This window comes from Streptomyces sp. NPDC048389 (genome assembly GCF_040706335.1).
In the GTDB taxonomy this organism is placed as follows: domain Bacteria; phylum Actinomycetota; class Actinomycetes; order Streptomycetales; family Streptomycetaceae; genus Streptomyces.
Genome location: NZ_JBEZKP010000029.1, coordinates 1 through 57671 on the forward strand (window position 1 = coordinate 1; position 57671 = coordinate 57671).

Below are 57671 nucleotides of genomic sequence, written 5' to 3' on the forward strand. Positions count from 1 at the left end.
CACTGTTGAGTTCTCAAGGAACGGACGCTTCCTTTGTACTCACCCTCAGGCTTCCCTGCGGGCTTTCCTCCGGGCGCTTCCCTTCGGTCTTGCGTTTCCGACTCTATCAGATCTTTCCGATCCGATTTCCTCGGCGCTTTCCGGCCTTTCGACCTTCCGGCGGTTCCGACTCTATCAGACTCTTTCGGGTCTGACTCCCAGTCAGCGGGATTTGCCTTCGCGGCTGCTGGGCCGTTCCGACGCCCAAACTGTAGCGGATTTCTCCGGCGGCTCATAATCGAGCTTTCGAAATGAATTTCGGCATGCCGAAATTCTTCCCGAGTGGGAGATCGTGCTGAGTTTGGTTGCCGCGTTCGCGGCAGGGATGGCTGCCGAAGAACCGTTCCGGCTCTACGACAACTCGAAGTACCTTACGGACCGGAAGGGCCGGTGTCAACCCGCCCCCTCCGCCGCTGCTAGTCCAGGTCGCTGAGGCGTCCGCCGGCGTCCGGCTGGTCGTGCTCGACGCGGCGCAGTACGCGGATCAGCAGCTCTCCGAGGAGTGACCGCTCATCGCCCGAGAGGTCCTGGAGGAGCTCCTCCTCGAAGTTCGTCGCCATACGCATCGCTTCGAGCCACTTGGTGCGGCCTTCGTCCGTCAGCTCGACGATCACCCGCACCCGGTTGCTCTCGTCGCGGTCGCGGGTGACGAGACCTTCACCGGCCATGCGGTCGATGCGGTGGGTCATGGCAGCCGGCGTGAGACCGAGGCGCTTGGCGAGTTCACCGGGGCCCATCCGGTAGGGGGCACCGGACAGCACCAGGGTCTTCAGCACCTCCCACTCGGTGTTGCTGATCCCGAGGTCGGCGACCTGGCGTCCGTACGCGACGTTCATACGGCGGTTGAGTCGGCCGAGAGCCGAGACCACCTTCTCGACCTGCGGATCGAGGTCGCCGAATTCGCGCTGGTAGGCAGCGATCTGCTCGTCGAGGCTCGGCTCCTGCGGGTCGGAGGCCGCGGAGGCCGGGGGGATCTCGGTAGGCATGCGCCGCAGTATGGCACGCCACTGATTGGCTTCGAAGTCCTTCTCTGTGTACTCTTTAATATCTAACTTTAGTTTTGAAGTCTTCAGGCTTCAGTCCTCCGGCCTTACTCCAGTGGCTCCGGTGGACTGCCGCCTCCGTTCTGAAGTGGGTGAGTGTGACCAAGGCGAAGGGTGCAGCGATGCGCCGGATCCAGGCAGGCAACGCGCTGAGTGCGTTCGGGCTCGGCTTCACCGTTCCCTATCTCTACGTCTATGTGGCGCAGGTACGGGGGCTGGGCGCGACGACGGCGGGCGCCGTGCTCGCCGCCTTCGCGATGGCCGCGCTCGTCGCGCTCCCCTTCACCGGCCGGGTCATCGACCGGCGCGGCCCGCTGCCCGTACTGGTGGGTGCCGCACTGCTCGCGTCGGCCGGCGCGGTCGCTCTGGGGCTCTCCGGCAGCATTCCGGCCGTCGTCCTCTCCGCGGCGGTCCTCGGGGCCGGTACGGCGGTGATGCAGCCGGCGCTGGCCACCCTGATCGTCTGGTGCTCGGAGACGGCGACCCGCACCCGCGCCTTCGCCACACAGTTCTTCCTGCAGAACCTGGGGCTCGGTGTCGGTGGCCTGATCGGCGGGCACATCGTCGACGAGAGCAGGCCGGCGAGCTTCACCCTCCTGTTCGGCATCGAGGCCGTCATGTTCCTGGTGCTCGCCGGGATCGCCCTGACCGTGCGGCTCCCCCACTCCCCCGCGCTTTCCGGCCTGCGGCCCTCGCGCGCCGGGGCCGGAACCGCCGGAACCGAGGGAGGGCTGCGGACACTGCTCGGACACCGGGCCATGGTGCAGCTGCTGGTCCTGGGCTTCGTCCTCTTCTTCGCCTGCTACGGCCAGTTCGAATCGGGCCTCGCCGCGTACGGCACGGAGGCCGCCGGGATCGAGCCCTCGACCCTCGGGACGGCGCTGGCCGCGAACACGGCGGTCATCGTGCTCGCCCAGTTCCTGGTGCTGAAGTTCGTGGAGCACCGCAGGCGCAGCCGTGTCATCGCCGCGGTCGGACTCATCTGGGCCGTGGCATGGCTGGCCGCCGGGTACGCGGGGCTCGGGCACGGCAGTCAGGCCATGGCGACCGCCGCGTTCATCTCCACGTACGCGCTCTTCGGTCTCGGGGAGGCGATGCTGTCGCCGACCGTGGCGCCGCTGGTCGCGGATTTGGCGCCGGAGGCCATGGTCGGGCAGTACAACTCCGCGTTCGCCCTGGTCAAGCAGCTCGCGTTGGCGGTCGGCCCGGCCGTGGGCGGGCCGATGGGCGCCGCACTCCACGGCCCGTACATCGTGACGTTCGTGCTGTTCTCGCTCTCGATCACGGTGCTCGCCCTGCGGCTCGGCAAGCGGCTCAGCCCCGTGCAGGACCGCCCGTCGCTCGCGGCCAGGACCCGGGTGGTGGCGGTGCACAAGCCCGAGGACGCCGTCGCTCCGGCCGCCTGACGCCGACGCTCACCGGGCGGCCGGCCGGCCGGGACCGCGGGTCGCCACGGCCTTGTCCCGCTGGGGCAGTGCGAATTCGCACCAGACCGCTTTGCCGCCGCCGGGTGTGCGGCGGCAACCCCAGGACGAGGCGATCGTCGCGATGATGGAGATGCCGCGGCCCGCCTCGTCCTCCGTCTCCGCGCGGCGACGGCGCGGCAGATGGTCGTCGCCGTCCGTCACCTCGACGATCAGCCTCCGGTCGGTACGGCGCAGCCGCAGACGCATGGGTGGGGTGCCGTGCTGGAGCGAGTTGGCGACCAGCTCGCTCACGGCGAGGACACCGAGGTCGTGCAGCTCGGGGGAGAAGCGCCAGGAGGCGAGCACCCCTGTGGCGAAAGCCCGGGCACGCGGCGCCGCCTCGATCCCTCCCAGCAGATCGAGCGCCGCGTTGTGGAACAGCTCGGCGTCCGCCCCATGCCGCGTCGGGTGCTGGAGTACGAGCACGGCGACGTCGTCGTCGTGCTCCGCGGTCACGCCGAGGGCCCGGATCAGCCGGTCGCAGACCACCTGCGGGCTGCCCGTCGCCCCCGCCAGGGCACGCTGGAGCGCGGCGACCCCTTCGTCGATGTCCTCGCCGCGGCGCTCCACCAGACCGTCCGTGTAGAGGACAGCTGTCGAACCGGGCGGCAGGTCGATGGAGCCGGACGTGTGGAGCCAGCCACCGGTACCGAGCGGAGGGCCGGTCGGTTCCGCCGCCGTGCGGACCGTGCCGTCCTCGTCGCGGACCAGGATCGGCAGATGGCCGGCGGACGCGTAGACCAGCCTGCCCTCGTTCGGGTCGTGGACCGCGTAGACGCAGGTGGCGATCTGGCTGGCGTCGATCTCGGCGGCGAGCCCGTCCAGCAGTTGGAGGACCTCGTGCGGCGGGAGGTCCAGGCGGGCGTAGGCACGCACGGCGGTGCGCAGCTGGCCCATGACGGCGGCCGCCCGCACTCCGCGGCCCATGACGTCGCCGATGACCAGCGCCGTACGGCCCGCGCCGAGCGTGATCACGTCGTACCAGTCGCCGCCGACCGCCGCGTCGGTGCCGCCGGGCAGGTAGGTGGCGGCGAACCGCAGGTCGTCGGGCTGCTCCAGCTCCTGGGGCAGCAGCGAACGCTGCAGCGTCACGGCCGTCTCGCGGTGACGCCGCTCGCTGGCCCGCAGCCGCTCCGCGGCGTCCGCGTGGTCGGTGACGTCGGCGGCGAAGATCAGGACGCCGGCCGTTTCGCCGCTTCCGCCGGCCCGCTCCGCGGGCAGGCAGGTGACCGTGTACGAACCTTCCCCGCGCCGGTCGGTCGTCCCGCTCTGGATCCGGCGGGACTTGACCGTACGGGGCTTGCCGCTGCGCAGCACCTGTTCCATCAGGGGCAGCAGGCCGAGCTCGACGAGCTCGGGGCAGACGTCGGCGGCGGCGGCTCCGGCCTGCCGGGGGCCGAAGGCGGCGGCGTAGGCGTCGTTGACGTACGCGACGCGGTGGTCCGGGCCGTGGACGAGCGCGACCAGCGCGGGCAGACGGCCGAGAATCTCCGCTACGGAGAAGTCCTCCAGCGCGGGGATGTCGTCGAGCGGGGGCTCCGGCCGGCCGTACTCGCCGCGTGCCGCGGGCACGGCGCCCTCGGACCGCTTCGCCGGGGAGAGCCCCTGGTCGGCCCCCCGCGCTGCGGCGCGACGCTGCGTACGGGGGAGCCTGGCGCTCCAACGCGTGAAGTTCACTGACTTTCTAGCCTCAATGGGTTGTTCGCGAAGGGTCACTCTGTGCAGGTGTGAGCCCACCTATGGTCACACGTCCAGTGTGGCCGACCGGACTGACAGTCTTCTTTCCGCAAGGTGCCGAACGGCCGTCAAGTCCCCTTGGGGCCGCCGGAAGCCCCGTCCGGTGATCCGTCGGCCGACTGCTCCTTCGGTTCTTCCTCGGGGCGTGCGGACGGCCCGCCCTCGGGACCGTCGGCCGGTCGTCCGCCGCCCGCCGCGAGCGCGAATTCGGCACGCGGGTGTTCCAGCGACCCGAGGGAGACGATCTCACGCTTGAAGAGACCGGAGAGGGTCCATTCGGCCAACACCCGCGCCTTGCGGTTGAAGGTGGGGACCCGGCTGAGGTGGTAGACGCGGTGCATCAACCACGCCGGATACCCCTTCAGCTTGCGGCCGTAGACGTGCGCGACGCCCTTGTGCAGACCCAGGGACGCGACCGAGCCGGCGTATTTGTGCGCGTATACCCGCATCGGCGCGCCGCGCAGGGAGGCGACGATGTTCTCGGCGAGCACCTTGGTCTGGCGCACGGCGTGCTGGGCGTTCGGCGCGCACTCCGTGCCGGGCTTGTCCGACGTCAGGTCGGGGACCGCCGCCGCGTCACCGGCGGCCCAGGCGTGGTCGACGCCCTCGACGGCGAGCCGGGCGTCGCACCTGAGCCGTCCGCGCTCGTTGAGAGGCAGGTCGGTGGCCGCGAGCACCGGGGCGGGTTTGACGCCCGCCGTCCATACGAGCGTCCGCGTGGGGAAGCGGGAGCCGTCGCTCAGCACGGCGACGCGGTCCTCGCAGGAGTCGAGGCGGGTGTCGAGACGCACGTCGATGTTGCGGGCGCGCAGCTCACGTACGGCGTAACGGCCCATCTGCTCGCCGACCTCGGGAAGGATGCGGCCCTGCGCCTCGACGAGGATCCACTTCAGGTCCTCCGGCTTGATGTTGTGGTAGTAGCGCGAGGTGTAGCGGGCCATGTCCTCGAGTTCGGCGAGGGCTTCGACCCCCGCGTACCCGCCGCCGACGAAGACGAAGGTGAGCGCGGCGTCGCGGATGGCCGGGTCGCGGGTGGACGAGGCGATGTCCATCTGCTCGATGACGTGGTTGCGCAGGCCGATCGCCTCCTCGACCGTCTTGAAGCCGATGCCGAAGTCGGCGAGACCGGGGACGGGAAGGGTGCGGGAGACGGATCCGGGCGCGATGACGAGCTCGTCGTAGCCGATCTCGACGGCTCCGGCGCCCTCCTCCTCGGTCGCGAGTGTGGCGACGGTCGCGGTGCGTTTCGCGTGGTCGACGGACTTGGCCTCGCCGATGACGATCGTGCATCCGCCCAGGACGCGGCGGAGGGGGACCACCACATGGCGCGGTGAGATGGAGTCGGCCGCGGCCTCCGGGAGGAACGGCTGATACGTCATATAAGGGTCGGGGGTGACCACGGTGATCTCGATGTCGCCGCGCGCGAGCTCGGGCTTCAGCTTCCGCTGGAGGCGCAGCGCGGTGTACATCCCGACGTAACCACCGCCGACGACGAGAACGCGCGTGCGCGGCGGGGTGCCGGGGGTCGTGCCCCGGGTGTTTGCAGCCTTCACCATCCCATGAGGCAACGGCCTCAGGAGTTTGTCCACAGGCCCGGCAAATTGTGTGACCGGAAGGCCGTGGCCGCCCGGCCTGTGCCCGAGGCCGGGCAAAAGGGAAGCGGTGCAGGTCAGGCCCGACGGGTGGGCCGGAAGCGGGGGGTGCAATAGGGAGTCTTCCGGCCCTTGCTCCGATCGGGGGGCGCTCCGTGCGGAAGCACCCCCTTCTGAATTGACTCGGGCTCAACTATGTTCGTACCCGGTCGGGGTGTCGGGTACGACATGCCCGGCGGACAGGCGGGGAGGTCTCCGGGGGGAGACCACATGACCGGGGGAACGCTCATGCATATTCAGGATTCGCATTGGCAGACCGCTGTCGCGCCGGCATCGACGGCGGACGGCCATGGGAACGGACGTGGAGCGGGCGGAGCCGGCCGATCGGCTCCGCTGCGGGTGGACGCGCAGCGCAATCTCGAGCATGTACTGCGTGCGGCACGTGAGGTGTTCGGCGAGCTGGGGTACGGCGCGCCGATGGAGGATGTGGCCCGGCGGGCCCGGGTCGGCGTCGGCACGGTGTACCGCCGCTTCCCCAGCAAGGATGTGCTGGTGCGCCGCATAGCCGAGGAGGAGACCTCCCGGCTGACCGAGCAGGCGCGTGCGGCTCTCGGGCAGGAGGAGGAGCCGTGGTCGGCGCTCTCCCGTTTCCTGCGCACCTCTGTGGCGTCCGGAGCGGGACGGCTGCTGCCCCCGCAGGTGCTGCGGGTGGGCGTGGACAGCGAGGAGTCGACGGTCGTCGCGGGCGGCGCAGAAGCGCTGGACGGCCTACGCGCGCCCGAGCAGCGGCCGGTTGCACAGCCGGGGCTGAGGGTCGTGGCGCCCCGGCCCGTTCCGGCGGCGGAGCAGGACGACGCCGGATCGGCCGATCTGCTGGAGGTCGTGGGCCGGCTCGTGGAGCGGGCCCGGGCGGCGGGTGAGCTGCGGGGCGACGTGACCGTGGCCGACGTGCTGCTGGTGATAGCCACGGCGGCTCCGTCGCTGCCGGACCCGGCGCAGCAGGAGGCGGCCTCGGCCCGGTTGCTGGACATTCTGCTGGAGGGGCTGCGGCCGCGTTCGGCGTGAGGCCCCGCGCTCCCGACGTCAACGGACCGTGTCAGCACGGCCGCTCGAGCCGCCCTCTGACGGGTGGTGCGAAGGCCCAGGTCCCATGGAAGCCGCCCCGGACGGGTGGTTGCCCCACGGAGAGGTACGGCGTACAGCCGCGCTGTGGCACGCTTGCCCGGTGTTCGGGTCTGTAGGTGCTGACGGGGGCTTCCGCGATGAGCGGTGACGGGCAGGGTGAGTCGCTCGGCGGTGCGGCCGGGACAGGGTCGGACGGGCTGTCCGCCTCCCAGGTGCCGAGTCAGGGTGGCCACGACGGGTCCGGCGTTCCACGGACGGCGTCCGGGGAATCCGCCGGGTCCCCGGAGCGGTACGCGGTACCGCAGCAGCGGGATCCCGGCAGCGGCCACGACTCGGTGCTGCCCCCGCCCCGCGAACTGCCGCCGTCGGACGCCGAGCTCATCCGGCAGATGCGGGACGGCGACGACGGCGCGTACGAGGAGCTGTTCCACCGCCACTCGGACGCCGTCCGGCGGTACGCCCGGACCTGCTGCCGGGACGCCGACACCGCCGACGACCTGACCGCGGAGGTGTTCGCGCGGACGCTGCAGGCGGTCCGCAACGGCGCCGGGCCGGAGCAGGCCGTACGGGCCTACCTGCTCACCACGGTCCGCCGCGTCGCCGCGACGTGGATGAAGTCCGCGAAGCGCGAGCAACTGGTCGAGGACTTCGCGGTGTTCGCCGCGGAGGCGGCCCGCACCGCGGACGCGTCCAACGAGGACACCCTCGAGCTGGGCGCGGACGTACGGGCGATGCACGAGGCAGAGCAGTCGCTCGCCATGCAGGCGTTCCGGTCGCTCCCTGAGCGCTGGCAGGCGGTGCTGTGGCACACCACGGTCGAGGAGGAGTCCCCGAGCGAGGTCGCACCCCTCTTCGGGCTCACCGCGAACGCGACCGCGGTACTGGCGAGCCGGGCCCGCGAGGGGCTCAAGCAGGCGTATCTCCAGGCCCATGTGAGCACCTCGCTCACCACAGGCGGCGACTGCGCGCGGTACGCGGACCGGCTGGGCGCGTACGCCCGCGGAGGTCTGCGGATACGGGCGGAGCGCGGGCTGCGCAAGCACTTGGACGAGTGCGTCAGGTGCCGGCTCGCCGCCGGCGAACTGGCACATGTCAATGCGGGTATCCCTGCGCTGCTGCCGATCGCGGTGATCGGCTGGTTCGCCGCCGGGTACTCCCTCAAGGCCGCGGGGATCGTGGCCGGCGGAGCCGCGGGTGCGGCAGGGGCCGGAGCCGCCGCGGCCGCCACCGGTGGCGCGTCGGCCTCCGGCGGGACGGCGGGAGGTGCCGCCGAGGGGTTGGGGGCATCGGCGAAGGCCGGCATCGCGGCCGGCGCCGCTGTCGCGGTGACCGCCGGTCTCGTCTGGGCCCTGGCGGGCGGCCCCGCGCCGGCCCCGGAGCCGGTCGCCAAGCCTCCGGTGGCCCAGCCCGTGGTGCCGCCACCGCCACCGCCACCGCCCACCCCGGCTCCTCCGCCGCCACCGCCACCGGCGCCGCCGCCACCACCGGAGCCGGAGCCGGAGCCGCCCGTGGTACGGGTGGCGGCGAAGCCGACCCCGGCTCCGCCCCCGAAGCCCACGCCGCCGAAACCGTCACCGACGCCGGAACCGTCGACGCCTCCACCGGCCCCCACACCGCCCCCGGCTCCCACGCCCACTCCGCCGCCACCGGCGCCCGAGGTCTACCGGGTGAACCGCCTGCAGTACGGGACCTTCGGCGACGGGACGGTCCCCGAGGTGCGCCTGGGCGAGAGCGGTTGGGTCTGGCAGCGCTCGGGCATGGCCATCGGCGGCGAGCGGTACCCCCACGGCGTCACCGCGCACGCCGCATCGTCCATCACGATCGACCTCAACCGCCGGTGCACCGCCTACGACGCCGTCGCCGGCATCGACGACCTGACACGAGGGATGTGGCCGACCGCGGTGCGCTTCTCCGTGTACGGCGACGGGACGCGGTTGTGGCAGTCCCCGGTGGTACGCAGCGGGGAGCCGGCCATGCCCGTCCATGTGCCGCTCTCCGGCGTACGCACGATCCGCCTGGTGTCGGAGCCGCAGACACCACGGGACCATGTGGCGCTGGCGAACTGGGCGGAGTCGCGCATCAGCTGCACGTAGGCACCGCCGGGGTGCCGCCCCGATCCTCGGGGGCTCCGCCCCGCCCCGCGCCCCCCACGCCGGCGAGGCCGGAACGTGCCGGCCTTGTCGGGGCTCCACCCCGAACCTCCTGCGGTACTGCGCGCAGCGCGGTACCCGGCCGGCGCCCGGCAGTGCGCGCAGCGCGGTACCCGGCCGGGGCACAGCCCGGCATCCTCCCGGAGCGCACACGGAACGCCGGAGCCCGGGGCGAAGTCCCGCTGCACCGCCCGCCCGGCGGCAACCAGGCCCCCGGCGAGGTCCGGAGCCAAGCCCCCGGCAACCACGCGCGCAGCACGGTGACAGGCCCGGCACAGCCCGGAACGCACCGCCCGGACGCGGTACCGGGTCCGGAGCCAAGCCCCCGGCAACCACGCCCCGTGGATCCTGGGCGAAGCCCCGGAAACAACCGCGCGAAGCACGGTTCGGGGTCCGGGGCTTGCCTCGGACAGGGACGGGAAGGGAAGGGACAGGAAGGGAATGGGGAGCAGCCCGCCGCAGGCGCCCCCGCGCCCCCGCCCCGCCCGCCCTACGACTGCAGCGTCGGCCTTCGCGGCACGCCGCCCGCCACCGCGCGTTGTCGCGGCGCCGCCGTGCCCGTCCAGCACGTGCCGCGGCGTGAGAGCAGCCGCCGCAGCCACAGCTCGGTCGAGATCAGGTCCGCCAGCCCGTCCAGCGGAACGGGCTCGCCCTCCGACGCCGCGTGCAGCGCCTTGCGGACCACGCGCGCCTCGATCAGGCCCGCGTCCGCGAGCAGCGGTGCCTCGAACAGCGCCAGCAGGTTCGGCAGCGCCGCCCGCAGCCCCGCCCTGGCGGCCGCCGCGGTCGACGCGTGGGTGGGGGAGCCCCAGCCGGGCGGCAGGTCGTGGACGCCCGCGCCCGCGAGGACCGTGCGCAGGACGGCCGCCCGCGCGCCCGGCTGGACGCGCAGCGACTCGGGCAGGTCGCGGCAGGCCCGTACGACCTGGTTGTCGAGGAACGGCGCGTGCAGCCGCTGGCTGCGGATCTCCGCGGCCTGTTCCAGGATCCGGTGGTCGAAGGCGTGGCGGGCGAGCGCGGCCCGCGCCCGGGCCTCGCCCGGCCGTTGTACCGATGTCGGCCTGGTCGCCGCGTCCGTCAGACGAACCGATACTTCAGCGAGCGCCTCCCCGGTCAGCCAGCGCGCCGCCGGCCCCGGCCGGGACCAGGCCAGCGCGGCGAGGGACGCGCCGACGGCACCGTTGCGCAGCGCCGGACCGGGGCGGTTGGCGAGGAGCAGGTGGTCGGCGGCGGTCTCGAGGCCGGTGCGGTAGGGCGTACGGGCGAGCTTGCGCGCCGCCCGGTAGACCGTCAGCGGCACGAACAGGGACTGCGGCGAGGGGCGTTCGGAGCGGGCCAGCGCCGTGACCGGCCGCAGGAGGTGGCGTCTGCGCCGGTCCAGCAGCAGGTCGGCCAGGCGCGCCGGGTGCGCGTCGAGCACCTGCCGGGCCCCCGAGCCGGTGAAGTGGTCGGCGCTGCCGGCGGCCAGCCGGCCCCGGTGCCGCTCGGCGGTGACCAGCGACGGAGCGGGTTCGTCCGTCAACGGACCGGATTCGAGGTTCGCGTACGGGAGGGCCTCCTCGCCTGCGGCGACCACGACATGGTGCAGCCGGGGGTTGGCGGCGATGGTGCGGGCCCGTTCCAGTTCGGGTTCACGCAGCTCGTGCCCGCTGGTGGCAAGGTCGTTGAAGGTGACGGCGAGCAGTCGTTCGCCGGCGCCCGTGCCGTGGCCGAGGACGGTTCCCGGCACCCCGGGCAGTCCGGCGGCCAGCAGCGCGAGGGTGCTGGAGGCGCTGCCCCCGGAGAGGTCGGCGCCGATGCCCGGTGCGGGCGCGCCCCGTGCGGCGCGGCGTTCCGCGGGCCCCATGCCGGGGACGGGTCCGGGGTCGGGCGGCACGGTCTCCGGTGCGTGCCGGGGGGCGGTCAGCCTGGCGCGTACCGCCTCGACCAGTGCGTCGCGTACGCCGTCGATGGCGCGTACCGCCTCCACCTGCGGTGCGGCGACCGCCAGCGAGGCGACCGGCTCGTAGCCGGTGATCTCCCGCGAGCCCTCCCGCAGGATCAGCGCGTGTCCGGGCGGGATGCGCTTGACGCCGGCGTACGGGGTGGAGTCGCGCAGCGCCTCGGGGGTCTCGGGGCAGGCCAGCAGCGCGGCCAGGTGTCCGATGTCGAGCTGGGCCTCGATGAGGTCGGCGAGGGGGAGGGCGGCGGTGGCGTACGCGGTGCCGTTCGCCCACGGGGTGTGGAAGACGGGGCGTGCGCCCGCGAGGTCGCCGACGACGGTGATACGGCGGCCGACCTGTACGACGACGGTGTAGCTGCCGGCCCATGCGGTCAGATGCCTCAGTGCGCCGCCGCGCGCCGCGAACAGGCCGACACGCAGCTGTTCGTCGCTGGCGGCGCAGCAGCCGAGGACGGCGAGCCGGGTCACGCCGGCATTCTGTGCGCCGGGGGCGGGGCGGTCGCCCCCGGGGACGGAGTGGGGCCGCTGGTGCGGTTCCGCGGTGATGACGCGCACCTCGTCGGGGCGCCAGTCGCCGACCGCCCACAGCGGATCGGGGTCGCCCCACAGGAGCTGGGCTCCGACGGGATGGACAGTGCGTCCTTCACCGGACGCCCCGACCGCTCCCACCGTGCCGAAGTTTGCGGCGATACTGCTCCACCCCACCAGCCACCGCATCGCCGCCTCCCCACTGTGCCGAAGCCGTTCGGGGACATGCTGCCACGAAGAGGCACGAGCGAGGGGCTATGCGTAGCGCGCGCAAAAAGGGAACGCGCCCCTGGCATTGGCGATTTGCCGACGGTGCCGGGACCCGCCCTCAGACCGGCGAGGTTGCACAGAAGCCGCAGAAGCGGCGAGTCGGACAGGCGATATTGAGCCATTCTCTGAGGACGCCGGCGCGCCCGTGCGGGCCCAACACATGGACCGGGAGGCGCAGTTCGCCCCCCGGACCCTGTCCACCGCCCGCGGGGATTGAGGCGATGGTGTCCCCCAGCCCGCTGGTTCCAGTGCGCAGCGGGCCGACCCACGCAGCACTCATGGAAGCGCTCCCGCCCCCGACCGGCCAGAGCGCACGAACGGGCGCACGGCCACACGGCGGGAGCACGAGAGCCGCCCGGCGCCCGCCCCGCGGACCACAATCCCGCCATAGGGAAGTTGGCCCCTTAACGGTCGGGATGCGGCGAACTACGCTGGGTTTACTGATGTTCTCCACAGGCGCGCATATTCCGCAGGGCCCGGCCGCACGCTTTTGCAGCCGGGACCGGTCGGATACGGGGGGCGCGAACGGGGAGGACCCAGCACGAATGCCGTGCGCGGGCCGCGCGCGGCAGCCGTCTGTGTGTCGAGGGGTGGCGCATGTCCAGAGAGCAACGCGGGCCGAACGAAAAGCTCGGCACGGTTCTCGCCCTCGCGGGAATCAGCAACGCGGGCCTCGCGCGGCGGGTCAACGACCTCGGCGCGCAACGTGGTCTGACCCTCCGCTACGACAAGACGTCGGTGGCCCGGTGGGTGTCGAAGGGCATGGTGCCGCAGGGCGCCGCACCCCATCTCATCGCCGCCGCCATCGGAGCCAAGCTGGGCCGCCCCGTGCCGCTGCACGAGATCGGTCTCGCGGACGCCGATCCGGCCCCCGAGGTGGGGCTGGCCTTCCCGCGCGACATCGGTGAGGCGGTCAAATCGGCCACGGAGCTGTACCGGCTGGACCTTGCGGGCCGCCGGGCAGGCACCGGAGGCATCTGGCAGTCGCTGGCCGGATCCTTCGCAGTGAGCGCTTACGCGACGCCCGCTTCGCGCTGGCTGATAACCCCGGCCGACCCGTCGGTCGAGCGACTGCTCGACACGGCGGGCGGCTCCCTTGTGCTGCCCGACGCCTCCGCCCCCCTGCCCCCGCCCCTCGACCTCCCCGACCTCCCCGACGCGGGCGACACGCCAGCACGCGTGGGCCACAGCGACGTGGCGAAACTGCGGGAGGCGGCGGAGGACGCACGGCGCTGGGACTCCAAGTACGGGGGCGGCGACTGGCGTTCGTCGATGGTCCCCGAATGCCTCCGCGTCGACGCGGCCCCGCTGCTCCTCGGCTCCTACTCGGACGAGGTGGGCCGTGCCCTGTTCGGTGCGACGGCCGAGCTCACGAGACTGGCCGGCTGGATGGCCTTCGACACCGGTCAGCAGGAGGCCGCCCAGCGCTACTACATCCAGGCCCTGCGGCTGGCACGCGCCGCCGCGGACGTCCCGCTCGGCGGTTACGTCCTCGCGTCGATGTCGCTGCAGGCGACGTACCGCGGCTTCGCCGACGAGGGCGTCGATCTCGCCCAGGCGGCACTGGAACGCAACCGCGGGCTCGCCACCGCCCGCACCATGAGCTTCTTCCGGCTGGTGGAGGCCCGCGCCCACGCCAAGGCCGGCGACGCGGCGGCCGCGGGAGCGGCGCTCAGGGCGGCGGAGGGCTGGCTGGAGCGCTCCCGCGAGGGCGACGGAGACCCGTCGTGGCTGGGCTTCTACTCGTACGACCGGTTCGCCGCCGACGCGGCGGAGTGCTACCGCGACCTGAAGGCCCCCCGGCAGGTGCGGCGCTTCACCGAGCAGGCGCTGTCCCGGCCCACCGAGGAGTACGTACGCTCGCACGGACTGCGTCTCGTGGTTTCCGCGGTGGCCGAACTGGAGTCGGGCAACCTGGACGCGGCGTGCGCGGCGGGCACCCGCGCGGTGGAGGTGGCGGGCCGGATCTCTTCCGCGCGCACCACCGAGTACGTACGGGACCTGCTGCACCGGCTGGAGCCGTACGGCGACGAGCCGAGAGTCATGGAGCTGCGGGAAAGAGCCCGCCCGCTCCTGATGACCCCGGCCTGACCGGGCCGGTCCCATGACGCCGGTCCGAAGCCCCCGGCCGGACGGCACGACGCGACGACGCCGGTCCGACGGCCCCGGTCCGACGGCCAGGCATGACCGGGCCTGACGGCCCAGGTGCCTGCGGCCCCGATCCGGGGGTGTGGCCCGATCCGAGGGTGTCCCGATCCGAGGGGCCGTGTCCCGCGTAGCGGCTGGTTTAAGCGCGTTGTCGGCGGGCCAGTGCACTATCGGGGTGGGAGGTGACGCGGTGAGGGCGTCCGGGCATGGCTTCGACTGCGACGTGCTGGTGGTGGGCGGCGGCATCGTCGGCCTCTCGACGGCGTACGCGCTGGTCCGCTCCGCTCCGGGGACGCGGGTGACGGTCCTGGAGAAGGAGCACGGGCCCGCCAGGCACCAGACGGGCCGCAACAGCGGAGTGATCCACAGCGGGATCTACTACCGGCCCGGATCACTGAAGGCTCGGTTCGCGGTCCGCGGAGCCGCCGAGATGGTCGAGTTCTGCGCCGAGTACGGCATCGACCACGAGGTCACGGGCAAGCTGATCGTCGCGACGGACAGGGACGAGCTCCCGCGGCTCCACGCCCTGGTCCAGCGCGGCCGGGAGAACGGCATCCCGGTCCGCGAACTGGGCCCGGCCCAGATCACGGAGTACGAGCCGGAGGTCCGCGGGCTCGCCGCGATTCACGTGGCGACGACCGGGATCTGCGACTACGGGGCGGTGGCCGCGCAGCTCGCCGCGGCGTCCGGCGCGGACGTGCGGTACGGCGAGGAGGTCACCGTCGTCGACCGCCGCCCGTGGGGCGTCGCGGTGCGGACGGGGTCGGGCTCTGTCGTACGGGCCCGGGCGCTGGTCAACTGTGCCGGGCTGCACTGCGACCGGGTGGCACGGCTCGCGGGTGACGACCCCGGGATGCGGATCGTCCCCTTCCGTGGGGAGTACTACGACCTGGCCCGCCCCGGTCTCGTACACGGCCTGGTGTACCCGGTGCCCGACCCGGCCTTCCCCTTCCTCGGTGTCCATCTGACCCGCGGCATCGACGGCGGCGTCCACGTCGGTCCCAACGCGGTTCCCGCGCTGGCCCGCGAGGGCTACCGCTGGTCGACCGTCCGGCCCCGGGAACTCGCCGGGACCCTCGGCTGGCCCGGTTCCTGGCACATCGCCCGCCGTCACTGGCGGTACGGAGCGGGCGAGGTGCACCGGTCGCTCTCGAAGCGCGCCTTCACGACGGCGGCGCGCCGGCTGCTCCCCTCCCTCACCGAGGACGATCTGCGGCCTGCCCCGGCAGGCGTGCGGGCGCAGGCGGTGCTGCGGGACGGGACACTCGCCGACGACTTCCTGATCCGCGAGGCGCCCCGGACGGTGCACGTGCTGAACGCACCCTCCCCGGCGGCGACCGCCTCCCTCCCGATCGGCCGTGAGATCGCCCGCCGCGCCCTCGCCTCGCTGGCCGCCCTCCCCGTCTGACCCGGCGCCCCCACTTCCGCCCCCACCCCACGGATCCGGACGGACGCCGATTTCCCGACCCCGGACCGGCGGTGCCCTCACCCGGCCCCCGCCCGGCTCCGGCTCCGGCTCCGGCTCCGAAGTCGGCTGCCCCCGCCCGGGGGCCCGGCCCCGCCCGGGCGCCGAAGCGGCCTCTGCCCGAGAGCCGCCACCGGCCTCGACCCCCGCCCCGGCGCCGCCACCGGCCCCGGCCGCCACCGCCCTCCGCCCCGGCGCCGCGACCGGACACGGCCCGGCGGCAGGTCGGGCGGGCGCCCGGAGCCGTCGCCGCTCCCGCCCTCGTAGAATCGGGAGCACTGTGTCTGAGTCCCTGAACACCACCCCCGACGCCCCCCGCCACTCCATCCGCGCCAAGGGCGAGCCGCGCTTTCCCGGCGGGCCCTCCGCCGACCCGGCCGGGTCGCATCACGAGCGCCGTATCCGCAGCTTCCAGCCGCGGCGGAGCCGGGTCACCGCCGGGCAGGGCGACGCGCTGCAGCGGCTGTGGCCGGTGTGGGGCATGGACATCGACGGGCACCGGGTGCTGGACCTCGACGAGATGTTCGGCGGGCTGCCGGTCGTCCTGGAGATCGGTTTCGGGATGGGCGAGGCCACCGCCCAGATGGCCGCCGACGACCCCGGCACCGGAATCCTCGCGGTCGACGTGCACACCCCCGGCCAGGGCAATCTCCTGGGTCTCGCGGAGCGGAACGGCCTGTCCAACATCCGGGTGGCCAACGGGGACGCGATCATCCTGCTCCGGGAGATGCTGCCGCCCCGCTCGCTCGACGGCATGCGCGTCTACTTCCCCGACCCCTGGCCCAAGAAGCGGCACCACAAGCGCCGTCTCATCCAGCCGGAGTTCCTCACGCTCGCCGCCCAGCGGCTCAAGCCGGGCGCGGTCCTGCACTGCGCGACCGACTGGGAACCGTACGCCGAGCAGATGCTCGAAGTGCTCTCCGCGCACCCGGACTTCGAGAACACCCGGGACGACGGCGGTTTCGCGCCACGTCCCGCGTTCCGTCCGCTGACCCGCTTCGAGGGCCAGGGCCTCGACAAGGGCCACAAGGTGCACGACCTGCTCTTCCGCCGGGTTCCGCCCCGGGACTGACAGGTACGCCCGCGTCCTCGGCGTGCCTGGCGCCGTCGCCGGTTGTCGGTGCCTCTGGTTAGGGTCGTCAGGTGTCCGACTCGTCCGCGCAGCAGCCACCGCAGCACCGCCCGCCCAGCGTCACGGTGCCACCTCACCCGGTGCTGCCCGCGCTCCGGCAGGAGCACGTCGACGCGCTGCTCACCGAAGTGCCCGAGCCCGCGCGCCGGCGGTACCGGCCCTCGGCGGCGTCGAGGTTCTGGCGCAGCAGAGCGGTCCGCGCCGGTGCGGTGATCACGGTGCTCGCCCTGTGCGGCCTGGTGATCCTGGTGCTCGTGCGGGAACAGACCGGCACCCATGGCTTCCTGGTGGGTCTCGCTCTGGCGACGCTGCCGGTCCCGCTGCTGCTGGCCGCGTTCCGCTGGCTGGACCGGGTCGAGCCGGGCCCCTGGCGGAATCTGCTCTTCGCATTCGCCTGGGGCGCCTGCGCCGCGGCCCTGATCGCGATCGTCGCGAACACGTTCGCGACCCGCTGGATAGCGACGGCGACCGCCGATCCCGCGTCCGCCGACACCATCGGGGCGACGGTCGTCGCGCCCGTCGTCGAGGAGAGCGCCAAGGCCGCCGCGATCCTGCTGCTCTTCGTCTTCCGCAGAAGGGACTTCACCGGAGTCGTGGACGGTGTGGTGGTCGCCGGCTTCACCTCCACCGGCTTCGCCTTCACGGAGAACATCCTCTATCTGGGCAGCGCGTTCGACGAGGACCAGTCGACGGGCACGTCCGGCTTCGCCTCCGTGACCGCGGCGACCTTCTTCGTACGGGTGGTGATGTCACCGTTCGCCCACCCGCTCTTCACCGTGCTGACGGGCCTCGGTTTCGGTTTCGCCGCCCTCGGCGCGCGCCGCCACCGGCGGCTGCGGCGTATCGCGCCGCCACTCCTCGGCCTGACCCTCGCGATGGGCATGCACGCCCTGTGGAACGGCTCGGCGTCGATGCTCAGCCCGTGGGGCTTCTACGCCGTGTACGGGGCGTTCATGGTGCCGGCCTTCGGGCTGCTCGCCTGGCTGGCGATATGGAGCCGCCAGCGCGAGCTGCGCACGATATCCGACGAGCTCCCCGCCTACGCCGCGGCGGGCTGGATACCGGCGGCCGAGCCCCGGGCCCTTTCATCGATGCGGGCCCGCACGATGGCGCGCGACTTCGCCCGGCGCACATACGGCCCGGCCGCCGGCCACGCGGTGTCGGAGTACGAGTCGTTCGCGACATCGCTGGCCTTCCTGCGCCGACGGGCACACCGGGGCGCGGCGGGCCCGGACTTCGCGGAGCGCGAGCAGGAGCTGCTGCACCATCTGTGGCAGCGTCGACAGGTGGCGGGGCCGTCACTGGCGTACGCGGCCCGGGCGACGAGCCGCGCACCGGCGCCGCCTCCGTACCGCGACTACGGCGGCTACAACCCGTACCGCTCCTGACCCGCGCCGGTCCCCCGTCGAGACGGCGGGATGTCCATGACCCGCGCACGGCGGGATGCCCTGGCGTCGGGGCGGGTGTGCGGCGGGGGCGGGAGGAGACATGGATGTGCCCGGCACGAAGCAGCGCATGGGGTGAGCATGCGGCGCCCCCGTACCGGGCAGGGATCAGACCGTGAGGCCCTTGCTGCGCAGCCAGGACATCGGGTCGATGCCGGAGCCGCCCGGGGTGTGCACCTCCAGGTGCAGGTGAGGCCCGGTGACGTTGCCGGTGGCGCCGACGCGACCGATCGTCTCGCCGGTGGTGACCGTCTGGCCCGCGCTCGCCGTCATCGACGACAGGTGGGCGTACAGGACCTCGGTGCCGTCGTCCAGTTCGAGGACGATGCGGTAGCCGTAGGAGCCGGACCAACCCGCGGACTTGACCGTACCGCCGTGGACGGCCTTGACCGGGGTGCCGGTCGGGGCGGCGAAGTCCAGGCCGGTGTGCTGGCCGGAGGACCAGAGGGAGCCGGACTCGCCGTAGGTGGAGGTGATCGTGTACGAGGAGGTGGGCAGGGAGAAGCTCTTCGCGAGCTCGGCGAGACGCTCGGCCTCCGCCTTGGCCCTGGCCGCCTCCTCCGCCTTGCGCTTCTCCTCGGCGGCCTTGGCCTCCGCCTCGCTCTGCTGCTTCGCGGCCGCGGCCGCGGCCTGTTCCGCGGCGAGCTTCTCCGCCGCGGCCTTGGCCTCCGCGTCCGCCGCGGCCTGCTGCTGCTCGGCCTGCTGGAGGATGCGGGCGCGCAGTGCCTCGCCGGCGCCCGTCGACTGCGCGGAGCTGTCGCCACCGTCGGCCACGGGCGCCGCGGCGGCGGTCAGCGGGGCGGTGTTGACCTCGCCCGCGGCGTCGGAGTCGCCCGAGACCAACGAGCCGACGCCCGGAAGGGACTTGGCATCGGGAAGGTTGTCCGTGATGGCGTCGGGAAGGGAGATGGAAACCGCCGGCTTGTCCTGCGCGGTGGCTATGCCACCGGCGCCGACCGCGGCGATCACACCGACGCCGAGCACCGTGGAGCTGCGGGCGAGTCCGCCGCGCTGCTTGATGACACGGTGCCGGCCGCGCACGGGGCGGATGGACTCCTCGGTGGGATTCCATTCCTCCCAGGTCCGCTCGGGCGCGTCGCCACCGGCGTGTTCGGACGCGAAGCGGGTTTCTGGGGCAGGCATGTTGGACGCCACGAAGGCGTACTCCTTCCTTCCTTCTCGCCTACCGGGTTAGCTGACGGGTTCGGAGCAGGAAGGTCTCCTACGGGCGCCTCGACCGCGAACTGCACGGCAAGAGGTGCCCGATTCACCCCAATTGGTGGTTCCCCGGCTCCCTTGCGGGATTCGGCGCGTGCGCACGGTGCCGCCTCTGACGACGGCTGGGACGACCGCGCTGCGTTATCGAACGTTAATAGACGGCGGGGTCGGATTCCAAGCCGTTCCGGTTGATCATTAACGATTCGGACGGGGACTTAATCGGACAGACACCCCCGCAACGGGGCGACTTGATCAAACGTCAGGACCGGACCTTTTTCTGACGTTGTATCAAATGTTATGCGGAGGGGTGTCCCTCGATCACAGGCCGTGAGGACGGGGGCGGTGGACCGGCTGCGCCGCCCCGTCGGCCGGCGTGCCCGGCGGCGCCATCCGCTTCCGCTCCCTGCTCACGTCTCCTGTCACGTCTCATGGGGAACCACCGGCACCGTCCTGCGCCGCTCCGGCTGCCCCCGCGCCGGCCGGCCGACGGCCAGCAGCGCCATGTCGTCGTTCGACCCGCCGCCGGTGTACCGGCGTACGTCGTCGACGAGCGCGTCCAGCAGCTCCCCGGGCCCCGGGAAGAGCCGCCCGGCGAGCCGTTCGACCGGGTCGTAGAAGACACCGCGGTCGTCACGCGCCTCCGTGACGCCGTCCGTGTAGAGCAGAAGTGTCGCCCCGTCGGGCAGCGGGAACTCCTCCGCCCGGTCCGGCCACTCCCCCAGACCCATGCCGAGCGGCAGCGCCGCCTGCCGCGGCCGCAGAACGTCCAGCGCACCGTCGGCGTGCAGCAGCAGCGGCTCCGGATGCCCCCGGTTCACCAGCCGCACCATCGCACCGCCGCGGGGAATCTCGCCCAGCACGGCAGTGGTGAAACCCTCCACCGCGTCCAGGCCCTCCCGCCGAGTGCCCTCCCGCTTGAGGGCACGCTCCAGCCGCTGCCCCACGCCCTCGAGCGAGCGCTCCTGCTCCGCGGCCTCACGGAACGCACCGATGATGACCGCCACGGTCCCCACCGCCCCCAGCCCCTTGCCACGGACGTCGCCCACGATGAGACGCACGCCGTACGGGGTGTCCTGCACAGCGAAGAGGTCACCGCCGATGAACGCGCCCTCCTGCGCCGCCTCGTACCGGGCGGCGATGTGCAGACCGCCGATCCGGTCTGCCGGCGCGGGCAGCACGGCGCGCTGCGCGGTCTCCGCGATCACCCGGGCCGAGGCCAGCTGTTCGCCGCTGCGTTGCACGACCCTGTTGATGAGCAGCGCGAGGGCCGCCACGGTGAGCACGGTGGTGGTCTCGGTGAGGGCGGTGATCTGCGCAGTGGTCCCGTTCGCCACATGCATGCCGCTCACGCCCATGAGGGCGGCGACGCCCATGAGCAAGGTCATCACGAACGGGAAGAGGGGGGCGGCGAGGAGCGGCGCGGCCGCGAAGAGCGGCACCGCGGTGAAACGAGGAGGCGTCAGCAGGTCGAAGACCACGCCTGCGACGATCATCGCCAAGGGCAGGGCCCGGACGGACCACGGTGCCCGCCGCACGCCGCCCTGATCACGCCGCTGCTGTCCCAAAGATGGTCTCCTGCCGGGTCCGCTGACGGCTGCGGACAGTACCGCGCCCTCCTCAGGCTGAGCGTCGACGCGCCGCACAATTACTTCCCGTCGCCCGGCCGGGCGAATGCCGAGACGGTCGGGACAGTCACCGGGAGCAAAGCCGGCAGCCTGGAAAAGCCACCGGCCCGGTGGGCGATCGTGGAGATCGACCACCGGGCCGGTGTCATCAGTAGCGGGGACAGGATTTGAACCTGCGACCTCTGGGTTATGAGCCCAGCGAGCTACCGAGCTGCTCCACCCCGCGTCGGTGAACACAACCTTACGGCATCCCGAGCAAGATCAACTCCACCTTTTCCGCGCAGCCGCCCCGACGCCGTCACATCACCCCTCCTCCGTTCGTCAGACATACGGACAACCGGATGATCAGTGCACGACGAGGGGACGGAACGACGATGGACGACCACGACTTCCTGGCCGAGCGGTTCGAGGCGCACCGTACACAACTGCGCGCGGTCGCCTACCGGATGCTCGGTTCACTGAGCGAGGCGGACGACGCCGTCCAGGAGGCGTGGCTCCGGCTCAGCCGTAGCGACTCCGACGGGATCAACAACCTGGGCGGCTGGCTGACGACCGTGGTGGGCCGGGTCTGCCTGGACATGCTGCGCTCGCGTACGTCCCGGCGCGAGGAGCCGATGGACGTGCACCTGCCGGAACCGATCGTGAGCAGCGCGGGCACCGTGGATCCGGAACACCGGGCGCTGCTCGCCGACTCGGTCGGGCTCGCGCTCCTCGTCGTGCTGGAGACGCTGGCGCCCGCCGAGCGGCTGGCGTTCGTACTACACGACATGTTCGGGGTGCCCTTCGACGAGATCGCCCCCGTCGTCGGCCGCACTCCGGCCGCCACCCGTCAGCTGGCCAGTCGTGCCCGGCGCCGCGTCCGGGGCTCCGCCCCCGTACCGGACCCCGACCTCGACCGTCAACGGGTCGTCGTCGACGCCTTTCTCACGGCGGCGCGCGGCGGTGACTTCGAGGCGCTCGTCACGGTGCTCGCCCCGGACGTCGTCGCCCGTTCCGACAGCGGGACGCTGCGTCCCGGTTCGGTCGTACGAGGCGCGGCGGCCGTCGCCGCCCAGGCGATCACCTACGCGCACCTCGCGGAGGTGGCCCGTCCGGCCCTGGTCAACGGGGCGGCCGGAGTCGTCGAGATGGCGGGCGGACAGCCCTTGGCGGTCATGGCGTTCACGGTCACCGGCGGAAGGATCGCGGAGATCAACATCCTGACCGACCCGGAGCGGCTCGACCGCCTGGACCTCACCGTCCCGGACGCGTGAGGCCGCCCGCCGCCCAGGACGCGTGAGGCGACCGCCCGCCGTCACTCCCGCCCCGGACGCGTGAGGCCGCCCGCCGTCACTCCCGCCCCGAACGCGTGAGGCCGCCCGCCGTCACTCCCGCCCCGGCCGGAGGCCGTGAGCCCGTCACCCCTCGCCCCGCCCCGCCCCGCTCGGGGCCGTGCTCCTGGCCGCCCGACGACCGGGACCCCTGACACCGGCAGCCCCGGACGGGATGATGGGGGCTTCGGGATGACCTCGAGAAAGGTACGTTCGTGACCACAGGGGACGACGCCGACTACGAGAGCCTGCCGGGTGAACGCGGGGAGCAGGCCGCGGCCTTCGACGCCATCGGCGACCGCTACGACGAGGCGTTCCCGCACAAAGAGGGACAGCTCGCCGCCGGCGAATGGCTGATCCGCTCGCTGCCCTCCGGATCACGGGTACTGGACCTCGGGTGCGGTACGGGCGTACCGACCGCACGCCAACTGGTCGACGCCGGGCACGAGGTGGTGGGCGTCGACCTGTCGAGCGGCATGGTGGACCTGGCCAGGGAGAAGGTCCCCGAAGCGACGTTCCACCATCTCGACCTCGCCGACCTCCACCCCGGCGGCCGGGTCGACCTGGGCCGCTTCGACGGAGCCGCCGCCTTCTTCTCCCTCCTCATGCTCCCGCGCGCCGAGATCCCCGTGGCCCTGCGGACCATCTGCCACCTGCTGGTTCCGGGCGGCCCGTTCGTGGTCTCGATGGTGGAGGCGGACGTCGACAACCGCCCGATCCCGTTCCTCGGACACACCATCCGGGTGTCCGGCTACCTCCGCGAAGAGCTGCGCACGGTCATCGAGACGGCGGGCTTCGACATCCTCGAGGAGACCTCGTACACCTATGCCCCGGCCATCGCCGACGTGCCCCCGGAGGAACAGGTCTTCCTCTCCTGCCGCCGCCGCGCCTGAGCCGGTGCCGCCCCGCCCGGGGCCGGGGCCGGGGCGCGTCGACCGTGTCGCCGTCGCCCTGAACGGCCCACCCCCGACCGCACCGTCCTGAAGACCGCAACCACCTACGGACGCGACCTCTTCGAGCGAGTCCTCGCCACGTTCCTGCAGAGCTTCCTCGCCGGGATCGTCGTCACCCAGCCCCTCGACGGGAGCATGTGGTACGCCGCACTCGCCGGCGGTGTCGGCGCTGCACTCGCCCTGGTGAAGGGGCTCATCGCCCGAGTGCGGGACGTGACCAACAGCGCGAGCCTCGCCAAGGGGGTGTAGATGAGCGAGAGCACGGGCGTTCCCGCCGTTGACGGCCTGGTCGTCTGGTCTCTCGCCGCGGTCGCGGTCTGCGCGGGGCTCGGCCTGCTGTGGCGCCTCGTCCGCGGCGTACGGCGCATCGCCACCCGGGTGGACGACTTCGTCGACGACTGGAACGGCGTACCGCCACGCCCCGGAGTGCCGGAACGCAAGGGCGTCATGGAGCGCCTGGACGGTATCGAGGACCGTCTCACCTCAGTCGAGCACGAGCTGCACCCGAACTCGGGCCAGTCGCTGCGGGACGCTGTCGACCGCGTGGACGTCGCCCTGAACGGCAGTCCCCCCGCACCTCCCTGAACACCAACGCCCCCTTCCGCCTACGGGCGGAAGGGGGCGCATTCGCGCGTCAGGACCAGACTGGGCGGCCCGTCTCCCACAAGGCGGTCACGTGTGACGCGAACCGGTCGTACAGACCGTCCTCACCGAGGCGGCGCAGGTGCAGCATCGGCGACTCGTGCCCGAGCAGGTTCGAGATGTGCGGCGTCACCAGCATCTGATCGTCGAACGCGAACACCGACAGGGCGATGTGCTCGTCACTGAACCGGGCCTGCAGGCCGGGCGCCTCGCGCATCTTCTCCAGCGCGTCGAGCGTGATCCGGATACGCGTGCCCACGGTCAGCGGCACACCCTCGGCTTCCTCGCGCCGGCGGGTCACTTCCGACTCCGGGTCGCCGACGATGAACCGTACCGAGCAGCCGTCCCCGCCCTTGCGGCGCAGCCGGTCCGCCAGGCGCGGATGCTCCTGCCAGATGAAGTAGTTCGTGTACCCGGCGAACGTTATCGACTGCGAGGCGCCGTCGATCAGCTGGGCCCACACCGAGGTTGGGCAGGCATTTCGGTACGGGTACGCCGCCACGATCTCGCGGTCCGGTCCGGTCTTCACTGCCGATCGGACAGCCTTCGGCCACAGCACCTCGGCGCTCACTCCCAACGCGTCTTCTACGTCAGAGCGGGTCCGTGGGTGAGGGACCCGTGACGGGTCGGATAACCAGCGTTCGGCCGTCTTAACCGTCACGCCGACTGTACGGGCGAGGCGGCCAACGGTCATATCCGCCTGGGCCATAGCGTCACGCAGCACCGTATTCAAGGTGACCCCCGAGGACGTTTGGGCTTTCTCGGACGGTAGTCCCGAAGCGTCCTGTCCGTCAGGGTCACGGCCGTAGAAACGTCCTAAAGGCTGGTCCACGTTGGCTACATGACGGACAAGCAGCAAGGACACGGCCCGTCTGCCGCCCGCGAAACGCTGCGGCAGCTACTGCGCGAGCGAGACGGCATCGGCCGCGGCGAGCCCGCACGCGAAGCCGTGGAGCTCCCGGAAGGCGCAGCGCCCGGGATCGGCTCGATGGCGTTCCCGCCGTGCCAGTGCCCCCGCTGCCGCTGACCGTCCCGTATCCCCGCCCCGACCGGACGCATCCCGCCAGGAAACCCCGGCCGGGGCGGGTTCATCCCACCACCTCAGTGAAGGGACTGCCCATGTCCATGCCCGTACCCGACCCGCCCGGAAACCCGATCCCGACCGACCCGCGCGCCCTGGTGGGCGAGCACTTCGACAACGTCCGCAAGACGGTGATGGACGCCAACCCGGACATGTCCGAGGAGATGGCCGGCCGAATCGTCGAGGAGGGCATCAAGTTCGTCGTCACCTGCGCCCAGAAGCCCGGCGTCGGCATGGCCCCGTCCCGCGTGGTTGACGAGGGGTGGCACGCACTGCTGCTGCACTCAGCTCTGTATGCGGAGCTGTGCGACCGGTTCGGCTCGTTCGTGCACCACTACCCGGGCTGGGACCCGACCCACTACGACCCGGCAATCCTGGACCGCACGCGGGAGCTGGTCGCCCGTGCAGGGTTCGACGTCGACTCGGAGCTGTGGGGCCCGCCCGGTGAGGGCCTCCTCGTCTCGGTGTCGGCGAACTGCCAGCACGCGCCGGACTGCCAGATCCGGCCGATGCCGAAGCCTGAGTGGCCCTAGCCTGAGGGGCAGGAGGTGACCGCGTATGTCACAGGAGTGGATCGATCCCCGGTACGCCGAGCTGGTCGCCGCGTGGAAGCGAGCGCAGGAACCACCATCGCGTGATCCGGACGAGCCTCGCCCTATGCGTGGCTTCCTCCTCCCGCCCAAGAGCTGAGGCACCCTGTCGCCCCGGCCGGTCTGCGTCCCCCGTCGCAGCCGGCCGGGGCTTCTTCATTTCATGATCGTTTGCACTTCGGCTGAGCTTTGGCTGAGCACGCGTCCGGTATGTCCGCCGAAACGAGATCAGCCCCAGGCCAGAACCTTCCTGACCTGGGGCTGAGTGGTAGGCCGTGTGGGACTCGAACCCACAACCAACGGATTAAAAGTCCGCTGCTCTGCCAATTGAGCTAACGGCCCTCGACACAACACCCCTGAGCATAGCGGGAGAGATCCCCGGAGCCGATCGGGTATCCCTTCCCGGCCGCGTCCCGCCACCCCGCGTCGGCCGCGTCCGCGTGTCCCGCCGGGAGCGGCGGGACACGGGGAGCGGACGGGGAGCGGACGATGTACGTCGCGTCAGCTCACGTAGTAGCCGGCGACGTCGGCGATCAGGTTGACCGAGCCTGCGTAGTTGTAGAAGGTGACCTTGCCGTTCACCACCGGGACGACCACCAGGTTCGGGGCGGTCTGCCCCTTCACCAGGTTCAGGTTCGAAGCGCTGGTGCGGGTCGTGCCGTTCGGGTAGACGGCCACGTACGTGGTCGCCGTCACCGTCGTCCCCGTGACGTTCATGACCACGGCCGTGACCCCCGACGCGGGTACGCCGTTCTTCCCCGTCACCTGGAGGGTCACCGTCTTGCCCGCGCCGACCTTCGCCTTCGGCACGCCCAGGCCGATGCGCGTGTCCATGAAGCGCGTCGGAGTCAACGGCCGGTAGGTGGAGCCGTCCGTGGCGGACGTGAAGTAGCCCGACACGTCGGCGATCAGGTTCACGGTCCCGGCGTGGTTGTAGAAGCTGACCTTCCCGTTCACCACCGGGACGACCACCAGGTTCGGGGCGGTCTGCCCCTTCACCAGGTTCAGGTTCGACGCGCTGGTCCGCGGCAGGCCGTTCGGGTGGACCGCGACGTACGTCGTCGCCGTCGCCGTCGTGCCGGTCACGTTCAGCACCACGGCCGTGACCCCGGACGCGGGCACTCCACCCCGGCCGGTCACCTGGAGCGTGACGGTCTTGCCGGCACCGACCTTGGCCTTCGGGACTCCGAGACCGGTCCGGGTGTCCATCAGACGGTCGGGTGTCACCGGCTCGTACGTCGAGCCCTCGCCCGACGCGGTGAAGTAGCCGGACACGTCGGCGATCAGGTTGAGCGAACCGGCGTAGTTGTAGAAGTTGACCTTCCCGTTCACCACGGGCACGACGACGAGGTTGGGACGCGTCTCACCGGTGCGGACGTTCAGGTTCGAAGCGCTGGTGCGCGTCGTCCCGTTCGGGTGGACGGCCACGTAGGTCGTCGCCGTCACCGTCGTCGCGGTCACGTTCATCACGACCGCCGTCACACCCGACGCGGGTACGCCACCGGTGCCGGCCACCCGGAGGGCGACCGTCTGCCCGGCGCCGATCTTCGCCTTCGGCACACCGAGCCCGATCCGCGTGTCCATCACGCGGTTGGGCTGCACCGGCTGGAACGTGCCGGTGACCGCCTCGGCCCCTCCGGTGACCTCGAACGTGCCGGTGGCGGTGGCCGCCGGCCCCGTGCCGTCCGCCGGAATCGCCCGCAGGGACCAGCTGTACGTGCCGTTGACGGCCTTGCCGGCCGTGTCCTTGCCGTCCCAGGTCACCCGCACCGGGCCACGGGTCTGGCCGCCGACGACGGAGTGCACGGCGGTGCCGGCCTTGTCGTGGACCGTCAGCCGCCAGGAGGACGCGGGCCGGGAGAGCTGCCAGCTCGCCGCCCAGCCCCCACCGCCGGCCAGGTCGGCGGCCGCCGGGACACCGGTCGGCAGAGCCGCCAGGTCGGATGCGGGGACGCCGCCGGGGATGACATGGCCCTGGAACTCGTCGTCGGTGTAGGCGATGCCGCCGCCGAAGCGGTCGACGGTCCAGGAGTACCGCATGGTGGCGTGTCCGCCGTTCGATCCGGGCCGCACACCCAGGCCGCGGGTCTCGGCCGTGCCGTCCTGGAACCGGGTCACCGCGAAGGTTCCGGGGACGGTGACGAAGTACCCGTCACCCAGCAGGCCCCGCTCCCCGGGCAGCGTCACCTTGGTGCCGTTGTCCCGGTCGATCGCGCCGGACGACCTGAAGTACGGGCAGGACCAGGAGAGCCAGCGGCCCGCCGTCTGCAGTTCGACGGGGACACAGCTCGCGCCGGTCTGGAGGGTGCCCGTCTTCGTACCCGTCCGCAGGTCGGTCAGCTCCACCTCACCGGCCGTACCCGTCGCGGTGTACAGGGTGCTGCCCCAGATCGCCGCCGCCGTACGCGGCTTGGTCAGGACGATCCCGGAACCGGCGGGGGCGTCGAAGTCGACGACGACCAGCTTCCCGGTCGCGTCCGGCTGACCGACCGACACGGCTCCGCTCGCGAAGGCCGCGTACCGGCCGAAGGTGTCGACGATCTGTCCGGAGCCCTGGCCCGTGTTCACCCGCGCGACCTGGTCGGTGGCGCCGCGGGCGACGAGTTCGGCGGTGGTCGTCCCGTTCACAGTCGTACGGACCTCGTAGACGGCGCGTCCGTCGCCGGAGGCGAACACGGACTCGCACGCGACCGCGCCGCAGCTCGTGGTCTCGTAGCGGCTCGTCTCGCGGCCGAGCCACTCGGCCTTGCCGGCGGTGGTGGGGGACGCGAGCGGGGCGAGGTCCCGGCGGTAGAAGCCGGACGTCTCCCTGACGCCGGTCTCCTCAAGGGTCGTCACGGAGCCACCGGCCGCGGCGATCGCCCCGACCTCGGCCGTCATGGGTTCGATGTGGTCCAGCTTCCGCAGCAGCGGAGTGCCGTTCTCGACCGTGGCCCGGTGGACGAACCAGGCGTCGGACGACTCACCGCCGATCGTGACCGCGCCGCCCCCGGGGAACTGCTCGGTCTGCCGGACCGCGTTCTCCAGCAGGACCTTGCGCTGTGTCCCGTCCATGGAGAACGCGACGACGCCCCTGCCGAACGGGTCGGATGTGCCGTCCTTCTCCGGCGCCATCAGCCAGTCGCCGCCGAGAAGGGCGACCTGCTCGTGGTCGAGGTCCTCCGGTACGGCGACTGTTCGCTCAGCGTCGTCGAGAGCCGCGCGATCCCGGATGTGGACACTGCGGTCGCGGTAGTCCCACCAGGCGATCCGCTCGGGGTCGAGAACGACGCGGGTCGCCGCCTTGGCCTCGAAAGAGCGCAGCTCGCCGGTCGCCAAGTCGATGACGCCCAGCATGTCCGGCTCGTCGTGCTCGTCCGGAGTGGTGCTGAAGGAGGCCACCACGGACCGGGCATCGCCACCGAGGGTCCGGGCGCTCCCGAGGTCGCTGCCCGCGGGCCAGCCCTCGATCGGGGTGCGGACGGTCGAGCCGTCCTCCTGCGGACGCAGCAGGTACCAGCCTGCCTGGTCCGGGTCCTCGCCCGTCGCACCCTCGACCAGCACGCTGGAGCCGAAGACGCCGACGTTGACGTCGCCGCTCGGGACCTCGACGCGGGTCACCGTGCCGGTGGCCATGTCCTTGAGGTCGACGCTCTCGCTGCGGACCTCGTCGAAGGCGACGACGTCGGACCCCTCGCCGGCGGAGCCGAGAGCGCCGCTGCCGGGCCCTTGGCCCCCTCCGAGGCCCGTGAGCTCGGTGCTCTTGCCGGTCTCGTACGCCGTCCACACCGACGCGTCACCACTGACGCTGCTGTGGCGCTCGGAGCCGTGCAGGTAGCCGGTGGGCCCGAGGTTGTAGATCTCCTCCTGGCGCGGCAGCTTGCGCGAGGAGGGCGTGAAGTCGACCTGCCCGGCAACGGTTTCCGCGGTCGGTGCCGCAACGGCCGGGACGGCGAGCGGCCCGAGTCCCGCGACAAGAGCGAAGGCTGCCGTGACGGACACGGCATGACGAATGGATGGGCGTCTGTGCACCCGGTTCCTCCCCTGGAGCAGAGCTGAAGGGACGGAGTGCGGTCGTCACCGACGACGTCCTCCCGGCCAGTTCCCCCCGGCCTCTCCCGCAGCACAAGTAGGCGGATCCTAGCAACAGGCCCTCGCTCACGGCCGGGCACGCCCGCACGCCCGCACGCCCGCACGTCCGCACGTCCAACGGGCGCTGGAACGCGTCGCCAACGGGCGGTGCCGGAACGCGACAGGGCCCGTACGACACCGAAGTGTCGTACGGGCCCTGATCAGGCGTTCGCGTCAGCCGTTGCGCTTCCAGCGCGGCTTGTCGTCGCGGCGGCCGCCCCCGAAGGAGCCGGAACCGGCGGCGCCACCGCGGTGGTCGTCACGGCGGCCGTGGGGACGGTCACCGGCGCCGGAGCGGAAGCCGCCCGAAGGGCGGTCGTCACGGCGGTCGCGGTTGAAGGGGCGGTCGCTGCCGCGGTGGCCGGACGGGCGGTCGTCGCGGCGGAAGCCGCCCGAGGAACGGTCGTCACGACGCTCGAACGAACGCCCACCGCGGTCACCGCCACGGTCGCCGCCGCGGTCGTCACGACGCTCGAACGAACGGCCGCCACGGTCACCGCCACGGTCGCCGCCGCGGTCGTCACGACGCTCGAACGAACGCCCACCGCGGTCACCGCCACGGTCGTTGTCCCGACGGTCGTCCCGACGGAAGCCGCCACGGTCGTTGTCCCGGCGGTCGTCCCGGCGGAAGCCGCCCGAGGAACGGTCGTCACGACGCTCGAACGAACGCCCACCACGGTCACCACCACGGTCGTTGTCCCGACGGTCGTCACGACGCTCGAACGAACGCCCACCGCGGTCACCACCACGGTCGTTGTCCCGGCGGAAGCCGCCACGGTCGTTGTCGCGGCGGTCACGGCGGTCGAAGTTGCCGCGGTCGTCGCGGGACTCGCGGACCGGCTCGGCCTGGGCCGGCACCGCGGCCAGCTCGGCCTCTGCGGCCTCGGTCACCTCGGCGACCGCGGCCTCCGGGTCCTCGCCGCGCTCGCGCGCGGCGCGGGCCACCAGACGGTCGGCCTCCTCGCGGAGTTCGGTCGCACGGCGCTGGACGCGCTCGAGCTGACGCGTCAGCTCGACGACCTCGCGCTCGGCCTGCTTGGCCGCGTTGTTCGCGGAGTCGGCCTGGACCTCGGTCAGCGAACGGGCACCGGTGATCTCGGCGACCTCGGGGTCGAACGCGCCGGCCCCGCCGACGATGTGACGCGAGGCGTCGACGCCCGCGTCCTCCATCAGCCGGAAGATCTGGCGGCGCTGGTGCGGCAGCGACAGCGAGACGACGACGCCGGACTTGCCGGCACGCGCCGTACGGCCCGAGCGGTGCAGGTAGTCCTTGTGGTCGCCGGCCGGGTCCACGTTCAGGACCAGGTCGATGCCGTCGACGTGGATACCGCGGGCGGCGACGTCCGTCGCGACGAGCGCGTTGACGTAGCCGTCCTTGAAGTCGGACAGGGTGCGGGTACGCGCGCCCTGGGTCATGCCGCCGTGCAGCGCGTCCGCCTTCACGCCCGACTCGCGCAGCTGCTCCGCGATGCGGTCGGCACCGAGCTGGGTGCGGACGAAGATGATCGTGCGGCCCTTGCGCGCGGCGATGGCGGCCGTGACCGGCGCCTTGTCCTTGGGCTTCACGACGAGCACGTGGTGGCTCATGGTCGTGACGTTGCCCTGGGCGCTGTCGACCTCGTGCGTGACCGGGTCGGTCAGGTAGCGCTTGACCAGCGTGCTGATCTCGTTCTCCATGGTGGCGGAGAAGAGCATCCGCTGGCCGCCGCCCGGGATCTGGTCGAGCAGCTCGGTGACCTCGGGCAGGAAGCCCAGGTCGGACATCTGGTCGGCCTCGTCGAGGACGGCGACCTGGACGTTCGCCAGGGAGCAGGCGCCGCGGTTGATGATGTCGCGCAGACGGCCCGGGGTGGCGACCAGGACGTCGACGCCGCGCTCCAGCGCGTAGATCTGGTTGCCCATGGAGGTACCGCCGCAGACGACCTTCATCTTGAGGCCGAGCACGTCGCCGTAGGGCTGCAGAGCGTCCGCGACCTGCATCGCGAGCTCACGGGTCGGGGTGAGGATGATCGCGCGGGGCTTCTTCTTCTCGGTGTGGCCGCCGGCCAGCGTGGCCAGGGTCGGCAGACCGAAGGAGAGGGTCTTGCCGGAGCCGGTGCGGCCACGGCCGAGGATGTCCTTGCCGGCCAGGGCGTCCGGGATGGTCGCGGCCTGGATCGGGAAGGGCGTGGTCACGCCGTTCTGGGCGAGCTTGCGCACGACGCCCTCGGGGAGACCGAGCTCCGAGAAGGTGGCCTGGGGCTCCTCGATGGGCTCGGGGGCCTCTGCGGCCTCCGCGACGGCCGCCTCGGCGGTCGCGACAATCTCGATCTCGTCGTTGTCGGGCATGACGGGGAGCTCAGTACTAAAAGTGGACATGCGAAATGCGAAACCTTCCGGAGTCTCGGCACGCGCCCAAACTCCGTGATTTCGCAAATCGACCGCCTCTATGCGGTCAGCCACGGTCAGGGAGAGTACGCGCCACACGGCGCTCTTCTTTTTCGGCGCCGGGCAATGGGATCAAACGATCTACCACCATACGCACCCTCCCCGGGCGAAGGCAAACCGGCCCCGCGTGAACCGGACCACACCCGCCGCGACGCACCACCCGCGCGCGCCTGAAACGACCAACCCCGACCCCGACCCCGGCCCCGCCACGCCCCGCCACGATCCGACCCCAGCCCCCGCCGCCACTACGCCGCCCCCTACGCCGCCGACCGCCGACCCGACCCGCCCTCGCCCGTCCCACCGGCCCCGTCCACCTCACCGGCCCCGTCCGTCCCGTCCGCCGCGCCGGGGCGCGACTGCGGCGAGGCGGCCGGCTCGGCCTGCGCCCCCGAGGAGTGATCCATCGCCCGCATCGCACCCATGTGCACCTCGGGCACGGACGACGCGCTCGGCGGGTCGGAAGGCTCGGGCGACGACGGCGGGGGGCTCTCCACCGGTGGCTCCGGCGACTGTTCGGGCGGCGGCGGGGCGGACGACCGGGACGCGGAGGGTGACGCGTCGGCCGTGGGCACGTGCGGCTCCGAGGCCGGCGGCCGCCGGCCGGGCGGCGTCGGCTCGGGCTCCGCGGACGCCGACCCGCTCGGGCTCGGCGACGCGCTCCCGTCCTTCATGTCCGGCCCGCCGGCCGAAGGCTCACCGGTGCCGGCCGCGCGCCGTCCGGGCCCGCCCGGCAGGACATGACCGCCGTCCGGCTCGTCCATCTCCCCGTCACCGTCGGCAGACGTGCTCGGCGCGGGCCTCCTGCTCTCGTCGTCACTCACGCTCATACAGCCGGCCGAGGCCAGGACCGCCAGCGACGCGGCGATCCAGACGGCCGCACGGCGGCCGGGGGCTGACAACTGGCGCACGGGGGCACCTCCGGGGCAGGGGACGCGGGTCTCACTGCCCAACTCCCGGCACCCCGCGAGGGACACGCCCGGGGCCCCGGTACCCGCACGGGCCGCCGGCCCGCCTCACGCGGTGAGCGCCCGCGCCAACTCCAGGCCCAGGAAGACCGATCCCAGCCCCACCAGGAGCGAGGCGGCCACGTTCGCCACGGCCAGGAACCGCCACCCCCGCTCGGCCAGGCGCAGCGTCTCGTAGGAGAACGTGGAGTACGTCGTCAGCGCCCCGCACAGTCCCGTGCCGAGCAGCGCGTACGTGCCCGAGGACACCGACGCCCCGGCGACGGCCCCGAGCAGCATGCTCCCCGCGGCGTTGACCACGAACGTGCCCCAGGGGAACACCGAGTCGTGGCGCGCCTGCACCGCACGGTCCGTCAGATACCGCAGCGGGGCCCCGATCGCGGCACCCACCACCACCATCAGCCAGTTCACGGCGCCGCACCCTGCCTCACCAGGACCCTGGCCACCGACGCCGCCAGCCACACCGCGCCGACCGCGCCGGCGACCGTGCCGCCCGCGTACGCCAGCGCGGTGCCCGCCTCCTCCCGTTCCAGCAGCTCGGAGAAGTCGAGCGCGAACGTCGAGAACGTCGTGAACCCGCCCAGCACGCCCACTCCGAGGAACGGCCGCAGCAGCGGCGGGGCAGAGCGGCCGCCCTCGCCGACGAACACCATCAGCACTCCGATGAGCCCGCAGCCGAGGACGTTGACCCAGAACACCGCCCACGGGAAGGCGCCCTCGGGCGCCGGCCACAGCAGGGACGCACCGTACCGCCCGGCCGCGCCCACCGCGCCGCCCGCCGAGATCGCGGCGAGCACCGCCCACTTGTGCGCACCGGCGGTCTCCGCCCGATGCGCGGGCACATGGAGGTCGACGTCCGGATCGATCGCCTCGGCGTCGCCGGCGGGACCCGTCGCCGGACCCGGGGTCACCCGTACCCCAGCTCGTGCAGCCGGTCGTCGTCGATGCCGAAGTGGTGGGCGATCTCGTGCACCACGGTGATCTCGGTCTCGGCGACGACGTCCTCGCGGGACTCACACATCCGCAGCGTCGGCCCGCGGTAGATCGTGATGCGGTCCGGCAGCACGCCCGCGTACCACTCACCGCGGTCCGTCAGCGGAGTCCCCTCGTAGAGCCCGAGCAGATCGGGGTCGTCCGCGGCGGGCTCGTCCTCCACGAACACGGCGACGTTGTCCATCAGCCGTGTCAGTTCGGGCGGGATCCTGTCCAGGGCCTCGGAGACCAGTTCCTCGAACTCCTCGCGCGTCATCTCCAGCACCCGGCCATTGTCGCGTACGCCGTGCGAGTGGTCGCCCCGGCATGGCCGCCCGTTCTCGCGGGCATACGGGACGAATGGCCCGCGAAGCCCAGCAACCGCCCCGCTCGCTCACGTCACCCTCCCCGATCCGCGCCGCACTCGCCCGGCTCGGGCATCGTCTGCCCCGGCGCGGCCGCTCCCCCCGCACCGGGGCCCCGCCCACGCCACTGCTCCACGGCCCGCGGCCGTGGCTCCGGGCGCTGGGTCTGACCGCCGTCGTGATGGCCGGCGCGTGGCTCGGACTGCTCATCGTCGGCAACGTCCGTACGCCCGTCGGCCCCATGGACACCACGATGACGCTCCGCCCGTCCCTGTCCGGCGGAACGAAGATCAACGTGTCACCGCTGGGCGCGCTGGAACTCGACTCCCACACCGCGCCCGTACGTCTCGACGTCGACGTCGACCGCCTCGACCCGGTCCGCTCCCAGCTGCTGGTCGAGCACCCCGAACTGATCTCCGGCCTCGAGGAGGAGATCACCCGCGACGTCCGGGAAGGCACCACCGAACTGGCCGTGCGCTCCTGCGTGGCCGTCGTCTCCGGAGCGACCGCGCTGGGCCTCGCCGTCTACCGCCGCCCTCGCCGGGCCCTCGCGGCGGGCGGCCTCGCGCTCGCCCTGCTGGCCGCGTCCGGCGTCAGCGCGTACGCCTCCTGGAACCCGAAGTCCGTGCTGGAACCGAGGTTCTCCGGACTGCTGACCTCCGCGCCCTCCGTCGTCGGCAACGCACGCTCGATCGTCACCGAGTTCAGCGTCTACCAGGAAGAACTGGCACGGCTCGTCACCAACGTCACCAAGCTCTACGAGGCGACGTCCACCCTCCCCGCCTACAGGCCCGACCCGGGCACGATCCGGGTCCTGCACGTCTCCGACATCCACCTCAACCCGGCGGCGTGGCACATCATCACCTCCCTCGTCGAGCAGTACGGCATCGACGTGATCATCGACTCCGGCGACACGATGGACCACGGCTCGGCCGCCGAGAACGGCTTCCTGGACCCGATCTCCGACCTCGGCGCGCCGTACGTCTGGGTGCGCGGCAACCACGACTCGCTCGTCACGCAGAAGTACCTGAGCGGCCTGAAGAACGTCCACGTCCTCGACGACGGCAGGGCCGTGACCGTGGCGGGGCTGCGCATCGCCGGCAGCGGCGACCCGCAGTTCACGCCCGACCGGTCGGTCGTCGCCCTGGGCGACCCGGCCGAACGGATGATGGGCATCCGGCTGGCCTCCGCCCTGCGCGACCAGAAACGCGCCGGCACACCCGTCGACATCGCCGTCGCGCACAACCCGGTCGCCGCCCGCGAGACCGACGGCACGGTGCCCCTCGTCCTGGCCGGCCACGTCCACCGGCGCCACACCGAGATCCTCAAGCACGGCACCCGCCTGAAGATCGAAGGCTCCACGGGCGGCGGCGGCCTGCGGGCGGTCCAGAACGAGAAGCCGGAGCAGGTACGGGCGTCCGTCCTCTACCTGGACCGGGAGACCCTCCGCATGCAGGCGTGGGACGAGATCACGCTGGGCGGCCTCGGGCTGACGACCGCGGAGGTCAGCCGCCATCTCGCGGAGGACCCGAAACCGGACCCGTCCCCGTCGGGAAGCCCCTCGGGGGTCCCCCTCGGAACACCGGCCTCGAGCGTGCCCAGCCCCTCACCCGCGCCCTCGCTGTAAACCGTTTTGGCGATAGCTCCCCGCATCCCATATGCTTCTCACGTCCCCGACGCGCTGCGAAGCGCCCAGGTGGGCCTTTAGCCCTCATCGTCTAGTGGCCCAGGACGCCGCCCTTTCAAGGCGGTAGCACGGGTTCGAATCCCGTTGGGGGCACGCATCACCATGTGCGAGACTTGTCTCGCACATTGCTTGGTCCTGTGGAGCAGTTTGGAGTGCTCGCCACCCTGTCAAGGTGGAGGCCGCGGGTTCAAATCCCGTCAGGACCGCTGAGACTTGTAAGAGTCTCGTGGCTGGGTAGCTCAGTTGGTACGAGCGATCGCCTGAAAAGCGATAGGTCGCCGGTTCGATCCCGGCCCCAGCCACAACCCCAAGGCCCCGGCTCTTTCCAGCCGGGGCCTTCGCCGTGCGCCCGCCACGAACAGCGGCTCCGGCCCCGCACCCCCGCGGCTCGAACACCGGCCGGGCCGACTTGTCGGCCCGGCCGGTGTTCGAGGCCACCGCGCGAAGCGCGCTACGGGTCCGGGCGGAGCCCGGTTCGGGGCAGGGCGGGGACAGGCCCGCCGCAGGCGCACCCGCCCCCGCCCTCAGACCCGGTCCCCCCGCCGTGCCCACCCCCGTGCCGCCAGCGCCGCGCCCACCACCGTCACCACAAGAACCAGCAGCGCCCAGTCGGGGACCGCCGCCCCCACGCCCGACACCCATTCCTCGACCGCGAACGAGTCGTCGACCGACAGCAGGCCCGGCAGGGACGTCGTGCCGTCGAAGGCGAGGAAGACCGTGCCGAGCACGATGAAGAACAGGCCCGACAGCAGCGACGTCGTGTGCAGTTCGAAACGTCCCACCCGCAGCGCCCGCCCGCGCAGCCACCCCCGGCGGCCCAGGTCGAAACGTTCCCACAGCAGGGCCAGCACGAAGAGGGGGACCGCCATGCCCAGGGCGTAGACCGCCATCAGAAGACCGCCGTAGACCGGGCTGCCGCTCACCGCCGCCACCGTCAAAACGCTGCCCAGGATCGGGCCGGCGCAGAATCCGGCCAGGCCGTAGACCAGCCCGAGGGCGTACACGGACATCGCCGTCGTCGGGCGGATACGGCCGGAGAGCGAGGCGAGACGGCGTGAGGCGAAGCCCATGCCGAGGATCTGGGCGGCGCCCAGCGCCACGATCAGCCAGCCGCCCACAGCGATCAGCAGGTCACGGTGGCCGTAGAACAGCCTGCCGGCGAACGACCCCGCCGCGCCGAGCGGCACGAGTGTGGTGGCCAGGCCCGCGTAGAAGATCCCGGTCCGGGCCAGCAGCCTTCCCGCCGAGTCGACGGAGTACGCGAAGAAGGCGGGCAGCAGCAGCGCGCTGCACGGGCTGATCAGCGCGAGCAGGCCCCCGAGCAAGGCCGCCGGATAGCCGATGCCGCTCACCGGCCGCCGGCCACGCCCGCGGTCTTCTTCGCCGCCTCGATCGCCTCGGTGAACGTCCGCGTCGGCTGGGCGCCGGCGACGGGCATCCCGTTGATCAGGAAGGACGGCGTGGACGTGGCGCCGAGCCCGTACGCCTCCTCCTGGTCCTTCTTCACGGCCGCACGGGCGGCGTCGCTGTCCGTGTCGCGGGCGAAACGGTCGAGGTCGGCCACGCCCGCCTCGTCCGCCAGGGCACGCAGGCGGTCCTTGCCGAAGCCCTTCTCCTTGGCGCCCTCCGCGAACGCGGCGGCGTGGAACTCCCAGAAGCGGTCCTGCTGCCCCGCCGCCCACGCGGCCCGCGCCGCGGACTCCGACTCCTCGCCGAAGATCGGGAAGTTGCGCCACTCGATCCTCAGGGTGCCGTCCTCGACGTACTTCTCGACCAGCTCGGGCTCGGTGTCGCGGGCGAACTTGCCGCAGTAGCCGCAGCGGAAGTCGGCGTACTCGATCAGGACGACGGGGGCGTCGGTGCGGCCCTGCGCCAGCTTGTCGGCGCCGTCGCGGCGGGCGAGCTTCTCGAGACCGGCGTGCGTGCCCGCCTGCGGGTCCGCGGAGGGGTCGGCCACGGACGACGACGAGGAGCCGGCGGACGGCGACGCGTCCGGCTTGGTCGCCGAGTAGGAGGCGTAGCCGAGCAGCAGAGCGGCGGCGACGACGCCCACGCCGATCGCGAGGGGCGTGCGTGAGGTGCGTGCGGTGGAAGAAGGCACGGTGGTACTCCTGGGTGAAGGTCTGACGGGTCCGAGCTGGTGAGAGGGCGGGGCCGTCGGGCCTAGACGCGCAGGACGGAGAGTTCGACCGGCGAGGGCGGTGCCGGCGGCGGCAGCACGGGCAGCGGCGAGGAGACGAGGAACGCCTGGCCGGGCGCTGCCGGGGAGGCGGGCCCGCCCGTCTGGTGCAGAGCGGGCAGCAGCTCGTACGCGGAGGCGCCGCGCGGAGGCGTCCCGGGATGCGCGCCGCTGTCGTCGGCGGCGGTGGACCGGCCGCAGCCCGGGGACTGCACCGGACCGGCGGCCGCGGCGACGACCGTGGCGGCGTCCGGCGCGGCCGCGGGGCCGGGGGGCGCTGCCGCCGCCGTACCCCCGGCGCATCCGAGAAGCACTCCGAGCAGGCCCAGCAGCAGGCTCGCCGTCACCACGAAGCGGTGCCGGCCGTCGCGGCCGATCAGCATGGACGCGCTGTCCCTTCGGAGTGCGGAGTTCGGGTTCGGGTTCGGAGGCGGAGGCAGGGCGGGACTGGACTGGACGGAGCAGGATCGCTCCATACTGCACCAGCTCGCGGACGAAATGGTTCGCCAGTGGTTTCCCGGGGGTGCGATCCTGGAGTCCGTATGTCTACTTCCCTTGCCGAGATCCAGACCCTGCTGGCCGGGGCGTCGCTGCGGGACGCCCACCGGCTCGGCCGCCGTCTCGAAGGCGCCCGCCGCATCCGTAAGCCCGAGGCACGGCAGGCCGTGCTGGACGAGATCGCCGCGGAGGCGGAGAAGTCCGCGGCCCGCATCGTCCGGCGCGCCGGACGCGTGCCCGGGATCACGTATCCCGAGCAGCTGCCCGTCAGCCAGAAGAAGGACGCGATCCTGGAGGCGATACGGGACCACCAGGTCGTGATCGTCGCAGGTGAGACGGGGTCGGGCAAGACGACCCAGATCCCGAAGATCTGCCTTGAACTCGGCCGGGGCGTGCGCGGCATGATCGGCCACACACAGCCCCGCCGCATCGCCGCCCGCACGGTCGCGGAGCGGGTCGCGGAGGAGCTGAACACCCCACTCGGCGAGGCGGTCGGCTGGAAGGTCCGTTTCACCGACCAGGCGAGCGGCGACACCCTCGTCAAGCTGATGACGGACGGCATCCTGCTCGCCGAGATCCAGACGGACCGCGAGCTGCGCGCCTACGACACGATCATCATCGACGAGGCGCACGAGCGGTCGCTGAACATCGACTTCCTGCTCGGCTATCTCGCCCAGTTGCTGCCGAAACGCCCCGACCTCAAGGTCGTGATCACCTCGGCGACGATCGACCCCGAGCGTTTCTCCCAGCACTTCGGGGACGCTCCGATCGTCGAGGTCAGCGGCCGTACGTACCCGGTCGAGGTGCGCTACCGGCCGCTGCTGGAGGAGGGCGCCGAGGAAGCAGCCGACAGCGACCGTGACCAGATCACCGCGATCACGGACGCCGTCGAGGAGCTGATGGGCGAGGGGAAGGGCGACATCCTCGTCTTCCTCTCCGGTGAGCGCGAGATCCGCGACACGGCGGACGCGCTCAACAAGAAGCAGTACAGATTCACCGAGGTGCTCCCCCTCTATGCCCGGCTCTCGCACGCCGAGCAGCACCGGGTGTTCCAGCAGCACACCGGCCGCCGGATCGTGCTGGCGACGAACGTCGCGGAGACGTCGCTGACCGTCCCCGGTATCAAGTACGTGATCGACCCGGGCACCGCCCGTATCTCCCGCTACAGCCACCGCACCAAGGTGCAGCGGCTGCCGATCGAGCCGGTCAGCCAGGCCAGCGCCAACCAGCGCAAGGGCCGCTGCGGCCGTACGTCGGACGGCATCTGCATCCGGCTCTACTCCGAGGACGACTTCAACGCCCGTCCCGAGTTCACGGACGCGGAGATCCTGCGGACGAACCTGGCGTCCGTCATCCTGCAGATGACCGCGGCCGGTCTCGGCGACATCGAGAAGTTCCCCTTCATCGACCCGCCGGACCACCGCAACATCCGCGACGGTGTGCAGCTCCTCCAGGAACTGGGCGCGTTCGACCCGGCACAGAAGGACCCTCGCAAGAAGCTCACCGAGATGGGCCGCAAGCTGTCCCAGCTCCCGGTCGACCCGCGGCTGGCGCGCATGGTTCTCGAGGCCGACAAGAACGGCTGCGTCCGCGAGGTCATGGTCATCGCGGCCGCCCTCTCCATCCAGGACCCGCGAGAGCGCCCCGCCGAGAAGCAGGCCCAGGCCGACCAGCAGCACGCCCGGTTCAAGGACGAGACGTCCGACTTCCTGGCGTATCTCAACCTCTGGCGGTACGTCCGCGAGCAGCAGAAGGAGCGCGGCTCCTCCAGCTTCCGCCGGATGTGCAAGCAGGAGTATCTGAACTTCCTGCGCATCCGTGAGTGGCAGGACATCTACTCTCAGCTGCGCACGGTGGCCAAGCAGATGGGTATCCATCTGGGCGAGGACGACGCGCCCGAGCAGTCCGTGCACGTCTCACTCCTCGCCGGCCTGCTGTCGCACGTCGGGATGAAGGACGTGAAGGAAGGCGCGAAGAACGAGTATCTGGGCGCCCGCAACGCCAAGTTCGCGATCTTCCCCGGCTCCGCCCTCTTCAAGAAGCCGCCGCGGTTCGTGATGTCCGCCGAGCTGGTGGAGACGTCCCGCCTGTGGGCCAGGGTCAACGCGAAGATCGAACCGGAGTGGATCGAACCGCTCGCCCAGCATTTGCTGAAGCGTACGTACAGCGAACCGCACTGGGAGAAGGACGCGGCGGCGGTGATGGCGTACGAGAAGGTGACGCTGTACGGCGTGCCGATCGTCGCCCAGCGCAAGGTCGACTACGGGCGGATCGACCCGGAGGTCTCGCGTGACCTCTTCATCCGCAACGCGCTGGTCGAAGGCGACTGGCGCACGCACCACAAGTTCTTCGCGGACAACCGCAGGCTGCTGACCGAGGTCGAGGAGCTGGAGCACCGGGCCCGCCGGCGCGACATCCTCGTCGACGACGAGACGCTGTTCGACTTCTACGACCAGCGGGTGCCCGAACACGTCGTATCGGGCGCGCACTTCGACTCCTGGTGGAAGCACAAGCGTCGTGAGCAGCCGGAACTGCTCGACTTCGAGCGCGAGATGCTCATCAACGAGAAGGCGGGCGAGGTCACCAAGGACGACTACCCGGACTCCTGGCGGCAGGGCCGGCTGAAGTTCCGGGTGACGTACCAGTTCGAGCCCGGCACGGACGCGGACGGCGTCACCGTCCACATCCCGCTGCAGGTGCTGAACCAGGTCACGGACGAGGGTTTCGACTGGCAGATCCCCGGCCTGCGGGAGGACGTGGTCACCGAACTGATCCGTGCACTGCCGAAACCGATCCGCCGCCACTACGTGCCCGCGCCGAACTACGCGAAGGCGTTCCTGGAGAGAGCCGTGCCGCTTCAGGAGCCGCTGCCGGTGACACTCGCGCGCGAGCTCCAGCGGATGGTCGGCGTGCCGGTCTCGGCGGCGGACTTCGACCTCTCCCGCGTGCCCGACCACCTGAAGATCACCTTCCGGATCGTCGACGAGCGGCGGAAGAAGCTCGCGGAGGACAAGGACCTGGAGGCGCTTCGGCTCCAGCTGAAGCCGAAGGCCCGTCAGGCGCTCTCCCAGGCCGCCGCGGCCGCCACGACGGGCCCTGCGGGCTCCGGGGAGGCCCTGGAGCGCACCGGCCTCACGGACTGGACGATCGGCACGCTGGCGAAGGTCTTCGAGACCCGGCGGGCCGGCCAGCCGGTCAAGGCGTTCCCCGCCCTCGTGGACGAGGGCACCTCCGTCTCCGTACGGCTCTTCGACACCGAGGCGGAGCAGGCGCAGGCCATGTGGCAGGGCACCCGCCGCCTGATCATGCTCAACATCCCGGTGAGCCCGGCGAAGTTCGCTTCCGACAAGCTGACGAACCAGCAGAAGCTGGCGCTGTCCCGCAATCCGCACGGTTCGATCCAGGCCCTCTTCGAGGACTGTGCCCTGGCCGCCGCCGACCGGCTGATCTCGGAGCACGGCGGCCCTGCGTGGGACGAGGAGTCGTTCCGGAAGCTGTTCGACAAGGTCCGCGCCGACCTCGTCGACCTCACCGTGCGCACGATCGACCAGGTGCAGCAGATCCTGGCGGCCTGGCAGGCGTGTGAGCGCCGTCTGAAGGCCACGAACAGCCTGGTCCTCATCGACAACGTCAAGGACGTACGCGAGCAGCTGGCGGCCCTCGTGCCCGCGGGCTTCGTGACCCGCGCCGGGCTGCGCAGGCTGCCGGACCTGATGCGCTACCTGATCGCGGTGGACCGCCGTCTCCAGCAGATGCCGACAGCCGTCCAGCGCGACACCACGCGCATGCAGAAGGTCCACGAGATGCAGGACGAGTACGCCTGGCTGCTGGAGCAGATGCCGCAGGGCCGGCCCGTGCCGCAGGCGGTCCTGGACATCCGCTGGATGATCGAGGAGCTGCGGGTGAGCTACTTCGCGCACGCACTGGGCACGGCGTACCCGGTGTCCGACAAGCGGATCGTGAAGGCGATCGACGCGCTGGCGCCGTGACGGGCCCGTCGCCCGGAGTGAGTTCGACCTGATGGTCGCACCTGCTGTACAGTCTTGTCCGCAGCCAAGAGAGCAGTCACCGGCTGCGAAACCTGGTCCTGTGGAGCAGTTTGGAGTGCTCGCCACCCTGTCAAGGTGGAGGCCGCGGGTTCAAATCCCGTCAGGACCGCGTGAAGCAGCGAAAGCCCGCATCAACACGATGCGGGCTTTCGCCGTATGCCACACCGGCCCGCATCAACACGATGCGGGCCTTCGCCGTCCGCCACACGGAGGACGCGCCCGCGGCGGAGCCGCCATCGGACACGGCAGATCCCGTCAGGACCGCCTGAAACACCCGAAGCCCGCAGCAACACGACGCCGGTCCTTTCGCCGTGCGTGGCGCGTGGTGCGCCGGCCCGAGGCGGACTCTCGTCGTGCCGGGGCGTCTTGACGGAGTCACCTGCCGCCGGTACCCAGTCATTAAGGGACGGCACACACCCGGAGGTGACGTGCATGGCGGCGTCCACGGCAAGGCGGTACGAGACCAGAGCACTGCTGCGCGCCCATCTGTCGGCCTATTCCGGCTACCGGCACCTCACAAGGTCCTGCCCCATCTGTCATCGCCTCCTGCGGCTCGCCATGGAGCGCCCTGAGCACGAACCTCAGGACCGCGGACCGCAGGCGCCCCTACCGCAAGCCGTCCAGTCGGCACCCGAGCCCTCCCGCGACGCGCCGCACGAGCCGGCGTCAGCCGATGACAAAGGTCCCACCAAGGAGTGACCAACGGCCGCTCTGTGGGGGTCTTTTCCGTGACAGGCTCGAGTTTGGCAAGGGTCGGGCGGTGTGACGGGTGTCACCGAACTGGTTTTCAGAACCACGGCACTCAGACCCTCCCGACAACCGTCGGATTTAATATGTGCCATTGCACTCCCCTTCAGGGACGGTCCGGCACAGGTCGGCACAAGGCACCCCATGACGGCACCAGGCAGCCCCGTGCCGGCACCGGACACCCCACACCCCTCCCGGACAACAAAAATCGCGCTGGACCCGGCGGAGTCCAGCGCGATCGATGACAAGGTCTGTTGGGGCAGACACCGTCACATGGAGCTAGGGGTGGGCGATCCGAGGTGGGGGCCCCGGAAACGCCCGGTCAAACGGGGTGTGTTCAGGCCTCGCTGCGCTGCTGCGGGATTCCCGCAAGCAGTGCGCGGACCTCTGCCTCGCGGTACCGGCGATGTCCTCCGAGCGTGCGGATGGACGTGAGCTTGCCTGCCTTGGCCCAGCGGGTGACCGTCTTCGGGTCCACGCGGAACATGGTGGCAACCTCAGCCGGGGTCAGCAGCGGCTCGGCATCAGGGGTGCGAGCGGTCATGAGCGGCCTCCTCGGGAGAACCGAACCTTCTCGGTTCTTTCCTCTAAATTCTGCACCTTGACCCGCGTTGCCCGAAATGGCGGACGCGGGTCGAGTCGGTTATAGGACGAACGGCTTGTCCTCGGCACTACAACTACACCATCTGTCCAGCGACGTCGGCCAAACCGATGGAATTGCCCTCTCAGGTGTCCATCAGCGGCCGAAGCCCGATGGACCATGCCATAACGGACAGTCACGTCACAGTAACGATCAGTCACAGAGCGATCAGGAGTCGCCAGACCCCCCATAGAGTGCAATGCTGAGTATTCCGCCCTTACTTGGACGGAAGGAACCCTCCCCGGACTCCTTGTCCTATTTTGACACGAGGGTAGGTGATGGGCGCAAGGGCGCGGTTAGTGCAGTCCGTCACGCTTGAGGCAAGTGCCCGGATCGGGACCTACGTCCTGTAGGCAGCGGGACCCGGACAACGAAGTCGGGCTTCAGTTCGCGAACCGAAGGTCCCTGACGACCCGCCAGCGCTCCGTCAGCCGGGCGTACGCCTCCGCCGCCCCCTCGCCGTCGCCGGCCCGCAGCGCCGCGATGCCTTCCGTCACATCGGCCGCCGAACGGTCCTTGGCCAACTGCTCTCCGGAGAGCGCGTGCACCAGCCCGCCGTAGTCGAGCTCGACGAGCGAGCGCGGGTGGAACTCCTCCAGCCAGCGGCCCACGTCCACCAGCGCGTCGGTCAGCGGACCCTCGTCGATCGTCTCCCGTAGCGTCCGCAGGGCCCGCGCCACCCGGCGGCGCGCCTGGACCATCGGCGTCCGGTAGCGCAGGACGGGCGCGGCCGGCCCCGCCGCCTCGTACTCCCGCTCCTCGTCGGCGAAGAGCGTGAACCAGCCGACCGGGACATGCCAGAGGGCCGTCCTGATCCACGGCCGGGCGTCCGGGTTGCGGGCGCGCCACTGATCGAAGTCCGCCTCCGCCTGCCCTCGTACGACCGGCGGCAGCGCCGCGTCCAGCAACGGCGCGGGCAGCTGCCGGGTGAGCTCCTCGAGGGCCAGCCAGCCGCGCAGCCGGGTCCGCCACGGGCAGACGCAGACGACTCCGTCGACATCGGCCACGAACGCGTCGGCGCTCTCGTGGACGGGGACCGGGATGGGCGGGGTGGGCAGCAAGTCGGCCAGGGAGCGGCGCAGTTCGTCCTGCGCGGTCGGCGTGGCGTCCCGGCGGGCGTAGCGGGCCCAGTGGCCGCGCTCCGGCTCGGGGAAGGCCGCCAGCGGCTCGTAGACCCGCAGATAGGCCGCGTAAGGGACGAGGACCGAGGACAGCGCTGGCATGCCGTGATCCTTCCACGCCGGTACCCCGCGAGAGGGTGATCTCCGGCACTGGGTCGGATCTACGCACGCGTAGGACTTACCCTCTTGCCCAATCGGACCTTCCCGGCCATCCCCTGCCACAAGCGACCGGGGTGATCGCGGAGGGCCGCACCCGCCGCTTCGTACTTGGGAGTCACCACCGTGACCGATGTGACCGGCGTCAATGCCGACGTACTGCACACCCTGTTCCGATCGGAACAAGGGGGCCACGAGCAAGTCGTGCTGTGTCAGGACCGCGCCAGTGGCCTGAAGGCTGTCATCGCCATCCACTCCACCGCCATGGGACCGGCCCTCGGCGGCACCCGCTTCTACCCGTACACGTCCGAGCAGGAGGCCGTCGCCGACGCGCTGAACCTCTCGCGGGGGATGTCGTACAAGAACGCCATGGCCGGTCTCGACCACGGCGGCGGCAAGGCCGTGATCATCGGCGATCCCGAGCAGATCAAGTCGGAGGAACTCCTGCTGGCCTACGGCCGCTTCGTGGACTCCCTCGGCGGCCGCTACGTGACCGCCTGCGACGTCGGTACCTACGTCGCCGACATGGACGTCGTCGCACGTGCGAGCCGCTGGGTCACCGGCAGGTCCCCCGAGAACGGCGGCGCGGGGGACTCCTCCGTGCTGACGGCCTACGGCGTCTTCCAGGGCATGCGGGCCTCCGCCCGGCACCTGTGGGGCGAGCCGACCCTGCGGGGCCGCAGGGTGGGCGTCGCCGGCGTCGGCAAGGTCGGCCACTACCTGGTCGAGCATCTGGTCTCCGACGGCGCGGAGGTCGTGATCACCGACGTGCGCGAGGAGTCGGTGCGCCGGGTCCTCGACCGGCACCCGCAGGTCACCGCAGTCGCCGACACGGCCACCCTGATCCGTACCGAGGGTTTGGACGTCTACGCCCCCTGCGCGCTCGGCGGGGCCCTGAACGACGCGACCGTGCCCGCCTTGACGGCGAAGGTCGTCTGCGGCGCGGCCAACAACCAGCTGGCGCACCCCGGCGTCGAGAAGGACCTCGCGGACCGCGGGATCCTCTACGCCCCCGACTACGTGGTGAACGCCGGCGGTGTCATTCAGGTCGCCGACGAACTGCACGGGTTCGACTTCGACCGGTGCAAAGCCAAGGCGTCGGAGATCTTCGACACCACACTGGCAATATTCGCACGTGCGAAGACTGACGGAATTCCGCCGGCTGCGGCGGCCGACCGGATCGCCGAGCAGCGCATGGCGGAGGCCCACGGTCGCTGACCGTGGGGCACCGGCCCTCCGACCTCGGGGAGACATGACTCACCCCGGTCGGCGGGTCGACCGTCGCGAAAGGGTTAAAATCGCAGCTGACCAGCGAGGACAGGGCTCCTCGCCGGTCCTGCGAAGGGGCATCGGATGCGGGCGGCGTACCGTATGGCCGCGGAAGCAGGTACCGTTGAAGCCCTGCGGACCGGTCTCTCCGAGGAGAGCCCGTTCCGACTCATGAACGCGTGTCAAGACTCTGGGGCCGTCGAGCCCCGTCACCGAGGGGGTCGAGCCATGGGGCGCGGCCGGGCCAAGGCCAAGCAGACAAAGGTCGCCCGCCAGCTGAAGTACAACAGCGGCGGGACTGACCTGTCGCGTCTGGCCAACGAGCTGGGCGCTTCGACTTCGAGTCAGCCTCCGAACGGCGAGCCGTTCGAGGACGACGACGAGGACGACGACCCGTACGCACAGTACGCGGATCTGTACAACGACGACGAGGACGAGGACGACGAGTCCGGCCCGTCGTCGCGACAACGCCGCGGCGCTTGACGCTGTACTGCCACTGACCCGGTCCTGGGGCGACCCCGGACCGGGTTCTGTGCTGTCAGCTCCGGACCCGGTCTTCCGGATCCCGCTGGGTTCGCCCGCGCGATCCGAAAGAGCGGGTTCCGCCGCCGACGGCCTTCCGACTGCTACGACGCATATGTACCGGTCAGCTCGGCACCCGTGTGCTCGGCGCCGGTCCGCTCGACGATGCTGCCGGCGACCCAGGCGTCGACCCCGCGATCGGCCAGTGTGGTCAGCGCCACGTCGACGGACTCCTGCGGGACGACGGCCATCATGCCGACTCCCATGTTCAGCGTCTTCTCCAGTTCCAGCTGCTCGACCCGACCGGCTCTGCCGACGAGTTCGAACACCGGTCCGGGCGTCCAGGTCGACCGGTCGACGACGGCGTGCAGCGTGTCGGGTACGACACGTGCCAGGTTGTTGGCGAGGCCGCCGCCGGTGATGTGGCTGAACGCGTGCACCTCGGTGGTCCGGGTGAGCGCCAGGCAGTCCAGCGAGTAGATCTTGGTGGGCTCGAGCAGTTCCTCGCCGAGGGTCCGGCCGAACTCCTCCACCTGCTGCTCCAGCGACATCTTCGCCAGGTCGAACAGCACGTGCCGGACCAGCGAGTACCCGTTGGAGTGAAGACCGGACGACGCCATGGCGATGACCGCGTCACCCTTGCGGATGCGATCCGGGCCCAGCAGCCGGTCCGCCTCGACCACGCCGGTCCCGGCGCCCGCGACGTCGAAGTCGTCCGGGCCGAGCAGGCCCGGGTGCTCCGCGGTCTCGCCGCCGACCAGCGCCGTACCGGCGAGCACACAGCCCTCGGCGATGCCCTTGACGATGCCGGCGACCCGCTCCGGGTGGACCTTGCCGACACAGATGTAGTCGGTCATGAACAGCGGCTCGGCGCCGCAGACGACGATGTCGTCCATGACCATGGCCACCAGGTCGTGGCCGATCGTGTCATACACGCCCAGCTGGCGGGCGACGTCGACCTTCGTGCCCACGCCGTCGGTGGCGGAGGCGAGGAGCGGGCGCTCGTAGCGCTTGAGGGCGGAGGCGTCGAAGAGTCCGGCGAAGCCGCCCAGGCCGCCGAGTCCGGCGACCTCGGGGCGCTGCGTCTTCTTCACCCACTCCTTCATCAGCTCCACCGCGCGGTCGCCCGCCTCGATGTCGACACCCGCTGTTCTGTAGGACGCTGCCGCGTGGCCGGCACCGGTACCCGCGTGCTGAGCACGCTCGGAAGATTCAGCAGACATGCTGGAGAACTTTCGTGTCGTACTGCAGGGGGATCACGGGCGACGGAGCGCGTCGGCGGCGTCGGAGCCGCCCGCAAGCTCGGTCTCCAGGAGCTGCTTGCCGAGCAGCTCGGGGTCGGGGAGCTCCATCGGGTACTCGCCGTCGAAGCAGGCACGGCACAGGTTCGGCTTGGCGATGGTGGTCGCCTCGATCATGCCGTCGATGGAGATGTACGCCAGGGAGTCGGCGCCCAGCGAGGTGCCGATCTCGTCGATCGTCATGCCGTTGGCGATGAGCTCGGCGCGGGTCGCGAAGTCGATGCCGAAGAAGCAGGGCCACTTCACCGGGGGAGACGAGATCCGGATGTGGACCTCGGCGGCGCCGGCCTCGCGGAGCATCTTGACCAGGGCCCGCTGGGTGTTGCCGCGGACGATCGAGTCGTCCACGACGACCAGCCGCTTGCCCCGGATGACTTCCTTGAGCGGGTTCAGCTTGAGGCGGATGCCCAGCTGGCGGATGGTCTGGGACGGCTGGATGAAGGTGCGGCCCACATAGGCGTTCTTCACCAGGCCGGAGCCGTAGGGGATGCCGCTGGCCTCTGCGTAACCGATGGCCGCCGGCGTGCCCGACTCCGGCGTCGCTATGACCAGGTCGGCGTCGGCAGGGGCTTCCTTGGCCAGTCTGCGGCCCATCTCCACACGGGAGAGGTAGACGTTCCGGCCGGCGATGTCGGTGTCGGGGCGAGCCAGGTAGACGTACTCGAAGACACAGCCCTTGGGCTTCGCTTCTGCGAATCGCGAACTGCGGAGGCCGTTCTCGTCGATGGCGATGAGCTCGCCGAGCTCGATCTCACGGACGAAGCTGGCGCCGCAGATGTCGAGGGCGGCGGTCTCGGACGCGACGACCCAGCCGCGCTCGAGGCGGCCGAGGACCAGCGGGCGGATGCCCTGGGGGTCACGGGCCGCGTAGAGAGTGCCCTCGTCCATGAAGACGAGCGAGAAGGCTCCCCGCACATCGGGGAGGACCTTGGCGGCCGCCTCCTCGACGGTCAGCGGCTTGCCGTCGTCGTCGACCTGGCCGGCGAGCAGCGCGGTGATCAGATCGGTGTCGTTGGTCGCGGCGACCTGGGTGGCCCGGCCGTCCTCCTTGGGGAGTTCGGCGACCATCTCGGCGAGCTGCGCCGTGTTGACCAGGTTTCCGTTGTGGCCGAGCGCGATGGAGCCGTGGGCGGTGGCCCGGAAGGTCGGCTGCGCGTTCTCCCACACCGAGGCGCCCGTGGTCGAGTAGCGGGCGTGACCGACCGCGATATGACCCTTGAGGGAACCGAGGGAGGTTTCGTCGAAGACCTGCGAGACCAGGCCCATGTCCTTGAAGACGAGGATCTGGGAGCCGTTGCTCACCGCGATTCCCGCGGATTCCTGGCCTCGATGTTGGAGGGCGTAGAGCCCGAAGTAAGTGAGCTTCGCGACCTCTTCTCCCGGAGCCCAGACACCGAAGACGCCGCAGGCGTCCTGGGGGCCCTTCTCACCGGGGAGCAGGTCGTGGTTGAGTCGTCCGTCACCACGTGGCACGCCACCGAGTGTAGGCGAGATCGACCACTGGTCCGAATTGGGGACGCCGTCGGACCGGGCCCTCAAGGCGCGCGGGGCACGCCTCGGGCACGATCGCCGGTGCCTGCCGAGGTGTGCGCGACCTCCTCGGACGTCCGGAAAGTGCGTCCAGCGCCCCGTCCACGATCCAAGACGACGGCTCGTATCCCGCGCGGGCCAGGGCTTCGGCACCCCGGCCCGGCCGCATCGACTTGATCACCCTCCGTCAAACCGGCCCCGCCCCGGTCGGAGCGCGGCGCCTTGGTCGACCGGCGTGGGAGTGTGCTAGTTCACACGCTCACTTCTCGCCGGGGATCTCCGCGGCGACCGCGGCGATGCCTTCGCCGTCCGGCCCGGTGAGGGTCAGGGAGCGGTGGTTCAGCTCGTACGTCGCCGTCCCTTCGAGGACCTTGACGAGCTTGCGCTCGACGTCCATCTCGGGGCCGTCGCACAGCTTCCTGGTGGAGGCGAGCCGGCCGAAGGCGATCGAGTCCTCGGAGATCTCGGCGGTGCCGGTGAAGCGGTTGCAGCCGAGGCTGCCGCGGACGGAGCCGTCCTTTCCGAAGGTCAGATACGCCTTGTCCTGCGCGCCGGCGGGCAGCGACGCCGCCGTGTCTCCCAGGACCAGGCCGTTCACCACCCACTTGGTGCCCACCAGCGGCGCGGGCTGCTGCGAGGTGAGGGCGATGGAGTCGCCCTTCTCCGTCGTGAGGATCAGCCTGCCGTCGGTCAGCTCCGCCTTGAGCCGGCCGGTGAGTGCGGCCCGCAGCGCGTCCTCGAAGTTCTGGACCTTCTCCCCGCAGGCCATCTCGGTCATCTCGGCGGGCCGCACGGTGACCGTGTCGCCCTCCACCGACACATCCGCACCGAAGTGGTTGCACCCGTAGTTGCCCCGGGCCCTGCCCTTGTCGGTGATCTCGACGTGTGCGCCGTCCGGCGCCTCGGTCCTCGTGCCGTCGACGGTGAGGCTGTCGACGGTCCAGTGGACGCCGGCCACGGGCACGTCAGGCTGCACGGTCCCGCCGCCGGAACCGGACCCCGGACCGGACTCCGCGCCGCAGGCGGCGAGCGCGATGACGGCCAGGGCGGTGACTGGGATGCTCAGCTGGGTGCGCATACCGGTGGGACGGAGCGACCTGTACGCCGGTTCCGTCGTCTCACCCGTACGGCTCAGCGTGCGCCGCGCCCGCACGGCTCGACGTGCGGCGGGGGTGCGCCGCTCAGCCCCTGCCCGCACGGCTTCGGCGTGCGGGCGCGCATGGCTCCGCGTGCGGCGGGACGCGCCGCTCAGCCCAGGATCGGCAGCAGCGCCCCGAGGTCGGCACGCTCCCCGCTCGCGGTGACCTTCGCCGCCTCGAGCGCGTCCCGCCATCCCGTACGGCCGGTGGCCAGGCGGATCCAGGTCAGCGGATCGGCCTCCACGACGTTGGGCGGGGTGCCCCGGGTGTGCCGGGGGCCCTCGACGCACTGCACGACCGCGAACGGCGGGACCCGCACCTCCGTCGACGCGCCCGGCGCCTTGACCGCCAGCGCGTCGGCGAGCAGCCGGGAGCACGCGGCCAGCGCCCGGCGGTCGTACGGGACGCCCAGCCCGGTCGCGTCGTTCAGGTCGTCGGTGTGGACGATCAGCTCGACGGTACGGGTGACCATGAAATCCCCGAGCCGCATGCCGCCGAACCGCATCGGTACGAGCCGCTCCGCGGACGCGTCCGGCAGCAGCTCCTCCAGGTCCGCGGCCGTACGGTCGTACAGCTCGGCGACGGAGCCGCCGTCGGCGAACGCCCTGGTGTCCTCGTCCACCTGCCCGGCCGCCGTGACCGTCGCGAAGGGCCAGTCGAGCAGCGCCAGGTCCCGGTGGCCGGGCTCCGGCAGCCGCAGATACCGCGCGACGAGCCCGGAGACCATCGCGATGTGCGCGGCGAGCTCCCGCACGGTCCAGTCACCGAGCCGCGTCGGCAGCGCGAACTGCTCCTCGGTGAGCGTGCCCACCGCCTGCCGCACCTGCCCGAACTGGGCGAGGACGGCGGCGCGGGTGATGTCGGGATCGTAGGCGCGAAGACGCTTCCTGGCCGGTGGCATGAGCCGACCCTACGGGGTGCGCATGCCGTCGGGCGCGGGTTTCTCGACGACGAACGCCTCGCCGTTCGCCGGGACTCCGATCCCGCGCCAGCGGAACGGGATCCCGACCGCCGTGTCGGGGTCCGGGCCGTCCATCAGCTGGAAGTGCAGGTGCGCTTCGGTGGAGTTGCCCGAGTTCCCGCACCTGGCGATCTGCCGGCCCGCCCGCACCCGGTCGCCGGGACGGACGGTCACGGAGCCCCGTTGCAGATGGCCGTACGCGGCGTACACTCCGTCGCCGAGGTCGAGGACGACGTGGTTGCCGAAGACCTTGCGCACCCCGGCGATGTCCCGGAGCGACGCCTCGACCAGCATCAGATAGAGCACCGCGGGCAGGGAGTTGCGGCTGAGGTGGTCGCGCTGGCGGTCCTCGGTGTGCACGACCGTGGCGTCCGCGACCGCGTACAGCGGTTCGCCGAAGGCGGGAAAGTCCCGGTTGCGGCGCACGAGCGGCCACAGGGCCCGGAACCCCGGCCGGCCGCCCTCCGCCGGCTCGGCCAGGACGTCGATGGCGTACGTCTGCCCGTAGCCGTGGGTGCCGTGGCTCGGCGTCCGCTCGGCCGGGCTGTTCAGCGCCGCCCAGCGGCCGCGGACGGGGGGCTCGGTCTCGACGGGGTCGCGCGGGTCCCGGCGCTGCACGCGCCGGGCCCGGGCGGAGGCGCCCACGAGTATCGCGAGCGAGATCAGCGCGGGAAGCCAGACCCAGTACATCGCGAACGGGAGGCCGACGGTGACCTCGAGCAGGACGAGCACGAAGAACGCCACCCAGCTCAGCCGGTAGACCCTCCTGAACAGTTTGCCGACGGGCATTCCCGGTCCCCCTTGTCGTGTCACGGGCACGCGGCGGTCAGCACCACGAGCAGTGGGACCACTCGGGCCCCGGGCACCTCGTAGCGGCCGCGCCCCGTCATGTGGAGCCAGCCCGCACCGGTCAGCTGGCGCAGGTGGTGGTAGATCTGGCCGGTGGTGCCGAGCCCTTCGAGCTCGGCCAGCTCGGCGGCGGTGCGGCGGCCGCCGAGGATCTCGCGCAGCAGGCGCAGCCGGACGGCGCTGCCGAGGGCGGCCAGTGACTCCGCGGCCCGCGCACGGTCACCGGCCTCCTCGTCCAGCAGGTCGGCAGTGCGCACCCCGTACTGCCACTCGTACCGCTCCTGCGTGGGCAGGCGTACGGCTCCGGTGAACAGCACGCCGCCGTCCGCCGCCGCCTCGCCCGCCTGGGCGAGTTGCTGCTTCAGACCTTCCAGTGCCCAGAAATCGCCTTCGGCTGCACCCGTGGTGGCCGGTGAGGCGCCTTCGAGCGCCGCCATCCGCCGCTCGAGTTCGGCGACGCGCTGCTCCAGATCCATGAGGCGAGATTACGTAACTACGTAATCTCGTGCAAGCGACATACGCAGAAGCCCCCGCTCCGGCGGACCGGAACGGGGGCTTCCTCAATGGATGTCGGGCGAGCTGTGCCGACGGACTCCGCAGGACGCGTCCTGCCTCACGAGCCCTGTCAGACGGGCCCTGTCAGACGGGCCCGTCGCACGAGCCCTGTCAGACGAGCAGACCCGGGATCGTCTCCTCGTGTGCCGTACGGAGCTCGCTCAGCGGGATGCTGAACTCGCCCTGCACCTCCACCGCCTCGCCGTCGACGACACCGATACGGGTCGCGGGCAGACCGCGCGCGCCGCACATGTCGGTGAAACGGAGTTCCTCGCTGCGCGGGACGGCGACGACCGCGCGGCCGGCCGACTCGCTCAGCAGGAGGGTGAAGGCGTCCAGGCCGTCCGGGACGACCAGGCGCGCGCCCTTGCCGCCGCGGAGGCAGGACTCGACCACGGCCTGGATCAGGCCGCCGTCGGACAGGTCGTGCGCCGCGTCGATCATGCCGTCGCGGGAGGCCGAGATCAGGATCTCGCCCAGCAGCTTCTCCCGGTCGAGGTCGACCTTCGGCGGCAGCCCGCCGAGGTGGTCGTGGACGACCTGGGACCAGGCCGAACCGCCGAACTCCTCGCGGGTGTCACCGAGCAGGTAGAGCAGCTGTCCCTCTTCGGCGAACGCGATCGGCGTGCGGCGGTTGACGTCGTCGATCACGCCCAGCACGGCCACGACCGGCGTCGGGTGGATCGCGGTCTCGCCAGTCTGGTTGTAGAGCGAGACGTTGCCGCCGGTGACCGGCGTGCCGAGTTGGAGGCAGCCGTCCGCGAGACCGCGGGTGGCCTCGGCGAACTGCCACATGACGTCCGGGTCCTCCGGCGAGCCGAAGTTCAGGCAGTCCGAGATCGCGAGCGGCTTCGCACCGGAGGCCGCGACGTTGCGGTACGCCTCCGCCAGCGCGAGCTGCGCACCCGCGTACGGGTCGAGCTTGGCGTACCGGCCGTTGCCGTCGGTCGCCATGGCCACACCCAGGTTCGACTCCTCGTCGATCCGGACCATGCCGGCGTCCTCGGGCTGGGCGAGCACGGTGTTGCCCTGAACGAAGCGGTCGTACTGGTCGGTGATCCACGCCTTGGACGCCTGGTTCGGGGAGGCGACCAGCTTGAGGACCTGCTCGCGCAGCTCGTCGGCGTCTGCCGGACGGGCCAGCTTGTTCGCGTCGTCGGCCTGGAGCGCGTCCTGCCAGGACGGGCGGGCGTACGGACGGTGGTACACCGGACCCTCGTGCGCGACCGTACGCGGGGGTACGTCGACGATCTGCTCGCCGTGCCAGAAGATCTCCAGGCGCTCGCCCTCGGTCACCTCACCGATGACGGTGGCGATGACGTCCCACTTCTCGCAGATCTCCAGGAAGCGCTCGACCTTGTCGGGCTCGACGATCGCGCACATGCGCTCCTGCGACTCGCTCATGAGGATCTCCTCCGGCGAGAGCGTCGCGTCGCGCAGCGGCACGGTGTCCAGCTCGACGCGCATACCGCCGGAGCCGGCGCTCGCCAGCTCGGAGGTGGCGCAGGACAGACCCGCGCCGCCGAGGTCCTGGATGCCCGCGACGAGCTTCTCCTTGAAGATCTCGAGGGTGCACTCGATCAGGAGCTTCTCCTGGAACGGGTCGCCGACCTGCACGGCGGGCCGCTTGGCCGGACCGGTCGCCTCGAACGTCTCGGACGCGAGGACCGAGACGCCGCCGATGCCGTCGCCGCCGGTGCGGGCGCCGTACAGGATGACCTTGTTGCCGGGGCCGGACGCCTTCGCGAGGTGGATGTCCTCGTGCCTCATCACGCCGATGCAGCCGGCGTTGACCAGCGGGTTGCCCTGGTAGCAGGAGTCGAAGACGACCTCGCCGCCGATGTTCGGCAGGCCGAGGCAGTTGCCGTAGCCGCCGATGCCGGCGACGACGCCGGGCAGCACGCGCTTCGTGTCGGGGTGGTCGGCCGCGCCGAAGCGCAGCGGGTCCACCACGGCGACCGGGCGGGCGCCCATCGCGAGGATGTCGCGGACGATGCCGCCCACGCCGGTGGCCGCGCCCTGGTAGGGCTCGATGTACGAGGGGTGGTTGTGCGACTCCACCTTGAAGGTGACCGCGTAGCCCTGCCCGACGTCGACGACGCCCGCGTTCTCCCCGATGCCGACGAGCATGGCGTCGTTGGCGGGGACCTTCTCGCCGAACTGCTTCAGGTGGACCTTGCTGCTCTTGTAGGAGCAGTGCTCGGACCACATGACGCTGTACATCGCGAGCTCGGCGCCGGTGGGACGGCGGCCCAGGATCTCGCGGATGCGCGCGTACTCGTCCTCCTTGAGACCGAGCTCCTTCCAGGGCTGCTCGGCGTCCGGGGTCCCGCCCGCGTGCTTGACGGTGTCGAGGCTCATGCGCTGACCAACTTCTTCAAAATCGAGGTGAAGAATCCGAGCCCGTCGGTACGGCCCGTGCCGACCAGCGGCTCCACCGCGTGCTCGGGGTGCGGCATCAGGCCGACCACGTTGCCCGCGGCGTTGGTGATGCCGGCGATGTCGCGCAGCGAACCGTTCGGGTTGCCGTCGAGGTAGCGGAAGGCGACGCGGCCCTCCGCCTCCAGCTCGTCGAGCGTGTGCTCGTCGGCGACGTAACGGCCGTCGATGTTCTTCAGCGGTACGGAGATCTCCTGGCCCGGCGCGTAGTCGGCCGTCCACGCCGTGTCCGCGTTCTCCACCCGCAGCTTCTGGTCACGGCAGATGAAGTGGAGGTGGTTGTTGCGCAGCATCGCGCCCGGCAGCAGATGCGACTCGGTGAGGATCTGGAAGCCGTTGCAGATACCGAGGACCGGCATACCGGCCTTCGCCTGCTCGATGACCGTCTCCATCACCGGCGAGAACCGGGAGATCGCTCCGGCGCGCAGATAGTCGCCGTACGAGAAACCACCCGCGAGGACGACCGCGTCGACCTGCTTCAGGTCCTTGTCGCGGTGCCACAGCGCAACGGGCTCCGCACCGGCGAGCCGGGCGGCGCGCAGAGCGTCCCGGTCGTCGAGTGTTCCGGGGAAGGTGACGACTCCGATACGCGAGGTCACGACTCCACCTTCACGACGAAGTCCTCGATCACGGTGTTGGCGAGGAACGTTTCGGCCATCTCATGGATGCGGGCGAGGGCGGCCTCGTCGACCGGCCCGTCCACCTCCAGTTCGAAGCGCTTTCCCTGACGTACGTCCGCGATCCCGGCGAATCCCAGACGCGGCAGTGCACGCTGCACCGCCTGTCCCTGGGGGTCGAGGATCTCGGGCTTGAGCATGACGTCGACTACGACGCGAGCCACGGGCACTCCCGGTGGTGTGTTGCGAGGGCGGTTCCCTCAGCGTACCCGGCTGGAGAATCTACGCGGGTAGATATGCGGACGCCGCCCAGCAAAAACAGCGATTGGAATCCCGGACCTCAATGCGAAGGACACGCGGAGGTAATTGCCAGGGCTTCACAATGCGCCACCGACCGCTGTACAAAGGAATACAGAGGAAAGCAGCATTGCCCCTCGACAGCCGAATAGCCGGTATCACCGCACGCCAGAAGCTGCTCCGTAACCGGTGATACCGCAGGGAAAGGACCGATATCCGTGGCTCAGCGAGTGGTGGTCACGCTCTCCGACGACATCGACGGCGGTGAAGCGGCGGAAACGGTCGAGTTCGGTCTCGACGGTAAGTCGTACGAGATCGACCTCAATCCCTCGAATGCAAAGAAACTGCGCAAGGCGCTGGCGCCGTACATGGCGGCCGGCCGGCGGCAGGTGACCGGCGGCAGGCGCGACGGTCGCGAGAGGCCCCGCGCCGTCACCTACCGGCACACCTCGGTGGAACCCGCACCGGCGGCGGTCCGGGCATGGGCCCAGTCCAACAAGATGGCCGTGCCGGCCCGCGGCCGCATCCCCAAGCGCGTCTACGAGGCGTTCCGCGAAGCCAGTTGAGCCACGCCGGGCCACGCCGGGGCCGAACGGAGTTGCACTGCACCCCCGGTGATCGGCTACAGTCTGGAGCACGCCGAAGGGCAAGCCGAAAGGCCGCCCCGAGCAGCGTGCGGGTGTAGTTCAGTAGTAGAACATCCCCCTTCCAGGGGGAAGGCGCAGTGTGCAATTCCTGTCACCCGCTCTGCATCGCTCATACCGTCCACCGATGT

45 protein-coding genes, 7 tRNA genes and 1 riboswitch are annotated in these 57671 nt (G+C 71.4%); of the genes, 24 read left to right on the plus strand and 28 right to left on the minus strand.

The features are described from left to right. Positions 1–455: 455 nt before the first annotated feature. On the minus strand, positions 456–1025 hold the full coding sequence (locus AB0903_RS20355) for a MarR family transcriptional regulator (protein WP_366704674.1): 570 nt from the start codon (positions 1023–1025) through the stop codon (positions 456–458). A 155-nt stretch (positions 1026–1180) separates the two neighbouring features. Between AB0903_RS20355 and AB0903_RS20360 the strand changes: the two genes are divergently transcribed. Beyond that, a complete protein-coding gene (locus AB0903_RS20360; RefSeq protein ID WP_366704801.1) occupies positions 1181–2488 on the plus strand; it encodes an MFS transporter in 1308 nt (435 codons plus the stop codon). Positions 2489–2497: 9 nt separating this feature from the next. Here the strand turns inward: AB0903_RS20360 and AB0903_RS20365 are convergent, their stop codons facing one another. Beyond that, positions 2498–4225, minus strand: a complete 1728-nt coding sequence (locus AB0903_RS20365) for a SpoIIE family protein phosphatase (protein WP_366704676.1) — start codon at positions 4223–4225, stop codon at positions 2498–2500. Between the two features lie 128 nt (positions 4226–4353). Continuing rightward, the gene (locus tag AB0903_RS20370) at positions 4354–5841 is read right to left on the minus strand and encodes an FAD-dependent oxidoreductase (protein ID WP_366704678.1); all 1488 of its coding nucleotides are present in this window, start codon (positions 5839–5841) and stop codon (positions 4354–4356) included. Between the two features lie 324 nt (positions 5842–6165). On the opposite strand from AB0903_RS20370, the gene AB0903_RS20375 reads away from it, so the two are divergent. Together AB0903_RS20375 and AB0903_RS20380 are read left to right on the plus strand one after the other, a co-directional pair. After that, on the plus strand, positions 6166–6942 hold the full coding sequence (locus tag AB0903_RS20375; protein ID WP_366704680.1) for a helix-turn-helix domain-containing protein: 777 nt from the start codon (positions 6166–6168) through the stop codon (positions 6940–6942). Between the two features lie 197 nt (positions 6943–7139). Continuing rightward, the gene (locus tag AB0903_RS20380) at positions 7140–9095 is read left to right on the plus strand and encodes a sigma-70 family RNA polymerase sigma factor (RefSeq protein WP_366704682.1); all 1956 of its coding nucleotides are present in this window, start codon (positions 7140–7142) and stop codon (positions 9093–9095) included. A gap of 547 nt (positions 9096–9642) precedes the next feature. Here the strand turns inward: AB0903_RS20380 and AB0903_RS20385 are convergent. Next, positions 9643–11811 carry an asparagine synthase-related protein gene (locus AB0903_RS20385; RefSeq protein ID WP_366704684.1) on the minus strand — a complete coding sequence of 723 codons (2169 nt, stop codon included), beginning with the start codon at positions 11809–11811 and terminating at the stop codon, positions 9643–9645. A 678-nt stretch (positions 11812–12489) separates the two neighbouring features. On the opposite strand from AB0903_RS20385, the gene AB0903_RS20390 reads away from it, so the two are divergent. The 4 genes from AB0903_RS20390 to AB0903_RS20405 all read left to right on the plus strand — a co-directional run bounded on the left by AB0903_RS20390 (position 12490) and on the right by AB0903_RS20405 (position 18025). Beyond that, positions 12490–13983 (plus strand): MFS transporter, encoded by a 1494-nt coding sequence (locus AB0903_RS20390; protein WP_366704686.1) that lies wholly within the window; start codon positions 12490–12492, stop codon positions 13981–13983. Positions 13984–14230: 247 nt separating this feature from the next. Continuing rightward, complete coding sequence (gene lhgO, locus AB0903_RS20395) at positions 14231–15448, plus strand: L-2-hydroxyglutarate oxidase (protein WP_366704688.1); 1218 nt, start codon at positions 14231–14233, stop codon at positions 15446–15448. Positions 15449–15785: 337 nt separating this feature from the next. Then, positions 15786–16577 (plus strand): tRNA (guanosine(46)-N7)-methyltransferase TrmB, encoded by a 792-nt coding sequence (gene trmB / locus AB0903_RS20400; protein ID WP_366704690.1) that lies wholly within the window; start codon positions 15786–15788, stop codon positions 16575–16577. Between the two features lie 140 nt (positions 16578–16717). Continuing rightward, positions 16718–18025 carry a PrsW family intramembrane metalloprotease gene (locus AB0903_RS20405; RefSeq protein ID WP_366704803.1) on the plus strand — a complete coding sequence of 436 codons (1308 nt, stop codon included), beginning with the start codon at positions 16718–16720 and terminating at the stop codon, positions 18023–18025. Between the two features lie 165 nt (positions 18026–18190). On the opposite strand, the gene AB0903_RS20410 is transcribed toward AB0903_RS20405, so the two are convergent. The 3 genes from AB0903_RS20410 to AB0903_RS20420 all read right to left on the minus strand — a co-directional run bounded on the left by AB0903_RS20410 (position 18191) and on the right by AB0903_RS20420 (position 21151). Next, the gene (locus AB0903_RS20410) at positions 18191–19237 is read right to left on the minus strand and encodes a M23 family metallopeptidase (protein WP_366704692.1); all 1047 of its coding nucleotides are present in this window, start codon (positions 19235–19237) and stop codon (positions 18191–18193) included. Positions 19238–19247: 10 nt separating this feature from the next. Beyond that, a riboswitch (cyclic di-AMP (ydaO/yuaA leader) is annotated at positions 19248–19403 on the minus strand. A 316-nt stretch (positions 19404–19719) separates the two neighbouring features. Continuing rightward, on the minus strand, positions 19720–20865 hold the full coding sequence (locus AB0903_RS20415; RefSeq protein ID WP_366704694.1) for a PP2C family protein-serine/threonine phosphatase: 1146 nt from the start codon (positions 20863–20865) through the stop codon (positions 19720–19722). Positions 20866–21077: 212 nt separating this feature from the next. Further along, a tRNA-Met gene (locus AB0903_RS20420) sits at positions 21078–21151 on the minus strand. A gap of 148 nt (positions 21152–21299) precedes the next feature. On the opposite strand from AB0903_RS20420, the gene sigJ reads away from it, so the two are divergent. The 3 genes from sigJ (at position 21300) to AB0903_RS20435 (ending at position 23773) form a co-directional block, all read left to right on the plus strand. Then, positions 21300–22178: an RNA polymerase sigma factor SigJ gene (gene sigJ / locus AB0903_RS20425; RefSeq protein WP_366704696.1), complete on the plus strand. Its 879-nt coding sequence runs from the start codon at positions 21300–21302 to the stop codon at positions 22176–22178. A 272-nt stretch (positions 22179–22450) separates the two neighbouring features. After that, on the plus strand, positions 22451–23128 hold the full coding sequence (locus AB0903_RS20430; RefSeq protein WP_366704698.1) for a methyltransferase domain-containing protein: 678 nt from the start codon (positions 22451–22453) through the stop codon (positions 23126–23128). A gap of 309 nt (positions 23129–23437) precedes the next feature. Next, a complete protein-coding gene (locus AB0903_RS20435) occupies positions 23438–23773 on the plus strand; it encodes a hypothetical protein (RefSeq protein WP_366704700.1) in 336 nt (111 codons plus the stop codon). 49 nt (positions 23774–23822) lie between these two features. Here AB0903_RS20435 and AB0903_RS20440 read toward each other — a convergent pair whose 3' ends face one another. Continuing rightward, positions 23823–24359, minus strand: a complete 537-nt coding sequence (locus AB0903_RS20440) for a DUF5919 domain-containing protein (RefSeq protein ID WP_366704702.1) — start codon at positions 24357–24359, stop codon at positions 23823–23825. Between the two features lie 312 nt (positions 24360–24671). Here AB0903_RS20440 and AB0903_RS20445 point away from each other — a divergent pair, with 312 nt between their 5' ends. Both AB0903_RS20445 and AB0903_RS20450 read left to right on the plus strand, forming a co-directional pair. Further along, positions 24672–24857 carry a hypothetical protein gene (locus AB0903_RS20445; RefSeq protein ID WP_366704704.1) on the plus strand — a complete coding sequence of 62 codons (186 nt, stop codon included), beginning with the start codon at positions 24672–24674 and terminating at the stop codon, positions 24855–24857. 92 nt (positions 24858–24949) lie between these two features. After that, positions 24950–25444 carry a hypothetical protein gene (locus AB0903_RS20450; RefSeq protein ID WP_366704705.1) on the plus strand — a complete coding sequence of 165 codons (495 nt, stop codon included), beginning with the start codon at positions 24950–24952 and terminating at the stop codon, positions 25442–25444. A 323-nt stretch (positions 25445–25767) separates the two neighbouring features. On the opposite strand, the gene AB0903_RS20455 is transcribed toward AB0903_RS20450, so the two are convergent. The 3 genes from AB0903_RS20455 to AB0903_RS20465 all read right to left on the minus strand — a co-directional run bounded on the left by AB0903_RS20455 (position 25768) and on the right by AB0903_RS20465 (position 31969). Further along, positions 25768–25843: transfer RNA gene (locus AB0903_RS20455), tRNA-Lys, on the minus strand. Between the two features lie 159 nt (positions 25844–26002). Further along, complete coding sequence (locus AB0903_RS20460; RefSeq protein ID WP_366704707.1) at positions 26003–29482, minus strand: FlgD immunoglobulin-like domain containing protein; 3480 nt, start codon at positions 29480–29482, stop codon at positions 26003–26005. Between the two features lie 303 nt (positions 29483–29785). Further along, positions 29786–31969: a DEAD/DEAH box helicase gene (locus AB0903_RS20465; RefSeq protein WP_366704709.1), complete on the minus strand. Its 2184-nt coding sequence runs from the start codon at positions 31967–31969 to the stop codon at positions 29786–29788. Positions 31970–32458: 489 nt separating this feature from the next. Here AB0903_RS20465 and AB0903_RS20470 point away from each other — a divergent pair, with 489 nt between their 5' ends. Beyond that, positions 32459–32779, plus strand: coding sequence for a hypothetical protein (locus AB0903_RS20470; protein ID WP_366704711.1), 321 nt, complete (start codon positions 32459–32461; stop codon positions 32777–32779). A gap of 272 nt (positions 32780–33051) precedes the next feature. Here AB0903_RS20470 and AB0903_RS20475 read toward each other — a convergent pair whose 3' ends face one another. The 3 genes from AB0903_RS20475 to AB0903_RS20485 are packed head-to-tail and all read right to left on the minus strand — an operon-like array spanning position 33052 to position 34261. Beyond that, positions 33052–33414: a CrcB family protein gene (locus AB0903_RS20475; protein WP_366704713.1), complete on the minus strand. Its 363-nt coding sequence runs from the start codon at positions 33412–33414 to the stop codon at positions 33052–33054. After that, positions 33411–33914: a CrcB family protein gene (locus AB0903_RS20480; RefSeq protein WP_366704715.1), complete on the minus strand. Its 504-nt coding sequence runs from the start codon at positions 33912–33914 to the stop codon at positions 33411–33413. The genes AB0903_RS20475 and AB0903_RS20480 overlap by 4 nt, the downstream gene beginning before the upstream one ends. Next, complete coding sequence (locus AB0903_RS20485) at positions 33911–34261, minus strand: metallopeptidase family protein (RefSeq protein WP_366704717.1); 351 nt, start codon at positions 34259–34261, stop codon at positions 33911–33913. The genes AB0903_RS20480 and AB0903_RS20485 overlap by 4 nt, the downstream gene beginning before the upstream one ends. A gap of 74 nt (positions 34262–34335) precedes the next feature. On the opposite strand from AB0903_RS20485, the gene AB0903_RS20490 reads away from it, so the two are divergent. The 4 genes from AB0903_RS20490 (at position 34336) to AB0903_RS20505 (ending at position 36329) form a co-directional block, all read left to right on the plus strand. Next, on the plus strand, positions 34336–35967 hold the full coding sequence (locus tag AB0903_RS20490; RefSeq protein ID WP_366704719.1) for a metallophosphoesterase: 1632 nt from the start codon (positions 34336–34338) through the stop codon (positions 35965–35967). 80 nt (positions 35968–36047) lie between these two features. Next, a tRNA-Glu gene (locus AB0903_RS20495) sits at positions 36048–36120 on the plus strand. 38 nt (positions 36121–36158) lie between these two features. Beyond that, a tRNA-Asp gene (locus AB0903_RS20500) sits at positions 36159–36233 on the plus strand. Between the two features lie 22 nt (positions 36234–36255). Further along, positions 36256–36329: transfer RNA gene (locus AB0903_RS20505), tRNA-Phe, on the plus strand. 222 nt (positions 36330–36551) lie between these two features. On the opposite strand, the gene AB0903_RS20510 is transcribed toward AB0903_RS20505, so the two are convergent. The 3 genes from AB0903_RS20510 to AB0903_RS20520 all read right to left on the minus strand — a co-directional run bounded on the left by AB0903_RS20510 (position 36552) and on the right by AB0903_RS20520 (position 38589). Next, positions 36552–37379: a cytochrome c biogenesis CcdA family protein gene (locus tag AB0903_RS20510; protein WP_366704721.1), complete on the minus strand. Its 828-nt coding sequence runs from the start codon at positions 37377–37379 to the stop codon at positions 36552–36554. Then, positions 37376–38128 carry a DsbA family protein gene (locus tag AB0903_RS20515; protein WP_366704723.1) on the minus strand — a complete coding sequence of 251 codons (753 nt, stop codon included), beginning with the start codon at positions 38126–38128 and terminating at the stop codon, positions 37376–37378. Before AB0903_RS20515 ends, AB0903_RS20510 begins: the two co-directional genes overlap by 4 nt. Before the next feature lie 62 nt (positions 38129–38190). Next, positions 38191–38589: a hypothetical protein gene (locus AB0903_RS20520; RefSeq protein ID WP_366704725.1), complete on the minus strand. Its 399-nt coding sequence runs from the start codon at positions 38587–38589 to the stop codon at positions 38191–38193. A gap of 159 nt (positions 38590–38748) precedes the next feature. On the opposite strand from AB0903_RS20520, the gene hrpA reads away from it, so the two are divergent. From hrpA to AB0903_RS20535, 3 genes are all read left to right on the plus strand, one after another. Beyond that, positions 38749–42693 (plus strand): ATP-dependent RNA helicase HrpA, encoded by a 3945-nt coding sequence (gene hrpA, locus AB0903_RS20525; protein ID WP_366704727.1) that lies wholly within the window; start codon positions 38749–38751, stop codon positions 42691–42693. Positions 42694–42787: 94 nt separating this feature from the next. Next, positions 42788–42862 (plus strand) — tRNA-Asp (locus AB0903_RS20530). A gap of 323 nt (positions 42863–43185) precedes the next feature. Beyond that, positions 43186–43452 (plus strand): DUF6274 family protein, encoded by a 267-nt coding sequence (locus AB0903_RS20535; protein ID WP_366704729.1) that lies wholly within the window; start codon positions 43186–43188, stop codon positions 43450–43452. A gap of 385 nt (positions 43453–43837) precedes the next feature. Here the strand turns inward: AB0903_RS20535 and bldC are convergent, their stop codons facing one another. Together bldC and AB0903_RS20545 are read right to left on the minus strand one after the other, a co-directional pair. After that, entirely contained in the window at positions 43838–44044 is a 207-nt protein-coding gene (gene bldC / locus AB0903_RS20540) for a developmental transcriptional regulator BldC (RefSeq protein ID WP_003949541.1), read from the minus strand. Between the two features lie 479 nt (positions 44045–44523). After that, positions 44524–45363 (minus strand): hypothetical protein, encoded by an 840-nt coding sequence (locus AB0903_RS20545; protein ID WP_366704731.1) that lies wholly within the window; start codon positions 45361–45363, stop codon positions 44524–44526. A 180-nt stretch (positions 45364–45543) separates the two neighbouring features. On the opposite strand from AB0903_RS20545, the gene AB0903_RS20550 reads away from it, so the two are divergent. Together AB0903_RS20550 and AB0903_RS20555 are read left to right on the plus strand one after the other, a co-directional pair. Next, entirely contained in the window at positions 45544–46635 is a 1092-nt protein-coding gene (locus AB0903_RS20550) for a Glu/Leu/Phe/Val dehydrogenase dimerization domain-containing protein (RefSeq protein ID WP_366704733.1), read from the plus strand. A 279-nt stretch (positions 46636–46914) separates the two neighbouring features. Next, positions 46915–47169: a DUF3073 domain-containing protein gene (locus tag AB0903_RS20555; protein ID WP_366704735.1), complete on the plus strand. Its 255-nt coding sequence runs from the start codon at positions 46915–46917 to the stop codon at positions 47167–47169. A gap of 143 nt (positions 47170–47312) precedes the next feature. Here the strand turns inward: AB0903_RS20555 and purM are convergent, their stop codons facing one another. The 9 genes from purM to purS all read right to left on the minus strand — a co-directional run bounded on the left by purM (position 47313) and on the right by purS (position 56823). Beyond that, on the minus strand, positions 47313–48431 hold the full coding sequence (gene purM, locus AB0903_RS20560; protein WP_366704737.1) for a phosphoribosylformylglycinamidine cyclo-ligase: 1119 nt from the start codon (positions 48429–48431) through the stop codon (positions 47313–47315). A 33-nt stretch (positions 48432–48464) separates the two neighbouring features. Next, positions 48465–49982, minus strand: coding sequence for an amidophosphoribosyltransferase (gene purF, locus AB0903_RS20565; protein ID WP_366704739.1), 1518 nt, complete (start codon positions 49980–49982; stop codon positions 48465–48467). 316 nt (positions 49983–50298) lie between these two features. Then, positions 50299–51117 (minus strand): META domain-containing protein, encoded by an 819-nt coding sequence (locus AB0903_RS20570; protein ID WP_366704741.1) that lies wholly within the window; start codon positions 51115–51117, stop codon positions 50299–50301. A 170-nt stretch (positions 51118–51287) separates the two neighbouring features. After that, on the minus strand, positions 51288–52079 hold the full coding sequence (locus tag AB0903_RS20575; protein WP_366704743.1) for a sterol carrier family protein: 792 nt from the start codon (positions 52077–52079) through the stop codon (positions 51288–51290). A 9-nt stretch (positions 52080–52088) separates the two neighbouring features. Then, positions 52089–52928 carry a M23 family metallopeptidase gene (locus tag AB0903_RS20580; protein ID WP_366704745.1) on the minus strand — a complete coding sequence of 280 codons (840 nt, stop codon included), beginning with the start codon at positions 52926–52928 and terminating at the stop codon, positions 52089–52091. A gap of 20 nt (positions 52929–52948) precedes the next feature. Next, complete coding sequence (locus tag AB0903_RS20585) at positions 52949–53464, minus strand: winged helix-turn-helix domain-containing protein (protein WP_366704747.1); 516 nt, start codon at positions 53462–53464, stop codon at positions 52949–52951. Positions 53465–53654: 190 nt separating this feature from the next. Continuing rightward, positions 53655–55904 carry a phosphoribosylformylglycinamidine synthase subunit PurL gene (purL, locus tag AB0903_RS20590; RefSeq protein ID WP_366704749.1) on the minus strand — a complete coding sequence of 750 codons (2250 nt, stop codon included), beginning with the start codon at positions 55902–55904 and terminating at the stop codon, positions 53655–53657. Further along, a complete protein-coding gene (gene purQ, locus AB0903_RS20595) occupies positions 55901–56581 on the minus strand; it encodes a phosphoribosylformylglycinamidine synthase subunit PurQ (protein WP_366704751.1) in 681 nt (226 codons plus the stop codon). The genes purL and purQ overlap by 4 nt, the downstream gene beginning before the upstream one ends. Continuing rightward, positions 56578–56823 carry a phosphoribosylformylglycinamidine synthase subunit PurS gene (gene purS, locus AB0903_RS20600; RefSeq protein ID WP_356898528.1) on the minus strand — a complete coding sequence of 82 codons (246 nt, stop codon included), beginning with the start codon at positions 56821–56823 and terminating at the stop codon, positions 56578–56580. Before purS ends, purQ begins: the two co-directional genes overlap by 4 nt. Positions 56824–57114: 291 nt before the next feature. Here purS and AB0903_RS20605 point away from each other — a divergent pair, with 291 nt between their 5' ends. Both AB0903_RS20605 and AB0903_RS20610 read left to right on the plus strand, forming a co-directional pair. Further along, a complete protein-coding gene (locus AB0903_RS20605) occupies positions 57115–57462 on the plus strand; it encodes an Lsr2 family protein (protein WP_366704753.1) in 348 nt (115 codons plus the stop codon). A 109-nt stretch (positions 57463–57571) separates the two neighbouring features. Then, a tRNA-Gly gene (locus AB0903_RS20610) sits at positions 57572–57643 on the plus strand. Positions 57644–57671: the final 28 nt, after the last annotated feature.

What these genes read in the sequence shown, in the direction of transcription:
- AB0903_RS20355 (WP_366704674.1), bottom strand. Translation starts at nt 1,025, where the DNA reads ATGCCTACCGAGATCCCCCCGGCCTCCGCGGCCTCCGACCCGCAGGAG.
- AB0903_RS20370 (WP_366704678.1), bottom strand. Translation starts at nt 5,841, where the DNA reads ATGGTGAAGGCTGCAAACACCCGGGGCACGACCCCCGGCACCCCGCCG.
- AB0903_RS20375 (WP_366704680.1), top strand. Translation starts at nt 6,166, where the DNA reads ATGCATATTCAGGATTCGCATTGGCAGACCGCTGTCGCGCCGGCATCG.
- AB0903_RS20380 (WP_366704682.1), top strand. Translation starts at nt 7,140, where the DNA reads ATGAGCGGTGACGGGCAGGGTGAGTCGCTCGGCGGTGCGGCCGGGACA.
- AB0903_RS20385 (WP_366704684.1), bottom strand. Translation starts at nt 11,811, where the DNA reads ATGCGGTGGCTGGTGGGGTGGAGCAGTATCGCCGCAAACTTCGGCACG.
- AB0903_RS20390 (WP_366704686.1), top strand. Translation starts at nt 12,490, where the DNA reads ATGTCCAGAGAGCAACGCGGGCCGAACGAAAAGCTCGGCACGGTTCTC.
- sigJ (WP_366704696.1), top strand. Translation starts at nt 21,300, where the DNA reads ATGGACGACCACGACTTCCTGGCCGAGCGGTTCGAGGCGCACCGTACA.
- AB0903_RS20435 (WP_366704700.1), top strand. Translation starts at nt 23,438, where the DNA reads ATGAGCGAGAGCACGGGCGTTCCCGCCGTTGACGGCCTGGTCGTCTGG.
- AB0903_RS20445 (WP_366704704.1), top strand. Translation starts at nt 24,672, where the DNA reads ATGACGGACAAGCAGCAAGGACACGGCCCGTCTGCCGCCCGCGAAACG.
- AB0903_RS20450 (WP_366704705.1), top strand. Translation starts at nt 24,950, where the DNA reads ATGTCCATGCCCGTACCCGACCCGCCCGGAAACCCGATCCCGACCGAC.
- AB0903_RS20465 (WP_366704709.1), bottom strand. Translation starts at nt 31,969, where the DNA reads ATGTCCACTTTTAGTACTGAGCTCCCCGTCATGCCCGACAACGACGAG.
- AB0903_RS20470 (WP_366704711.1), top strand. Translation starts at nt 32,459, where the DNA reads ATGTGCACCTCGGGCACGGACGACGCGCTCGGCGGGTCGGAAGGCTCG.
- AB0903_RS20490 (WP_366704719.1), top strand. Translation starts at nt 34,336, where the DNA reads ATGGCCCGCGAAGCCCAGCAACCGCCCCGCTCGCTCACGTCACCCTCC.
- AB0903_RS20520 (WP_366704725.1), bottom strand. Translation starts at nt 38,589, where the DNA reads ATGCTGATCGGCCGCGACGGCCGGCACCGCTTCGTGGTGACGGCGAGC.
- hrpA (WP_366704727.1), top strand. Translation starts at nt 38,749, where the DNA reads ATGTCTACTTCCCTTGCCGAGATCCAGACCCTGCTGGCCGGGGCGTCG.
- AB0903_RS20535 (WP_366704729.1), top strand. Translation starts at nt 43,186, where the DNA reads ATGGCGGCGTCCACGGCAAGGCGGTACGAGACCAGAGCACTGCTGCGC.
- bldC (WP_003949541.1), bottom strand. Translation starts at nt 44,044, where the DNA reads ATGACCGCTCGCACCCCTGATGCCGAGCCGCTGCTGACCCCGGCTGAG.
- AB0903_RS20545 (WP_366704731.1), bottom strand. Translation starts at nt 45,363, where the DNA reads ATGCCAGCGCTGTCCTCGGTCCTCGTCCCTTACGCGGCCTATCTGCGG.
- AB0903_RS20555 (WP_366704735.1), top strand. Translation starts at nt 46,915, where the DNA reads ATGGGGCGCGGCCGGGCCAAGGCCAAGCAGACAAAGGTCGCCCGCCAG.
- purM (WP_366704737.1), bottom strand. Translation starts at nt 48,431, where the DNA reads ATGTCTGCTGAATCTTCCGAGCGTGCTCAGCACGCGGGTACCGGTGCC.
- AB0903_RS20570 (WP_366704741.1), bottom strand. Translation starts at nt 51,117, where the DNA reads ATGCGCACCCAGCTGAGCATCCCAGTCACCGCCCTGGCCGTCATCGCG.
- AB0903_RS20575 (WP_366704743.1), bottom strand. Translation starts at nt 52,079, where the DNA reads ATGCCACCGGCCAGGAAGCGTCTTCGCGCCTACGATCCCGACATCACC.
- AB0903_RS20580 (WP_366704745.1), bottom strand. Translation starts at nt 52,928, where the DNA reads ATGCCCGTCGGCAAACTGTTCAGGAGGGTCTACCGGCTGAGCTGGGTG.
- AB0903_RS20585 (WP_366704747.1), bottom strand. Translation starts at nt 53,464, where the DNA reads ATGGATCTGGAGCAGCGCGTCGCCGAACTCGAGCGGCGGATGGCGGCG.
- purL (WP_366704749.1), bottom strand. Translation starts at nt 55,904, where the DNA reads ATGAGCCTCGACACCGTCAAGCACGCGGGCGGGACCCCGGACGCCGAG.